The sequence below is a fragment of the Paraburkholderia sp. EG304 genome (assembly GCF_046543485.1).
In the GTDB taxonomy this organism is placed as follows: Bacteria; Pseudomonadota; Gammaproteobacteria; order Burkholderiales; family Burkholderiaceae; genus Paraburkholderia; species Paraburkholderia youngii.
The window spans coordinates 284,338-326,031 of record NZ_JBKGUA010000006.1 but is presented as its reverse complement, the minus strand read 5'-3'; the positions used below and the strand labels follow the sequence as shown (position 1 = coordinate 326,031).

The 41,694-nt window shown below is 64.3% G+C and carries 53 protein-coding genes and 1 pseudogene (1 of these 54 only partly in view); 35 read left to right on the top strand and 19 right to left on the bottom strand.

Translation table 11 applies throughout. From position 1 onward, the window contains the following. Positions 1-181 precede the first annotated feature (181 nt). Positions 182-316, bottom strand: coding sequence for a hypothetical protein (locus ACLFKU_RS10745; protein ID WP_013089067.1), 135 nt, complete (start codon positions 314-316; stop codon positions 182-184). Between the two features lie 341 nt (positions 317-657). Here ACLFKU_RS10745 and ACLFKU_RS10740 point away from each other — a divergent pair, with 341 nt between their 5' ends. Both ACLFKU_RS10740 and ACLFKU_RS10735 read left to right on the top strand, forming a co-directional pair. Beyond that, positions 658-1,320, top strand: a complete 663-nt coding sequence (locus ACLFKU_RS10740; RefSeq protein WP_026228072.1) for a hypothetical protein — start codon at positions 658-660, stop codon at positions 1,318-1,320. A 177-nt stretch (positions 1,321-1,497) separates the two neighbouring features. Continuing rightward, a complete protein-coding gene (locus tag ACLFKU_RS10735) occupies positions 1,498-3,447 on the top strand; it encodes a DUF3857 domain-containing transglutaminase family protein (RefSeq protein ID WP_410849082.1) in 1,950 nt (649 codons plus the stop codon). 57 nt (positions 3,448-3,504) lie between these two features. Here the strand turns inward: ACLFKU_RS10735 and ACLFKU_RS10730 are convergent, their stop codons facing one another. The 5 genes from ACLFKU_RS10730 to glgC all read right to left on the bottom strand — a co-directional run bounded on the left by ACLFKU_RS10730 (position 3,505) and on the right by glgC (position 9,702). Then, entirely contained in the window at positions 3,505-4,656 is a 1,152-nt protein-coding gene (locus ACLFKU_RS10730; protein ID WP_368585552.1) for a branched-chain amino acid ABC transporter substrate-binding protein, read from the bottom strand. Positions 4,657-5,086: 430 nt separating this feature from the next. After that, on the bottom strand, positions 5,087-5,548 hold the full coding sequence (locus ACLFKU_RS10725) for a hypothetical protein (RefSeq protein ID WP_368585553.1): 462 nt from the start codon (positions 5,546-5,548) through the stop codon (positions 5,087-5,089). Positions 5,549-5,706: 158 nt separating this feature from the next. Continuing rightward, a complete protein-coding gene (pdxY, locus tag ACLFKU_RS10720) occupies positions 5,707-6,573 on the bottom strand; it encodes a pyridoxal kinase PdxY (protein ID WP_176108975.1) in 867 nt (288 codons plus the stop codon). Positions 6,574-6,838: 265 nt separating this feature from the next. Beyond that, complete coding sequence (gene glgA / locus ACLFKU_RS10715) at positions 6,839-8,299, bottom strand: glycogen synthase GlgA (RefSeq protein ID WP_410849075.1); 1,461 nt, start codon at positions 8,297-8,299, stop codon at positions 6,839-6,841. 137 nt (positions 8,300-8,436) lie between these two features. Then, entirely contained in the window at positions 8,437-9,702 is a 1,266-nt protein-coding gene (glgC, locus tag ACLFKU_RS10710; protein WP_368585555.1) for a glucose-1-phosphate adenylyltransferase, read from the bottom strand. A 344-nt stretch (positions 9,703-10,046) separates the two neighbouring features. On the opposite strand from glgC, the pseudogene ACLFKU_RS10705 reads away from it, so the two are divergent. Continuing rightward, a pseudogene (locus tag ACLFKU_RS10705) lies at positions 10,047-10,582 on the top strand (alpha/beta hydrolase); the annotation flags it as partial. 71 nt (positions 10,583-10,653) lie between these two features. Next, the gene (locus ACLFKU_RS10700; protein ID WP_410849074.1) at positions 10,654-12,450 is read left to right on the top strand and encodes a recombinase family protein; all 1,797 of its coding nucleotides are present in this window, start codon (positions 10,654-10,656) and stop codon (positions 12,448-12,450) included. 45 nt (positions 12,451-12,495) lie between these two features. Here ACLFKU_RS10700 and ACLFKU_RS10695 read toward each other — a convergent pair whose 3' ends face one another. The 13 genes from ACLFKU_RS10695 to ACLFKU_RS10635 all read right to left on the bottom strand — a co-directional run bounded on the left by ACLFKU_RS10695 (position 12,496) and on the right by ACLFKU_RS10635 (position 18,457). Continuing rightward, positions 12,496-12,777, bottom strand: coding sequence for a hypothetical protein (locus ACLFKU_RS10695; protein ID WP_410849073.1), 282 nt, complete (start codon positions 12,775-12,777; stop codon positions 12,496-12,498). Then, entirely contained in the window at positions 12,774-13,334 is a 561-nt protein-coding gene (locus ACLFKU_RS10690) for a Rha family transcriptional regulator (RefSeq protein ID WP_410849072.1), read from the bottom strand. Before ACLFKU_RS10690 ends, ACLFKU_RS10695 begins: the two co-directional genes overlap by 4 nt. 189 nt (positions 13,335-13,523) lie before the next feature. After that, positions 13,524-13,760, bottom strand: coding sequence for a hypothetical protein (locus ACLFKU_RS10685; RefSeq protein WP_410849071.1), 237 nt, complete (start codon positions 13,758-13,760; stop codon positions 13,524-13,526). 182 nt (positions 13,761-13,942) lie between these two features. Further along, complete coding sequence (locus ACLFKU_RS10680; protein ID WP_410849070.1) at positions 13,943-14,170, bottom strand: hypothetical protein; 228 nt, start codon at positions 14,168-14,170, stop codon at positions 13,943-13,945. Then, the gene (locus tag ACLFKU_RS10675; protein ID WP_410849069.1) at positions 14,157-14,714 is read right to left on the bottom strand and encodes a hypothetical protein; all 558 of its coding nucleotides are present in this window, start codon (positions 14,712-14,714) and stop codon (positions 14,157-14,159) included. The genes ACLFKU_RS10680 and ACLFKU_RS10675 overlap by 14 nt, the downstream gene beginning before the upstream one ends. A gap of 2 nt (positions 14,715-14,716) precedes the next feature. Then, on the bottom strand, positions 14,717-15,253 hold the full coding sequence (locus ACLFKU_RS10670; RefSeq protein ID WP_410849068.1) for a hypothetical protein: 537 nt from the start codon (positions 15,251-15,253) through the stop codon (positions 14,717-14,719). Positions 15,254-15,266: 13 nt separating this feature from the next. Then, entirely contained in the window at positions 15,267-15,491 is a 225-nt protein-coding gene (locus ACLFKU_RS10665) for a hypothetical protein (protein WP_410849067.1), read from the bottom strand. A 2-nt stretch (positions 15,492-15,493) separates the two neighbouring features. Beyond that, complete coding sequence (locus tag ACLFKU_RS10660) at positions 15,494-16,594, bottom strand: hypothetical protein (RefSeq protein ID WP_410849066.1); 1,101 nt, start codon at positions 16,592-16,594, stop codon at positions 15,494-15,496. Next, positions 16,591-17,499 carry a YqaJ viral recombinase family protein gene (locus ACLFKU_RS10655; protein ID WP_410849065.1) on the bottom strand — a complete coding sequence of 303 codons (909 nt, stop codon included), beginning with the start codon at positions 17,497-17,499 and terminating at the stop codon, positions 16,591-16,593. The genes ACLFKU_RS10660 and ACLFKU_RS10655 overlap by 4 nt, the downstream gene beginning before the upstream one ends. Before the next feature lie 18 nt (positions 17,500-17,517). Continuing rightward, positions 17,518-17,832, bottom strand: a complete 315-nt coding sequence (locus tag ACLFKU_RS10650) for a hypothetical protein (protein ID WP_410849064.1) — start codon at positions 17,830-17,832, stop codon at positions 17,518-17,520. Positions 17,833-17,844: 12 nt separating this feature from the next. Further along, entirely contained in the window at positions 17,845-18,009 is a 165-nt protein-coding gene (locus tag ACLFKU_RS10645) for a hypothetical protein (RefSeq protein WP_410849063.1), read from the bottom strand. Further along, the gene (locus ACLFKU_RS10640) at positions 18,006-18,242 is read right to left on the bottom strand and encodes a DNA-directed RNA polymerase subunit alpha C-terminal domain-containing protein (protein WP_410849062.1); all 237 of its coding nucleotides are present in this window, start codon (positions 18,240-18,242) and stop codon (positions 18,006-18,008) included. Before ACLFKU_RS10640 ends, ACLFKU_RS10645 begins: the two co-directional genes overlap by 4 nt. Then, on the bottom strand, positions 18,239-18,457 hold the full coding sequence (locus tag ACLFKU_RS10635; protein ID WP_410849061.1) for a hypothetical protein: 219 nt from the start codon (positions 18,455-18,457) through the stop codon (positions 18,239-18,241). Before ACLFKU_RS10635 ends, ACLFKU_RS10640 begins: the two co-directional genes overlap by 4 nt. A gap of 499 nt (positions 18,458-18,956) precedes the next feature. On the opposite strand from ACLFKU_RS10635, the gene ACLFKU_RS10630 reads away from it, so the two are divergent. From ACLFKU_RS10630 to ACLFKU_RS10480, 31 genes are all read left to right on the top strand, one after another. Further along, on the top strand, positions 18,957-19,265 hold the full coding sequence (locus tag ACLFKU_RS10630) for a hypothetical protein (RefSeq protein WP_410849060.1): 309 nt from the start codon (positions 18,957-18,959) through the stop codon (positions 19,263-19,265). A gap of 272 nt (positions 19,266-19,537) precedes the next feature. After that, complete coding sequence (locus ACLFKU_RS10625; protein WP_410849059.1) at positions 19,538-20,230, top strand: hypothetical protein; 693 nt, start codon at positions 19,538-19,540, stop codon at positions 20,228-20,230. 2 nt (positions 20,231-20,232) lie between these two features. Beyond that, positions 20,233-20,520: a hypothetical protein gene (locus ACLFKU_RS10620; protein ID WP_410849058.1), complete on the top strand. Its 288-nt coding sequence runs from the start codon at positions 20,233-20,235 to the stop codon at positions 20,518-20,520. A gap of 17 nt (positions 20,521-20,537) precedes the next feature. After that, positions 20,538-21,488 carry a hypothetical protein gene (locus tag ACLFKU_RS10615; protein ID WP_410849057.1) on the top strand — a complete coding sequence of 317 codons (951 nt, stop codon included), beginning with the start codon at positions 20,538-20,540 and terminating at the stop codon, positions 21,486-21,488. Beyond that, positions 21,469-22,002 carry a hypothetical protein gene (locus ACLFKU_RS10610; RefSeq protein ID WP_410849056.1) on the top strand — a complete coding sequence of 178 codons (534 nt, stop codon included), beginning with the start codon at positions 21,469-21,471 and terminating at the stop codon, positions 22,000-22,002. Before ACLFKU_RS10615 ends, ACLFKU_RS10610 begins: the two co-directional genes overlap by 20 nt. After that, positions 22,002-22,490 carry a RusA family crossover junction endodeoxyribonuclease gene (locus ACLFKU_RS10605; RefSeq protein ID WP_410849055.1) on the top strand — a complete coding sequence of 163 codons (489 nt, stop codon included), beginning with the start codon at positions 22,002-22,004 and terminating at the stop codon, positions 22,488-22,490. The genes ACLFKU_RS10610 and ACLFKU_RS10605 overlap by 1 nt, the downstream gene beginning before the upstream one ends. Next, on the top strand, positions 22,487-22,744 hold the full coding sequence (locus tag ACLFKU_RS10600; protein ID WP_410849054.1) for a hypothetical protein: 258 nt from the start codon (positions 22,487-22,489) through the stop codon (positions 22,742-22,744). The genes ACLFKU_RS10605 and ACLFKU_RS10600 overlap by 4 nt, the downstream gene beginning before the upstream one ends. Then, positions 22,741-23,058 (top strand): hypothetical protein, encoded by a 318-nt coding sequence (locus tag ACLFKU_RS10595; RefSeq protein WP_410849053.1) that lies wholly within the window; start codon positions 22,741-22,743, stop codon positions 23,056-23,058. Before ACLFKU_RS10600 ends, ACLFKU_RS10595 begins: the two co-directional genes overlap by 4 nt. Before the next feature lie 425 nt (positions 23,059-23,483). Then, positions 23,484-24,080, top strand: a complete 597-nt coding sequence (locus ACLFKU_RS10590) for a hypothetical protein (RefSeq protein ID WP_410849052.1) — start codon at positions 23,484-23,486, stop codon at positions 24,078-24,080. Between the two features lie 14 nt (positions 24,081-24,094). Continuing rightward, entirely contained in the window at positions 24,095-24,652 is a 558-nt protein-coding gene (locus ACLFKU_RS10585; RefSeq protein WP_410849051.1) for a ParB/Srx family N-terminal domain-containing protein, read from the top strand. Continuing rightward, positions 24,649-25,710: a DNA cytosine methyltransferase gene (locus tag ACLFKU_RS10580; RefSeq protein WP_410849050.1), complete on the top strand. Its 1,062-nt coding sequence runs from the start codon at positions 24,649-24,651 to the stop codon at positions 25,708-25,710. Before ACLFKU_RS10585 ends, ACLFKU_RS10580 begins: the two co-directional genes overlap by 4 nt. Continuing rightward, positions 25,710-26,375 (top strand): class I SAM-dependent methyltransferase, encoded by a 666-nt coding sequence (locus ACLFKU_RS10575; protein WP_410849049.1) that lies wholly within the window; start codon positions 25,710-25,712, stop codon positions 26,373-26,375. The genes ACLFKU_RS10580 and ACLFKU_RS10575 overlap by 1 nt, the downstream gene beginning before the upstream one ends. Positions 26,376-26,497: 122 nt before the next feature. After that, positions 26,498-27,076 (top strand): HigA family addiction module antitoxin, encoded by a 579-nt coding sequence (locus ACLFKU_RS10570; RefSeq protein ID WP_410849048.1) that lies wholly within the window; start codon positions 26,498-26,500, stop codon positions 27,074-27,076. Then, positions 27,076-27,501: an antirestriction protein gene (locus ACLFKU_RS10565; RefSeq protein ID WP_410849047.1), complete on the top strand. Its 426-nt coding sequence runs from the start codon at positions 27,076-27,078 to the stop codon at positions 27,499-27,501. Before ACLFKU_RS10570 ends, ACLFKU_RS10565 begins: the two co-directional genes overlap by 1 nt. A gap of 126 nt (positions 27,502-27,627) precedes the next feature. Next, complete coding sequence (locus ACLFKU_RS10560; RefSeq protein WP_410849046.1) at positions 27,628-28,056, top strand: hypothetical protein; 429 nt, start codon at positions 27,628-27,630, stop codon at positions 28,054-28,056. A 58-nt stretch (positions 28,057-28,114) separates the two neighbouring features. Further along, a complete protein-coding gene (locus tag ACLFKU_RS10555) occupies positions 28,115-28,774 on the top strand; it encodes a hypothetical protein (RefSeq protein WP_410849045.1) in 660 nt (219 codons plus the stop codon). 272 nt (positions 28,775-29,046) lie between these two features. Continuing rightward, positions 29,047-29,589: a hypothetical protein gene (locus ACLFKU_RS10550; RefSeq protein WP_410849044.1), complete on the top strand. Its 543-nt coding sequence runs from the start codon at positions 29,047-29,049 to the stop codon at positions 29,587-29,589. Beyond that, on the top strand, positions 29,525-31,642 hold the full coding sequence (locus tag ACLFKU_RS10545) for a phage terminase large subunit family protein (protein WP_410849043.1): 2,118 nt from the start codon (positions 29,525-29,527) through the stop codon (positions 31,640-31,642). Before ACLFKU_RS10550 ends, ACLFKU_RS10545 begins: the two co-directional genes overlap by 65 nt. Positions 31,643-31,645: 3 nt before the next feature. Then, entirely contained in the window at positions 31,646-31,921 is a 276-nt protein-coding gene (gene gpW / locus ACLFKU_RS10540) for a gpW family head-tail joining protein (RefSeq protein ID WP_410849042.1), read from the top strand. 10 nt (positions 31,922-31,931) lie between these two features. Then, a complete protein-coding gene (locus tag ACLFKU_RS10535; protein ID WP_410849041.1) occupies positions 31,932-33,629 on the top strand; it encodes a phage portal protein in 1,698 nt (565 codons plus the stop codon). A 10-nt stretch (positions 33,630-33,639) separates the two neighbouring features. Then, entirely contained in the window at positions 33,640-34,518 is an 879-nt protein-coding gene (locus ACLFKU_RS10530) for a S49 family peptidase (RefSeq protein WP_410849040.1), read from the top strand. 4 nt (positions 34,519-34,522) lie between these two features. Next, a complete protein-coding gene (locus ACLFKU_RS10525; protein WP_410849039.1) occupies positions 34,523-35,263 on the top strand; it encodes a hypothetical protein in 741 nt (246 codons plus the stop codon). Between the two features lie 30 nt (positions 35,264-35,293). After that, positions 35,294-35,674, top strand: a complete 381-nt coding sequence (locus ACLFKU_RS10520) for a head decoration protein (RefSeq protein WP_410849038.1) — start codon at positions 35,294-35,296, stop codon at positions 35,672-35,674. Positions 35,675-35,766: 92 nt separating this feature from the next. Further along, a complete protein-coding gene (locus ACLFKU_RS10515; RefSeq protein WP_410849037.1) occupies positions 35,767-36,912 on the top strand; it encodes a major capsid protein in 1,146 nt (381 codons plus the stop codon). Next, positions 36,909-37,247 carry a hypothetical protein gene (locus ACLFKU_RS10510; protein WP_410849036.1) on the top strand — a complete coding sequence of 113 codons (339 nt, stop codon included), beginning with the start codon at positions 36,909-36,911 and terminating at the stop codon, positions 37,245-37,247. Before ACLFKU_RS10515 ends, ACLFKU_RS10510 begins: the two co-directional genes overlap by 4 nt. A 24-nt stretch (positions 37,248-37,271) precedes the next feature. Next, positions 37,272-37,964, top strand: coding sequence for a hypothetical protein (locus tag ACLFKU_RS10505; protein ID WP_410849035.1), 693 nt, complete (start codon positions 37,272-37,274; stop codon positions 37,962-37,964). 18 nt (positions 37,965-37,982) lie between these two features. After that, positions 37,983-38,243: a DUF2635 domain-containing protein gene (locus tag ACLFKU_RS10500; RefSeq protein WP_410849034.1), complete on the top strand. Its 261-nt coding sequence runs from the start codon at positions 37,983-37,985 to the stop codon at positions 38,241-38,243. Then, on the top strand, positions 38,240-39,724 hold the full coding sequence (locus tag ACLFKU_RS10495; RefSeq protein ID WP_410849033.1) for a phage tail sheath subtilisin-like domain-containing protein: 1,485 nt from the start codon (positions 38,240-38,242) through the stop codon (positions 39,722-39,724). The genes ACLFKU_RS10500 and ACLFKU_RS10495 overlap by 4 nt, the downstream gene beginning before the upstream one ends. Positions 39,725-39,737: 13 nt before the next feature. Next, positions 39,738-40,112, top strand: a complete 375-nt coding sequence (locus ACLFKU_RS10490) for a phage tail tube protein (protein WP_410849032.1) — start codon at positions 39,738-39,740, stop codon at positions 40,110-40,112. Between the two features lie 13 nt (positions 40,113-40,125). Continuing rightward, positions 40,126-40,362, top strand: coding sequence for a phage tail assembly protein (locus ACLFKU_RS10485; RefSeq protein ID WP_410849031.1), 237 nt, complete (start codon positions 40,126-40,128; stop codon positions 40,360-40,362). A gap of 152 nt (positions 40,363-40,514) precedes the next feature. Then, positions 40,515-41,694: the 5' portion of a transglycosylase SLT domain-containing protein gene (locus tag ACLFKU_RS10480; protein ID WP_410849030.1), read on the top strand. Its footprint extends 836 nt past the window's final position; 1,180 of the gene's 2,016 nt are visible here — the first part of the coding sequence; its start codon is at positions 40,515-40,517; its stop codon lies off the right edge, out of view.

Genomic DNA, 41,694 nt, shown 5'->3' with positions numbered 1-41,694 from the left:
GTGAACACCTCAAGCTGCTCATCAACGTAAAACGGCCCGGTCGACAATGCGACCGGGCCGTCAAGTCCCGTCCTGCTCGCTATACCGTTCGATATCTTCGGAAAGACCTTAACTGAACGGCATTACCGCGAAAGCGGGGCTTTTTATGTGCACCGCGTCCTTGGACACGGTTTCACCGCCATTAGTGGCAGCGCTTTTCCCAGTGATGATGAACCTTCACCTTATGGCACTCGTGGTGATGTTCATAAGCTTGAGCGGGGGCGATCGCGCTCAGGGTAGCGACGGCTGCGGCGATGGCGAGAACGATTTTCTTCATTACAAAACCCTTAAGTCAATGTTGTGGGCGACCAATGCAGCACGACGCGTGCCGCATCGGCGTGTAAGCATGCCACATCGAAGGGACGCGGATAGGAACGGTGCGCAATTGCGTGTGTCAATGCAACACGCGATGTGTTGTAAGCCCTGGTTTAGCGTGCTTTGCGCTGAATTGGCCGGTGCCTGCCGTGTCATACGTGTACCTTCGGTATCGGGGCCTCACCGCAAGCAAGGCGGCGCAGCGGCATTGCGCGCGACACCGCCAGACGACTACCCTTTCAAAACGATGACATGCGCGACGCGGTCATCGATTCATCAGGCGAAAAGATGGAAGACCCAGCGATGGAAGATTCCGACGAATTGCTGCTGCCAGTCTGGCGCGCGAACCTGGTGTTGCTGACCAGCGAGGTTGGCGCCGCGAGCCGGCTCGCGCGCATGATGACCTTTTCCGCGAGCTATCTGAAGCTGATGCTGTCCGGCCAGCGCGAATTCAGCGAGGAATTCGTGCGCGGCGTCGAGGCGGTCACCGGCTTGCCGGGCGGCTGGATGAACGTGCCGCACAGCGGTCACGAGATTCCGCCGAATGCGCGCGAGGCGATCGACAACGAGCAGCCGCTCGCGCGCTTTCGCGGCACCGCGCATCCGGTGCGCAAGAAGACCGTGCTGCGGCCCGAGCCGATCTTTGGGCAGCCGGGGCCCGCGCGTCGCGTCGAGGAAGAAACGCTCGATGTCGAAGCGCACCGCCGTCATGTGCATTTTCGCAAGGTACGCGATGTCGCGACGCAGGAAGTGCGGCGCTTCGAGCGGCATCTGCTGCATGCGCCGGTCGAACTCGCGTCGATGCGTGCAAAGGTCGAAGACGTCATGGCCGCGGCCGAGCTCGACGACCGCATTCAGGCCGACCTGGAGGGGCGGCTCGAACAGATCGACAAGCACCGGCACATGCTGCTGCGGCACGTGGAAAAGCTGCAGGCGCTGCTGAGCCAGCTCGACGACGGCGAGTGATCGCGATTGACGCCGGCTCGGCCCGAAACGCGCGGGCCGGCGATGTGCTACAACGACGACACGAATCTTGCCGAGGTGGATCTTGGAGAACATCGTCGTTACGTTGGCGCACGTATCGATCGTGGAGATCGGGCTTGCGTGCCACGAGCGGCGCGCGTGGAGCGGGGTGCGTCGTTCATGACGCGCGCGCGCAGGGTCGCCGCATGCATCGGCGCGCTCACGCGAAGCGTGCGCGCCGCCGCGTTGCTTGCGGCGCTGACGGCCGCGAGCGGCATCGCGTTGCCCCTTTGCGCGATCGCCGCCGAAATCGCCACCTCCGCCAACGAACGCGCGCCTGCGACGATCGAGCGCGACGTGCATTTGTTCGTGATCCAGAAAGACGGCTCCATCGAGGAACACGACGACACCGTGATGCGCGCCGACACGGCCAGCGGCATCGACGCGATCGCGCAACGCTATGTGTGGTTCAACAAGGACATCGAGCAGGTGCAACTGCTGGCCGCCGAGACGATCGACCCTGACGGCACCGCCCATGCGGTCGGTCCCGAAGCGATCCGCGACGTGCAGGAGCCGCGCTCGTCCGGCGCGCCGAGCTTCGAGGACGGGGTATTGCGCACGGTGATCTTCCCCAGCGTCACGACCGGCTCGCGCGTGCATCTGGCGTTTCGCAAGACCCGCGCGAAGCCGCTGCAGGTGGGCACCTTCGGTTATCTGGTCGAGCCGTCGCTCGAGCCCGTCGACGAGCAGCGTCTGATCTTCGATCTGCCCGCCGACGTGCCGCTCTATACGGATGCACGCGGCTACGTCGCGGTACCGCCCGTCACCGCGAACGGGCGCACCCGCTACGAGTTCGACTATCGGCACGGCCCGTATCCGCGCGTCGAAGCGGGCGCGGTCGGCTACGCGAATTGGGGCGACCGGCTGATGGTGTCGACGGTGCCGGACTTCGCGAGCTTCGCCGAGCGCTATCGCGGTCCCGCCGACAACGACGCGACCCGCGACGATCCGGCGATCGTCAGTCTCGCTCGGCAACTGACGGCCGGCCTCAGTGATCCGCGCGACAAAGCCCGCGTGTTATACGACTGGATGCGTCTGAACATCCGCTACGTCGCACTTTTTCTCGGCGAGACGGCGGCGATTCCGCACAAGGCGGCCGATATCCTGCGCAACCGCTACGGCGACTGCAAGGACCACGTCGCGCTATACGGTGCGTTGCTCGCGGCGGTCGGCATTCGCAGCGAGCCGGTGCTGCTGAATCTCGGCCCGTACTACACGCTGCCCGAGGTGCCGGGCTACGGCGCGAGCGCGATCAATCACGCGATCATCTGGATTCCCGAGCTGGCGCAATTCGCGGACACGACAGCGGGCGGCACCGCGTTCGGCTATCTGCCTGGCGGCGTGATGGACCGGCCGGTGCTGCTCGTCGGCGATGGGGTGCTCGCGCGCACGCCGGCCACTCAGCGGCACGAACGCAACGCGCGCGTGCAGATCGACATCGATGAAAACGGCACCGCGCGTTACGCGTACCGCGTCGAAGACCGGGGTTATCCCGCGGAGATCGAACGCAACACGTTCCGACGCGCGACGCGCCAGGGCGCGCAGCAGATTGCCGCGAGCCGTCTGCTGAAAACGGGCTTGCATGGCACCGCGCAGTTGCAGACCGACGACGTCGACGTGACCGGCGGACCGTTCGCGACCTCGATGCAGGGCAGGGTGCCGCATCTGATCTGGCCGGACGGCACGACCGCGGTGCCGGCGCTGACGAGCCTCGCCGGCGGCATGAACTCTCAGGTCGAGACGTGGCTAGCGGAGCCCGTCAGAACGCAGCCGTGGGCATGCATCGGCGGGGAGTTCGATGAGACGCTGGAAATGAGTTTGCCGCGCTTCGTGCGCGTGACGGACCTGCCGACCGACAGCACGGTCGAGGACCCGCTGCTCTCATTTGCGTCGCGCTACGTGTTCGATCCGGCGACGCGCACCTTGCAGGTCACCCGGCATCTGCGCGCCGCGTTCGGCCACCAGATGTGTACGGCTAACGAGTTCGCGGCGATTCGCGACGACCTCGTGCGCATCGAGCGCGATCTGGATGCCGAGGTGGTCGTCCGGGCGGCGAGCGCGACGCAGTAGCGCGCCCGCGCCGGCCGTAAGCCGGGCAGGGCCGCTACGATTCACTGGACGGCGAGCTTAGGTGCCGCTCTTCGTCACCACCGGCACCCACGCGCCGTTCTTCACCTGATACAGCGTCGACGCGCCGCTCTTCAACGCGCCGGTGTTGTCGAACGAGATCTTGCCGGTCACGCCGTCGTAGTCGATCGACTTGAGCACCGGGCGGTACACGTTCGGCGAGTCGGATTTGGCCTGCTGCATCGCCTTGATCGCGACCCATGCGCCGTCGTAGCCGAACGGCGCATACGACAGCACATCCGCGCCGAAGCGCTTCTTGAACTTCGCGTTGAAGTCCTTGCCACCCGGCAGTTGCGCGAGCGGGCGGCCGTATTCCCAGGCCATCGCCCCGTCGGACGCGTCGCCCGCGAGCTTGATGAAGTCTTCGTCCATCACGCCGCCGCCGCCGACCAGTTGCGCGTTCAGGCCGAGCTGCTTCATGCGCCGCGCGAAGCCCGCCGCCTGGCTGTCGAGGCCGGCAAAGAACACGAGGTCCGCATTGGCACCCTTGAACTTGGTGATCTGCGTGCTGAAGTCGACCGCGTGGTTGTCGGTGTAGTCGCGCGCGACGATCGTGCCGCCGTGTGCCTTTACGGCCTTCTCGAACTCGTCGGCTTCGCCCTGGCCGAACGCGGTGCGATCGTCGATGATCGCGATGCGCTTGGCCTTCGTTACCTCGACCGCATAAATGCCTGCGTTGCCGGCGTTCTGCGCATCGGTCGAAATCACCATGAAGGTATTCGCGAAGCCGCGGCCCGTGATGATCGGATTCGTCGCGGCGGGATCGAGCACTGGAATGCCGGCCTGCTCGTAGACCTGCGAGGCCGGGATCGTCGTGCCCGAGTTGAAGTGGCCGACCACCACCGCGACGCCCGAATCGACCAGCTTCTGCGCGGCCTGCACGCCGACGCGCGGGTCGGCCTGGTCGTCCTGCGAGACGATCTCGAAGTGCGCGACCTTCTCGCCGATCTTGATCTTCTGCGCGTTGGCTTCGTCGATCGCGAGCCGCACACCGTTTTCCAGATCCTTGCCGTAACCGGCATTGGCGCCCGTCAGCGGCGCGGCAAAACCGATCTTGACCGGCAGGTCGTCGGCAAAACTGGCGACAGGCGCGACGGCAAACATCGCACCCACGAGCATGGCCAGCGGTTTCAGCGTGTTGCGAAGACTCATGGTCTCTCCTTGCATCGACGGTTGTTATGAAAGCGGTACGACAGCAATGCGGTACGACACGTGAGGCCGAGGGGAGCCCTCGCGCATCGCAAGGCTACGAAGGATCGGTCGCCGCTCACAATGCTGGAATACGCGCAGTGACGTTGCGCTTCACAGCGTGTTCGCGGGGTCAATCTGGGGCGAATATAGAAAGCCAAATTGCCGTCGTCTTGGCAATTCGTGGCGTTTTGGATGAGCATTTCGGCATAGCCGGCGGGATGTCCGTCACGTCCACAGGGAGCGTGCGTGAGGCATCCAGGCTGGCTTGCCGCGAGAATTTCCGCTTGGGCTGCGGATTACGGCATACGCTTAAGAAACCGGCGCGAGCGCGCCGGCCGGTGTTGCAGTGTTGCGGAGTTAGCGTTGCGGCGGGGAGATTCGAGCCTCTTGCCTAGCGCTCGCCTTGCTGACGCAGCAGTTCCTCACGCAGACGCAGAAGCGGCGCCTTCGTGTCTTCGTCGGCCCACGTGTCCAGATCGTCGATCGCGCGCTGGCAGCCGTCGAGCACCACGTCGAGATCGACCGGCACGCCGTTGTTCAGCGCGAATTCGATCGTCTCGGCGAATTGCTGGCACTCGTCCTCGCCGTAAGAGATGTCGAGATTGTCGGCGATGATTTCGGCGATGTTGCTGCGTGCCTTGTCGTCGGCCGTCACCATCTCGACGATGCCGCGCGCGACGGCAGGCGAGTAGTAGAGCGCGATATCGAGCCATTGCGCGGGATCGAAGTCGGGCTGGTCGAACTGGTTCTCGAAGAACTCGATCGCTTCCTGTTCGTGCGCTTCGTCCGCGTCGACGCTGATGCACAACTGCTCAAAAAATTCTTCCCGCTCGCTGCGGATATGACCGTCCATCGAATGCCTCGTCTGCTGAATGCCGGATGCTGAAAATCCCGTGGAATGCGGGCGCAAGCCCCGTTCCACGCGGCACGCATTATAGGACGGCTGCTCGCGTGACGTTGGCGGCGAGCGCCCCGCAACAGGGGACGCGCCTCAGTGACCCGAGCTCGACCTTAAGCCGTCTCCGCAACCCACGCATCGAACCACTCGCGCGGCTGGGCGATTTCATTTTGCATCGCCACCAGTTCGAGTTCGTAGCGTCCGGCCTGCCAGGTCGCCTTGACCACCGCGTTGACGGCGGCGAGCGTGTGCTCAAAGGCCGAGCGGATCGAATCGCCGAGCAGCGTGCGCGCGACGAAGACCGCGCTCGTCAGATCGCCGACGCCGACCGGCTGGCGCGCGAACGGATAGAGCGGGCGCTGTCCCATCCACGCTTCACGCTCTGTGACGACGAGCATGTTGAAGCGGTCGGCGGGACTGTTGCGATCGAGCAGATGCTTGACGAGCACGAGCTTCGGCCCGCGCGCGAGCACCTCGCGGCACGCGGTGACGGCTTCCTCGAGCGTCTCGATCTCGCGGCCGACGAGGCGCTGCAATTCGATGTGATTCGGCGCGATCCCGTCGGCGACCTGCGGCATTTCGTTGACCAGAAATTCCTGGATGCCGGGGTCGACCTTGTAGCCGCCCATCGCACCCATCACCGGGTCGCAAAAGTACCAGGCGCGGGGATTGGCCGCCTTCACGGCCTTGACGATGTCGATCACCGCCTGCGCCTGTTCCGTCGTGCCGAGATAGCCGGAGAGCACCGCGTCGCAGCGCGGCAGCATGCCGATCGCGCCGATGCTGTCGACGAGATCTTCCATCTTCGAAGCGTCGATCGCGCTGCCGCTCCAGTGTCCGTATTGCGTGTGGTTCGACAACTGGACGGTGTTGAGCGGCCACACGTTGACGCCGAGCCGGCACATCGGAAACACGGCCGCGCTGTTGCCGGCGTGACCGAACACGACATGGGACTGAATGCTCAGAACGTTTTTCGTCATGGTAAGGCTCGCGCAACCGGTAATGCGCGATCAACAAAGCGGGAAGGGAGTCTCACGCGGGCGGGCCGATGGCCCTGGCGCCGCGCGGCAGACATGCCTGATACAGATGGTGCAGGAAAAACGCACGAACTGCATAGCCGGCAAGTCAGCAAACGATACAGGAGTTTGACAGCCGCGAGTTGATCCGTCCCCGTGCTGTTGCGCCGAACCATCAAACGCGCGTGAACCTTAACGAAAGCTGACAGTTTCCCGCGTGGCCGATGCTTCAGACGAGCTCGCGATACAAGGCCAGATAGCGGTCGGCCGACGTGCCCCAGCCGAAGTCCTGGCGCATTGCGCGTCGCTGCGCGGCCTTCCATTCGGTGCGGCGCCCGTACAGCGCGAACGCGCGGCGGATCGCTGCGGCGAGGCCGGTCGGATCGAAGCGGTCGAACACGAAGCCGGTCGCGACATCGTCGGCGAGGTTTTCGAGCGATGCGTCGGCGACCGTATCGGCGAGACCGCCGACGCTGTGCACGAGGGGCAGCGACCCGTAGGCGAGCGCATAGAGCTGCGTGAGCCCGCACGGCTCGAAGCGCGACGGCACCGCGACCACGTCGCTGCCGGCGATGATCGTATGCGCGAGCGCTTCGTCGAAACCGAGTTCGACCGCGACCGATTCCGGATGCGCCTGCGCGACCATCCTCAGGCCATTCTCGAGCGCCGGATCGCCGGTGCCGAACACGACCAGTTGGCCGCCGCGCTTGACGATTTCGGGCACCGCGCCGAGCAGCAGATCGAGGCCTTTCTGTTCGGTCAGCCGGCTCACCACGCCGAACAGCAGCGCGTCGCTTCGTTGCGCGAGGCCGAAGCGCTTTTGCAGCGCTTCCTTGCAGGCGAGCTTGCCGGCCAGCCGCGACGAGCTGTAGCGCGTCGCGAGCAGCGTATCGCTGGCGGGATTCCACACCGCGTAGTCGACGCCGTTCAGGATCCCGCTCAGATCGTGCGCGCGATGGCGCAGCAGCGCATCGAGCCCGCCGCCGTGCGCGAGCGTCTGGATTTCGCGCGCATAGTTCGGGCTGACGGTCGTGATGCGGTCGGCGTAATAGAGCCCCGCCTTCAGGAACGACAGCTGTCCATAGAATTCGACGCCGTGCATGTTGAAGAAATCGTGCGGCAGGCCGAGCAGGCCGAACTGATGCGCGGGAAAGATCCCCTGGTAGGCGAGGTTGTGGATCGTGAACACGCTGTGCGCGGGCACGCGGCCGTGCTCGCGTTCGGCGGCCTTCAGGTAGGCAGGCGCGAGCCCAGCATGCCAATCGTGCGCATGGACGATCTGCGGCGACCACGTCGGGTCCATCTGCTGCGCGAGCTGCGCGGCGACCCAGCCGAGCAGCGCGAAACGCTGCGCGTTGTCGCCATACGGCACGTGTTCGTCGTTCAGATACGGGTTGCCGGGGCGGTCATACAGCGACGCGGCGCGGATCACGTAGACCGCGAGCCCGTTGGTGGGCAGCGTGCCGCGTTCGAGCGTCACGTTCGGCGCGCCGAAGCGGCTGCCGAGTTGCGCGACCGGTTGCAGATCATGCAGTCCCGCGAGCACCGCGGGAAAGCCGGGCAGCAGCACGCGCACGTCGGCGCCGCGCTCGATCAACGCGGACGGCAGCGCGCCCGCGACGTCGGCGAGACCGCCCGTTTTGAGAAGGGGATACAGCTCGCTTGCGACGTGCAGGGCGCGAATCGTCATAGACCGGGTCTCTGTCGGGTTGGCAGGGTTGCTCGGGTTGGTAAAAAGGTGAGCGGTGCTGCGGGTGAAGCCGGATGAAGCGAGCAAAGGCGTAGCCGGCGGCGTGCGGCCGCCGGCGCGGGCATGCGGCGGGCGCGCTACTTCGGATGAGTGCGCAGCGCTTCCTGCGTGACCAGCACGACGCCATCGTCGGTGCGATAGAAGCGCTCGGCATCGCGCGCCGGGTCTTCGCCGATCACGGTGCCTTCCGGGATCGTGCAGCCACGGTCGATCACCACCTTCTGCAGGCGGCAACTCGCGCCGACCGTGACCTGAGGCAGCAAGACTGCCTCATTGATATTACAGAACGAACTCACTTTCACGTTCGACGACAGCACCGAGCGCGAAATCTGCGAGCCCGAGATCACGCAGCCGCCGCAGACGATCAGGTTGTTGCCCGAACCCTGCAGCCCCTTCATGTCGCGTACGAACTTCGCGGGCGGCAACTGCTCCTGGTAGGTCCAGATCGGCCATGACTCGTCGTACAGGTCGAGCGTCGGAATCGTCGAAGCGAGGTCGAGGTTCGCGGCCCAATACGCGTCGATCGTGCCGACGTCGCGCCAGTACGGCTCGACGCTCGGGTCCGACGACACGCACGACATGCTGAACGGATGCGCGATCGCCACGCCCTGCGTGACCACGCGCGGCAGGATGTCCTTGCCGAAGTCGTGGTCGGTATCGATCGCGGCGATGTTCTCTTCGAGTTGCGTGTACAGATAGTCGGCGTTGAACACGTAGATGCCCATGCTCGCGAGCGCGGTGTCGGGACGGCCGGGCATCGCGGGCGGGTCGGCCGGTTTTTCGACGAAGCCTGTCACGCGGCGGTTTTCGTCGACGGCCATCACGCCGAACGCGACCGCGTCCATGCGCGGCACCTCGATGCAGCCGACCGTGCAGTCGGCGCCGCTGTCCGCGTGATCGGCGATCATGCGCGTGTAGTCCATCTTGTAGATGTGGTCGCCCGCGAGCACGACCACATACTTCGGACGGATCGAGCGGATGATGTCGAGGTTCTGGAACACAGCGTCGGCGGTGCCGCGATACCAGTGCGCGCCTTCGACGCGCTGCTGCGCGGGCCACAGATCGATGAATTCGCCCATCTCCCCGCGCAGGAAGCTCCAGCCGCGCTGCAGATGCCGCAGCAGCGAATGCGCCTTGTACTGCGTGACCACCGCGATGCGGCGGATGCCGGAATTCAGGCAATTGGAAAGCGCAAAGTCGATGATCCGGTATTTGCCGCCGAAGTGCACCGCCGGCTTCACACGCTTGTTCGTCAGCGGCCCGAGCCGGGTGCCGCGTCCGCCGGCGAGGACGATCGCCAGGGTAGTGCGCTGTAAGTCGTTCAGCCGTGCCGGAGTATTCATATTTGTCTCCTGTCGATCGGCGCGAGCCCTTCATCACTCACGCCGACCTCATGCAAGATGGTTGCTTGATTGATGTACCCCCGGGAATGATCTGGCCGCGTCCTCTCCGCTGATGATTTGGGCTGCCTGGCAGTCGCACCGCACTGCCGTTCTTTGGTGCCTGTTTATCGCGAGTCCGTCAGTCAGTTCTAGCACCGATTGGACTCGAATGAATAAATGTTTATTGCGGGGGCCGCGTGGCCGACCATCCTGTAACGATCGCGTGTTATGGCGAATTTCTCGGTGCGGCGCAGCACATTGGCCACGAGGTCGTGTCCGACGATGCTCAAGCACGGGGGCGCAATATGCATGCCACATCGCCGCTGCCGCGTGCCGTGTCGGCGCTGCGCGACTGGCGTCAGAGTTCGGCGGTGCATCGTAGAATCGTGCGCTCCACGCCTCGTGCATCCTGTTGCGTTTTTTCCAGACCCTCCCGATGAATCTTCGCCACCCATTCCTGCTTGCCCTGTCGAGTGTCTGCGCCCGTGTCGTGCTGTGCGCGGCGGCTGTCGCCGTGGCCGCCACGCCCGGCAGCGAGGCGAGCCCGGGCGCCGCAAGCGCCGCTTCCTCACTCGACGATTCCGGCCCGGCCTATGGTCCGGAGCTACAGGGCTTCAGCTATCCGGCGCCGGTCGAACGCTTCGAATTCACGTCGCAGGGGGTGCCTTTGCAGATGGCCTACATGGACGTGAAGCCCGCGCATGCGAACGGACGCACGGTGGTGTTGCTGCATGGAAAGAATTTTTGTTCTGCAACATGGGATACGACGATTCGCCGGCTGAGCGACGCCGGCTATCGCGTGATCGCACCGGATCAGATCGGCTTTTGCAAATCGAGCAAGCTGGATGTATAGTTTTGCAACCCGTACAATTTGGGTCTCGTTCGTAATCGCGTACAAGGACGCAACCCAAAATGAATACCCCGACTTCTGCCTCGCGCGGTCCGCGTCGCTTGCCGCGCAAACAAGCGCCCGCGACCTCGGCTCCCGCCGACCGCAAGCTCCGACTTTTCACCTACGCTCGCATTTCCAGTAAGAAGCAGGAGACCGGCTCCGGCATCGCCCGGCAGGATGCTTACGCCGAGGCATGGGCAGAGAAGAACGGGTACGTTCTCGACCGCAAGACAAGGCTAGAGGACTTGGGTTTTTCCGGCTACCACGGCGACCACATCAAGCGCGGTGCGCTTGGCTGGTTTATCGAATCCTTCGACCGGGGAGACATCCTGCCCGGCGAAGCGCTCGTGCTGGAAAGCCTCGACCGCTTGAGCCGTCAGGAACCGGTGTTCGCGCGCGAGCACTTCGACAGGTTGATTCGCGGCGGTATCCGCATCATCACCACTAGCGACGACAAGGAGTTTTCGCTGGCCGCTTATCGCGCGGACAAGACGCGCTCGCTCTGGGCCGAGTTGGTCTTTATGCGTGCCAACGAGGAAAGCGATAGCAAGTCGCGACGCGCGCGCGGCGCGCTCAAGACGCTCTGCGAGCGGTGGGCAAAGAAGAACGAGCGCGGCTTCCTCGTTGGCGCGCCGCGTGTGCGCAACGAGGAAAAGGGGACGATTTCTCAAGGCACTGACCCGTCGTGGGTACTCTACGATAGAGAGACGAACCGAATCGAACTCGCCGAGCCTGGGGAGACGGCTGTTCGGCGAATTGTCGCTCTCTACATGGAAGGCCACGGAGCCCTCGCAATTGCGCGACGCCTAAAGGAAGAAGGGCTAACGATTAGTCGCGGTAAGCATTGGGGCATCTTCCAGATTCAACGCGCGCTGGAATCGCGCTCCCTTATCGGCGAGAAGGTGTTCAACATCGAGGGCGAGGAGTACGTCCTCGAAGGCTACTATCCCCCAATCCTGAAAAGCGCCGAGTGGGACGCGTTGCGGCTTCAGTCGAAAAAGCGAGAGGTCCCTCGCGCGAATGCGGACGTTCCTCCAATCCTTACCGCGAACGGAATCGCGTTCTGTAGATCGTGTGGTTATCCGCTGATCGCGATGAACCAGTACAAGACGCGCTCGAAGCTCGGGAGGACATTTATTCGCCGGCTTCGTTGCTCGCACTCCAACCAAGTGGACGGTGCGTGCTCGTCGGAGGTCGATAGTTGCAAGACTGAACCTATCGAGCGCGCGGTCCTGACCTTCTGCGGTGATCAATCAAATCTCGACCGTTTCTTTAAACCCGACGCGGGCGCAAACCCGGCGGGCGCAAAGCTCGAAGCAAAGCGCGCAGAGGTGGTATCGCTTCAAGCGAAGATAGCAAAGTACGAGGAACGGCTAGAGGACGAGGAGGACCCACTCACCAAGACAGAACGGAAGGTGTTGCGCGATACGGAAGCGGCGCTCGAACGCGTGACTGGAGAGGTACTTGAACTCGAACGCGACGCTCGCGTCGGTACTGTCCAGAACGCTAGCACCGCGAAGGATTGGAGAGCGCTACAAAAAGGTGTACTGGACCTCGACCCGGACGCGCGTATGAAAGCTCGTAAGTTGGTGGCCGATACCTTCGAGCGCGTCGAAGTTCATCTGCAACCGTACCCAGATGCTGACAAGTCGGCTCCCGTCCATCTTCGCCTTTGGTCTAGACAGGGTGGTGCGATTGGTCTCGCAGTGGATCGGATCACAGGAGAAATTGTCGGCGAGTTGTCGGAGGTCGAGGGCCGTGAAGAGGTGACGAAGGTAAAGCGCCCGGCCCGCGTACCGCGAACGCGCACGAAGTAGGTGACACCCGCAAACAAAAAAGGCGACCGCGATGGCCGCCTTATTTTATGCCCGATCCTGTAATAAGCCTTCGGGCGTCGAGTAGATACGCAAGACCCCTTCGCCAACGAGATACTGTCGATACGCCAATATCGCCAAGTCCCATATTTCTTGCGCAACCTCGGGACCGGCGTCCAGTACCGCGCCGTCCTCATCGATAATCGCGAGAGTCGCGGGCCTACCGTCCGCCGCCTGAATCGTATAGCGCTCCCACATAAGCGCGGTCACAATCGAATGCTTGAGCACCGGGCCGCTCGGATCAACCGACGCGCTGTCTTTCTTGGTCATCGTTCGCTCTCCCTTGCGGCTCGTTGTTCGGGTTGCACGTCCTCAATCTGAGGATGTGTAATTGGTAGCGGTATTTGTACGGCGGCGAGAAGCCCGCGCCGCTCGCTTTCGAGGATGGGCTTCTCGCGCTTGCGTACACAGAGCGCTTTCGCGCCGACTGTAGCTCGCCTCGCCGACTCGCGCTCGCGCAGTTCCCAGTCGCGCATACGCGGCGTGTTGAGTCGGTCTCGCATCGCGCGGAACTGCTCGATGAAACGTAGCTTTATCGTAAGCGCGGCCTCGCCGGTAAAGCCCATCACAAGCACCATAAAGCCCGACTCGTCGCAGTGATAGAAAGGGCTCTTACGAGCGCCGCCGTTACCCGTCGCGACCCGATCCAACTCAAACGCAAAATTGCGTTCGAGTTCGGGCTTGAGTCGCAACAGGTCCCGAATCATGCGAAGCACGTCCGCGTGCCGCTTGTAGAACATTTGCGCCACGATCCGCGAGTCGGCCATCGGTTGCGCATCGACGACGACGACAAGCGGATCGGGAAGTGCGGGGACTTCGGTCATCATCCGTTCTCCTTGGGACTTTACTCGCCCGAATTCTCGGGCGAGTTCACCTCGACACAACTCCTTGATTCTTTTGATTCCCCAAAAGCCGGCGAGCGTCCTCGGCGGTCATCCTCAATTTGAGGACGGCCAATAGTGGAGCGCGGCTGACCGTAACTCCTTGAATCCGTTTAGAACCCAGTTGTGGGGAGATCATCCGTTTTCCTTTTTGCTGAATACGCGTACGCCGTGCGGCAGGCTTCCCCCCTTGACCTCGAAGCGGACGAGCCGCAGTACGAGCGCCGGGACCTCGAAGGGCTCGACCTCGACGCGCGCGCTCGATACGCCCTGCAACGCTTCGCCGTCCACCTTGACGAGCGGACGCTCGCCCGAGAGGTCGAGTTCAACCACCGGACCGGGCATCGTCGTCGTCTCCTTGTTCGTTTCCATCCTCGTCCCTCGCCGAGAGTTCGAAAAGACTCGATACCGCGTCGAAGCACGACTCGCACAATCCGCTGATCTGCGTCTCGAACCAGCCGGCGTCGCTCCAGACGTTCGCGGTCGTAAAGCGCGCGCCGCAACTGACGCAGTGAGTACGGTAGATATCCTGACGCGGCATCGAGAGCCCCCCTTTACCAGTTCGCCGGATCGGAGCACGCGGCCTCGCCCCACGTACAGACGCCGCACAGCGCGCCCGCGTAGACGACGTGACCGTCAGAGAGACCGGAGACGCAAGGCGTCGAGCCGCACGCCTCGCACTCCCGCCCGTAGTCGGGCACCCACGCGTCGATCCGCGACGGCGGCGGCTCGGGCGTGGCCGGCGCGAGCTTCGCGCGGGCCTTGCGACTACGCGACGACATGGGCTACCTCGTCGGCGGCGGTCGAGGGCTTCTGCTTGCGCGCGGCAACCTTCGAGCCGTCGAGGAGATACGCCCGCAGGACCGAGGCGAACGAACGGGCCGGCGCGGGCGGCGGCGCGGGCGGCGCGGGCGGCGCGTTCTCGGCGAACGTCGCGTCGATAACCGTCTCGCGCAGGCCGTGTAGTCTCGCAATCGAGCGGAGCGTCATCGGCCACTCGTGCGGGGCGCGCGCGTCGTGCATGCCTTGGAGGTCGCGCAACAACAGCATGTGGCTCGAAAGGAACTTCGCGAACTCGACGGCGTGCGGCTGCTCGGAAAAGAGTTCGACGAGATCGCGCACGCCGAAGAACTCGATATTGGAGACGTAGACGTCATCGGGGATCAGCCAGCCGATTGCGCAACGCTTGCCGTCAGGCGCGCGGTACATGCAGCGCGCCGTATTGGGTAGCGTCGCCTGCGCGTTCTGGCGGAGCAGGTGCCAGGCGACGACATCGAATACGTCCTGCGTATCGAGCGTCAGCAGATAAGCGGTCGTCAGTCGCATGGTTACTCCTCCTCGTAGTCGTCGTGGTCGTCGTCGCCGGTCGGGGCGTCGAGATCAACCGCTTCCGAGAGGTCGGTCGTCGCCGGCACTTCGCGCTTGAGCAGGCCGACGAGCTTCGCCGTCTCGTCCGGGGTAGGGAGTAGCTGTACGCGTACGACGCACGCGCACGAGCCGCCCTCCTTGCACGCCACGGTCAGCTTGCCGAATACCGCCTCGCTGAAGATCAGGTCACCCTTGCCACGCCCGTTACCGAGGTGCAGGTGCAGACCGACCGACGACCACTCGCCGGCCCACTTGAACGTGCCGAACTGCGGGAAGCGGACGCGCGTAAAAGGCCGCTCCGCGTCGCCGAGGAGGTCAGCATCTTCGGGCGCTTCGTAGAGCGCGCCGCGCAGACCTTCGGCGAGCGCTTCGAGCGACGTATTCGGCACGTCGAAGCCGAGTTTGATATCGACCGCCGTCCGCTCCTCGTCGCCGTGCAACTCGGTGCGCACGTTGATGTGCTGGATTTTTACGGGATGCCTTTCGAGTTCGATCATGGGTCAGACCTCGCTAGTTAGTCAGAGACTCGCTAAAAACGCGGGCCTCGCGGTGAAGGAGTTCAAGGCTGAATATCGCGACGGGTTCGCGAAGGTCAGCCAGTTCGAAATTGAAGTCGAGCATCGTCTTAAAGCCGGCGTAAAACGCGACTTTCATCGCGTACACCACTGCCGGCGAGAGGTCATACGGGATACAGCGCTCGCGGTAGAGAATCCAGCGACCTTCGATGGTGTCCACGGCTACGCCTCCTCGAAGGCGGCGGCGCGCTCGCGGAAAAGCGCTTCGAGGTCGCCGCGTTGTTTCTCGTTGGCCACGTACTTGATCAGATCGCCCGCGTCGTTCACCGCGTCGAGCGTCGTCGATCCGTTGAGCGCCTGCGCGACCTCGGCGTAGGTCAGTACGCGACCGTCCTCGCCGTCCTCGCTCGTCGTCTCGTCGGCGCTCGGCGCAGGGTCTTTCTCGGGGTCTTTCTTCTTGGCGGTCGCTTTCATCCGCGACTTGACCGCCGCAGTGCCCGAGCCGGTAGCGGGGACCTCGCCGCCGCTCTCGTCTGCCTTCGCGTCCTCGCCCTTGTCGAACCACTCGCCCGGCTCGCTCATACCGTCCCGAAGGGAGGCATAGATACGCTTGAGGCCAACAACCTGCGCGGGCGCAATCGCGTCGAGCCGGCGCTGAATCCGCTTCTCGATCTGCTCCTTCGTGACGCCGTACTCGCCGAACGCGCCGACCATCTTCGCCATCGCCTCGGGGCTCGTGTCGGCCTTCGCCTTGAGCGTTTTATCGGCCTGCTCCATTGCGGTCTCGATTACGTCGCCGGGGATGATCGCTTCGAGGCAGGCGCGCACGCGGCGCTGCGCCTGATTCGCGCAAAGCTCGTAAATGTCGCGCTCGTCCTTGAGTACGTAGCCGCCTTGTCTCGTATCGCGCCAGTGCGGCACGATGAACGCGATCCGCTTGCGCGTACGGCTCTGAAGATCGATTGCCACAGCCTCGACCTCGGAGTACGGAACGCCGCGCGCATCGACGCCACGCGAGCGCTCGCGCCACGACGCGTCAATGTTTCCCCACAACGTTGCGATCTGTTCCAGCGCCTTGATGCTCGGGCCGCGAATCTCGGTCCCGCCGCGCGAGAACGCGTACTGCGCCTTCTCGGCGAGACCGAATCGCGTAAAGGCGTTCTCGATACGGTCGATGGCCTTCACCTCGTCGCGCGGGAACTGTTGCGACATGAGGTACTGGACCTGCGTCTCGGCGAGTTCGCGACTCTGGTCCTGACGAGCGCCAGCCGTCTCGGAGAGGTCGCGACGCTGGGCGATGGTGTGTTCGGTCAACTCGTTCACTGCTTGTCTCCTTTGCGTGAGGAAAAGCGGAAATCGACGTACGAAGTGGGCTCGACGGTGTAGCCGTCGCGCTTGATGATCTTTCGGGTATAGCCGCCGCCGTTCGGTAGAAGTCCGACCGATGCCTCGCCCATCAGGTGCATGATTCGGGCTTTCGCGGCCTTCGAGCCGGCCTCAAAGAGCGCGGCCTGTTCGTCGAACTCGACGCGCGCGTGGTGCAACGCTTCGGCCTCGGCGGGGAGCCTGACCGTCTCGCCGTTCGTGCCGGGAAACATCTTCTTGAGCAACGGCACCGCGCTCTTATGCTGGTAGTCGAGCGAGGGCGGCTCGTTGCTCTGGACGTGTTGCCAGAACTCCGCCTCGCCCTGCTCGACGAGTTCGATCATCTCGGGGTCCCGCTCGATGTGATAGACCTTTAGCGAGTTGCCGCCGACGCACGCGGCGAGGTGCCATACGTCATAGCCCGAGGTCGCGAGGTAGTGGTGACACTGAAGCAAAAATTCCTGCGGGACCTGATCGGAGTGTTCCTCGCCCCACTCGCCGAAGCGGTACGCGAGCGCATCGACGTTCTTGCATTCGAGTCCTTCGCGCTTGCCGTCGATAGTCCGGTCGTAGCTCGCGAGCATGAACGACAAGCGCGGGTGCTGCGCGATCCGGTTATGCCGGCGCAACTTGACGCCGTACCGCTTGGCGTACATATCGGCGATGACCTGCTCGATAAGCTGACCGAACTCCATCCGCTCGACCGAGCCGGGGCTGACCAATACGTCGCCGGGGATCAGGTCGAGCTTTTCCTGATAGAGCTGGTACGCGGTCTTATGGCGCGACTGCCCGAGCGCGGCGGCGGCGTCGCTTCCTCCCAGACCTTTCTTTCGCTCCTCTAACCATTCTTCACGCGCGTTCATACCTTCCTCCGTTCGTTTTTAATCCCACCCGTTCGCGTGCCCGTACTGCGTAGCCGCGAAGTGGAGCAGGTCGTAGGTTTTCCAGAAGTCGTGCTCGCCTTGGGGCCACCAGTGGATAGCGATATCGCCGTCCTTGTTGACCGTCCAGCAGCCTTCGAGCTTCGGCTCTCCGGTCGCGTACGCCATCCCGAAGGTCGAGCTTTTCGGGGTACACGGCCGGTCAGTCAGGCGAATCTCGCCGCCGTCCCGATTCGGAACGGCCATCACCGTGTCCCACGCGCGACAAGGGGAGACGAGCGCGAGCAGCGCCAATACGAAAGCGGTCTTTTTCATCGGGGAGTTCGGTCAGACGTTCAAGCCGTAGAGGCGCGAGATAGCGACGCGCGGCTCGGCGTAGAGATAGCGCTGGCGCAACCATTCGCGGCGCTTCTCCTTCGGCTGACGGCGCAGAGCGCGCAGCGCCGGGCGATACGACATGGGGCTGCGGCTCGTAAAGCGGTAGCAACTCATGCCGTTACCTCCTCGTCGGCGAGAAGGTCGAGCCCGTAGATGGCGAGCGTGTCGCGAATCCGCTCGACCGTTGCGGGGCCAACGTTCGTGAGCTTGAGCAGATCGGACGGGCGGCGCGCGCAGAGGTCGGGGACCGTCGCAATACCGGCGCTGCGCAACTTGCGCGTCAGGATCGAGGAGAGGCATAGCGCCTCAATACTCAGGGCGCGGCGGCTATCGGCGCGGGCGTTCATACCGGCACCCCGTTGCGGACGATGACGGTCGCGCGCCAGCAGCCAGAGTCGAGGTCGAGCTTCGGGCCGCAGACCTCGGGACACTGCTCGACGGGCGTCGCGTTCTTCAGGTCGAGCGCGGTGCTGTAGACGCTCTCGCGGTCTACGCCGATGACAGTCACGAGCGGCGAGCCGTGCTCGTCCGTATCGTGCTCAATCAGATTTTTGCTTTCCATTTTTCCTCGCTCGGGGTAAATGCCCGGCAAGGATGCAGCGGTGATTTTATTAACGCAATGGGGGGTGCCAAAGCGCCTAAAACGGTAAATCGCTAATTTCTAATTGCATGACAATTCGATTTACTGTTCCTTCTCGAACGCGATTTCTTCGTTTTTACGATTTGCTGGAATGACCATCCAATAAGACTTTACGAAGAAACTTCGCCCCAACTTCGCCCCAACTTCGCCCCGAGCTTCGCCCCAACTTCGCCCCAGATTCGCCCCAACTTCGCCCCATATTCGCCCCGAGGCGTCAGGGTTTCTCCCTAGAAAATAGCTGAAACGGTGGATTTTCTGCGCAACACGCCACCAACTTTTTTTTCGGCGCGGGAAGCCTTGCGGGACAAGGCGTTCGCCCGAAACGCCCGCCCGCATTGGCTCCTGGGCAGTTGTTTTCCGCCACGGCGACGACTACGATGCTTCTCACCCCTTTTGTCTAACCCATCACAGGACGCCCGTTATGCAGCGAGTCTGGAATGCGAAGATTCCGCGCGGTCACATTGCGCTGCTCGAAGCCGCCGAGATTTGCGGATCGATCTCGGAACTGGCGCGCCGCGTGAACCGTTACAAACCGTGTTCGGGGAGCCGGATCACGAAGTGGCTGGACCGTGGAATGCCCGTCCCGCCCGCGTTTGCGCCGTTTATCGCGCATGTGGTAGAGAACCGCGTCTCGGTACACCGGCTCTGTCCAGAGTACGAGCAAGGGTGGTCACTGCTGCGTCAGCAACTCGACGCCGCCGACGCGGTGGAAAGTAGAACCGGGGTGTAAAAGCCTGCGACGTGCCTCAAGGCCCGTTCGGGCCGTAGTACCGATCCCCATTAGAAAAAACTAGGTGCCTTTTAGCGACTTCGCGCGGCATTTGTGCGCGCGTTTGTCCTAAAAAAATGCCTCCAAGGGTCTAACTTGGAGGCATAAGGTTTTGCCTTTGACACTGACCAAAGACAAGTGGATAACGCTGAAGATAGCACGAGAGTGGTGAATACGAAAGTAATCGGGCTATAGCGTGACAATTACGCCAGTTTCAAATAAAGGGATGACAAGTGGATACGGGATTTTTAAACGCTGACGAACTGAAGCAGATCGCCGTTCACCCGCTCGCGGAACTCGTCCCGCCGAGCGCGCACGTGAGCGTCCGGGACGCCATTCAGAACCCGGTCTTACTGCTCGACGACAAGCTCGTCGATGGTCGCGGTCGCGTACGCGAGGCGAGGCGTCTCGGCCTGCCTTGTCCGTACGTCCGTATCCACGCCTCGTACGACGATCACCCCGCGCTGGTCGTCGCCCGCGCGATGACCGCTCGCGTACCGAAGCCCGAGACGTACGAGCGCGCTGTCGTCTGTGCGCGGCTCGTGCGCGCGATCCTCCTGCGTCCCGACTGGCTCGACCGCTACGACCTCGGTATGGCCACGCGCCTGAAGAAGCGTAAGAACCTCGACGTGATCCTCGACGCGTGCGACGTATCGCTGCGTAGCTACGACCGCGCGCACATGATCCTGCGCGACCCGATGGTCGAGGGCGCGGTCCTCGCCGGCATCGTGCCGCTGAAGACCGCCGAACGGCTCGTCAATGTCGAGAGCAAAAAGCTGCGCCATCGTCTCGTTCAGATGCCTGCCGACGAGCGCCTGATCGCGCTCGACCGCTATTTCACCCGCGCGGGCGAACGCCACGCGGATTCACAACCTGCGCTCGACGGCATCGAAAGCGTTCGCCGCCCGCGCGCTACCGGAGACTGACGATGAACAACAAAGACGTGGCCCGAGTCGAGATCGAGACGCAACGCGCGCCGCTCGCGCGGGGAGAGATCGTACGCGTCGAGATCGATACGAAGCGCGCGAAGCTCGACCTCGACGCCCTCGTGCGTCGCTATCGGGCGCATACGCACGTCGGCGGGTATCCGTTGCTGCTGCCGGGCCTGCTGCCCGTTGTCGAGCCCGTTGTCGAGCGCGTAATCGACCCGGAGCGCGAGATGCGCGCGCGCAACCTGATGACCGTCCGCCCGTTTCTGTGCGACTTCAACGATTGACGCGCGAGGACGCCGCTATGCCACGCTCACGCACCGTCAAGGGTGGGTTCTTTCGCTCGCCCGATATCCAGCACACGCCGGTCGCGTGCCGGCTGCTTTTCATCTCGCTCTGGACGCAGGCTGACCGCGAAGGACGCCTCGAAGATCAACCGTGGAAGATTCGTGACGAGGCGTTTCCGTACGATCAGGACATCACCGAGAAGGACGTCGATGGGATGCTCGACGTGCTCGACTACCGCGACCTGATCCGCCGCTACGTCGTCGAAGGTCAGCCGCTGATCTTCATCACGAAGTGGCGTACGCACCAGCATCCGCACCCCAAGGAAGCGGAGAGCAAGCTGCCCGCGCCGCCCGAGTCGCCCGCAAAGGCACGCCAGTCAAGGGTGCAATTTATGGGTGCGGGCGAGTTCGCTCCCGGTCACGACCTAGTTCGCACCCAGGTGCAAACCGACCGGGCACGTACTTCTAATACTTCTGTTTCTTCTAGTACTTCTAAGCCTTCTAGTACTTCTGGTTCTTCTAGTACTTCTGAGCCTGCCACGCTTCGCGCTCCAGATGCCTCGTCGCCAGCGCTTAGTTGTGTTGGTGCGCGCGAAAAAAACTCGCGCGCCGCAAGATTGCCCGAAGCGTGGGTATTGCCGAAGGTCTGGGGCGAGTGGGCGACGCGCGAACTCGGGATGATGCGCGAGCAGGTACTCGATCAGGCCGCACGCTTCGCGGACTACTGGCACGCCGCGAGCGGCAAGAACGCGGCGAAGCTCGACTGGTTCGCGACGTGGCGCAACTGGTGCCGCAAGGCACGCGATCAGGGCGCTGGTCGCCTGAACGGTCACGCCTCGTTTGACGAACGCGCTGCCGACCGCAAGCGGACCGTGGACGGCCTGACCGGACGCGACAAGCAGCCGCAAGCGTTCGACGTTATCGAGGTGCCAATGCGGGAGATCAAGCATGGCCCGCGAAATTCCTGAGGCATGGATCGAGAAGCTATTCGCGCGCATGTCGGCGATTTACGGCGCGCGATTTGCGGACCTCTGGCGAGGCGTACCGATTGACGACATCAAGGCCATCTGGCGATACGGACTCGCCGGCACGTCCGACGAAGGACTACGCCGTGGCGCGGCGGCGCTTTTCCATACGAAGTACCCGCCGACGCTGCCCGAGTTCATCGAGCTATGCGCGCCCGAGCCGACGATGTACCAGCAGCACCCGGCGCTTACCGACGAGCGGCGTACGTCGCCGGATCAGGCGCGGGAACAACTGGCGAAGATTCGCGAGCTTGCCTCGGGACTGCTGCGCAAGCACGGCGCGCCGGCAGGCGGCGGAATCCGGTGGGCGTATCGGCTACTCCAACGCGCGCAGGACGGCGAGCCGATTACGCCGCATCAGATCGCCTTTGCGAAGGAGGCGATAGAGGCATACAACCGGACGCACGGCAGGCGAGGCGAGCGCGAACCCGGTAGCGACGACGAGGAGAACAGGTGATGCGTATTGCGTTCGTCATCAAAGGCGAGGCCGCGAGCAAGGCCAACAGTCGCGAGATCGTGACGCGCAAGTACCGCGACGCGAGCGGCAAGGTCCGCAGCCGGCCCATGAGCATCAAGTCGGACAAGGCGCGCGACTACGAGCGAGCGGCGCTGTTGCAGATACCGGCGCGAGCGCGCGTCGAGATCGAAGGCCCAGTACGCGTAACGATGCGGATTTTCTACGCCAGCGAGAGACCCGACCTCGACGAGAGCGTGATCCTCGACGCGATGCAGTCGCGTTACCGGACTGTCAAACGCAATGGCGTCGAGTCGCGCGAGTGCCTTCGTAAAGGCGTTTTCGTGAACGACCGGCAGGTACGCGAGAAGCACATCTACCACGGCATCGACCGCGCGAACCCGCGCGCCGAGATCGAGGTCGAGCCGTTGCACGCGCAACAGATTGCACTCTCGCTCGAAGCGGACTACAACCCTCTGGAAAGCGTATGACCGCGCAGCATCTAAACCGGTACGGCATCGCAATGCGCCTGCACCTCCAGCACGAGAACGAACGCCTACGCGAAGCGCTTCGGCTGATCGCGGATATGAGCGAGCACTCGACGAGCGCGCTGGTGCTCGGCGATATCGCGCGCATTGCTCGCGTCGCGCTCGTCACGGCGCACGTACCGCCGAATCCGACTATCGCGCCTCGCGAGCAACCTGCGAGCGAGCCGAGCCCGAACGAGAAGGAGACGAGCGAATGAAGGACGCCGAAGTACACGAACTGCCGGTCAGGATACGGCGCGATGCCGGCGACGAGCGCGTGCTCAAGGCCGTGCATAGCGGCCAGTGCTGGCACGGTCAGGGCTACCTCGTAGACGACAAGCTCGCCGAGGTGACCTGCGCGGCCTGCGGCGAAAAGCTCAACCCGTTGTGGGTGCTCACGCAGCTTGCCTACCGGGAGAACCGCTTCCACGAGTTGCACGAGCGGTATCAGGACGAACTCGCCCGACTCGCCGAGCGCGAGCGGACGAAGTGCCAACACTGCGGAAACATGACGAGGATTAGCCGAGCATGAGCCACCGTTGTCTTTGGCCCGGTTGCGGGAGCGTCGTCGGCGACGACCTCTGGGGGTGCAAGCCGCACTGGCGCCAGTTGCCTTCCGACCTCCGCGCGTGGATCGGTCGCGCGTACCGGCAGGGGATGGACTCCGACACGCACCCGAACGCGAGTTATCTCCGCGCCCATCGCGCGGCGCTCGGGTGGGCCCGCGAGACGGTCAGGCAGAGCGAGGCCCGGACCGGTTGCAGGGACAACGTTCTCGGCGAGGTAACGCTCGCGGAAGGGGACACTCGCGGGCGGGCAGATGACGAAAAAATTTGACAACCAGCAAAAGGTGCCTAAGATGGGCTGTAATCAGGACGCTCCCTCATTGTCCCTGACGCTCCAAGGCCCGCGCGACGCGGGCTTTTTCGTTTCGACCTCCTCCCGGAAAACCTCACCATGCGCGACTTCTACGCGGGCACCGCTGCGGCCCTGCGCGACGCTTTGCGCCACGCCGTTGAGCGCGGCGGAGCGTGCTCGCTTGGCGTTCTCCATCAGGGCGTACCCGGTCCCGCGACGCTGACCGGCGACGCGGCGACCGCTCAGGCCGGGCGCATCCGTCGCCAGCTTGACCGGTTGCCGGCGATCCCGCGCGCGATCCTCGTCGTCGCCTACGCGCCGCGTGATCTCGCGTGCCATTGCCGCGCGCCGTGCTGTACCGGTCGCTATCCGAATCCCGAGTGGCGGGACGCGCTCGACGTAGTGGTCATCCACACCGGGCCGCTGCTCGCCGGCCACGCGCCGAACATCCGCCTGCGTATGGCGCTCGTCGCGAACATCCTGACGCGGACTCACGAGACGGCGGTCAGCCTTGCGCAACGCTGCGGCGTCCATCGCAACACGGTGGCGGAGCACGCGACGATCCTCGAAGCGGCGCTCCTGGGCAACCGCCAGCGAGTCGGCGAACTCGACGCGGCGTTCACGCGCGTTGAGTCGCTGCTGCGCGACTCGGGGATCGTCACCGACTCCGAACACTCGCCGGCTCAGGCCGCTTGAGGGAGCCCGACCTCATGCCATCCGCAACGCAGCGCGCCGCCGATAACCGCGAACCCTTGTGGCCCGCCGACGCCATCGAGCACTGGCCGCTTGAGCGTATCCGCGAATCGCCGCGCAACGCCCGCACACATTCGCCGGAGCAGGTCGAGCAGATCGCGGAATCAATGCGCGAATTCGGGTGGGCGAACCCGGTCCTCGTAGACGAGACCGGCGAACTGATCGCCGGCCACGGTCGCTACCGCGCCGCCGTCCTCCTCGGCTGGACCGAGGCGCGGGTGATGGTCGCGCGCGGCTGGACCGAGGCACAGATTCGGGCGTACCGGATCGCCGACAACAAGATCGCCCTGAACGCCGGATGGGACGACGAACTGCTCGCCTCGGAACTCGCCGGCCTCCTCGACGATGGGTTCGACCTCGGGCTGACCGGCTTCGGCTCCGAAGAACTCGCCGCGCTCGCCAACGCGCCGGTCATCTACGAAGCGCCCGAGGAGTTCGCGCGCAAGGACGAGACCATCGCGACCGAGCACCGCTGCCCGAAGTGCGGTTACGAGTGGTCCGGCAAATCGCAATGACGGGACAAGTCGCGAAGCTGCCGTATAGCGTCCCGACAATGGCGGAGATCAACGCGCGCCCATACTGCGGCCTGAAGGCCGTCTCGACGTTCTCGGGCGGCGGCGGCTCGTCGCTCGGCTACCGGATGGCCGGCGTTCAGGTCCTCTGGGCGAGCGAGTTCATCGAGTCGGCGCGCGAGACGTACCGCGCGAACTTCCCCTCGACGATCATCGACGGGCGCGATATTCGCGAGGTCACGCCCGCGAGCATTCTCGAAGCGACGAACCTGCGCGAGGGTGAGCTCGATATCTTCGACGGCTCGCCGCCTTGTTCCGCGTTCTCGGCAGCAGGCAAGGGCGCGAAGGGGTGGGGCCGCGAGAAGCGGTACAGCGACGGAGCGCAGCAGGTCGTCGATGATCTTTTTTTCGAGTACGCGCGACTCGTCGAAGGACTTCAGCCAAAGGTCTTCATCGCCGAGAACGTGAAGGGGCTCGTGCGCGGCGTCGCCATCGGGTATTTCAAGCTGATCCTGAACCGGCTCAAGGAGTGCGGCTATCAGGTCGAGGCGCGGGTACTCAACGCGGCGTGGCTTGGCGTACCGCAGGCGCGCGAACGGGTCATCTTTATCGGCGTGCGTAACGACCTCAACGCCGGCCCGGTATTCCCCAAGCCCCTGCCGTATTGCTACACGGTGCGCGAGGCGTTAGCGGGCCTTGAGGCAGGTGTCGAGCCTGAACTCTCGATGGAGCGGTACGCGGTCGGTGCCGAGTGGCGCAAGCTGCGGCAGGGTCACGGCTCTGACCGATATATCAACCTCGTGCGCGCGCACTACGACGCGCCGTGCCCGACGATCAGCGCGAACGCGGGCAACGTCTCCGCCGCGAGCGTCACGCATCCCGTTGAGTGCCGAAAGTTCTCCGTCGCGGAGACGCGTCGCCTGTGTAGCTTTCCTGACGACTTCGTACTCAACGGCAACCCGCGCCAGCAGATCGAGCGGATGGGCCGCGCGGTGCCGCCCGTCATGATGGCGGCGGTCGCGCAGACGGTCAGCAAAACGATTTTCGCTAAGGCGGCGTGATGGAAATCCCTTCAGAGTGGACGTTCCGCAGCAACGAGGTCGCGGGGCACTTCGATGCGCACGTACGCGAGCAGTTACCCTGGTACGACCTGACGACCGAATCGGTGGCGCACTTCGCGCGCCACTACATTCCCGAGGGCGGTCTCGTCTACGACGTGGGATGCTCGACGGGCAACATCGGACGCGCGCTCGCCTCGACGCTTGAGAGCCGGCACGCGCAACTGATCGCGCTCGATAGCTCCGAGGAGATGGCGCAACGCTACGCCGGTCCCGGCAAGTGCGTATGCGCGGACGCGCTCTCGTACGACTTCGAGGAGTTCGACGTAGCCGTCTGCTTTCTCGTCCTGATGTTCATTGCGCCCGGCAAGCGCCGCGAGTTCATCCGGTCGCTCTGCCGCAAGATGCGACCGGGCGGAGCGCTGATCGTTTTCGACAAGATGGACTGCTCGTGCGGCGGCTACCTCGCGACGGCGATCCATCGCCTGACGATGGCCGGCAAGTTGCGCGGCGGAGCGGAGCCCGCCGAGATTATCGCGAAGGAACTCAGCATCAGCGGCGTGCAGCGCCCGTTACCGTGGCAGTTCATGACGCACGTTGTCCCGGCTGCCGTCGAGGTTTTCCGCTTCGGCGAGTTCGCTGGGTGGGTCATCGAGTCGCCGGAATAACCTTTCGTTTGTGAGGTAAGCAGGGGTCCTGACTGTTACATATTTCATCTGGTTCGCCACCGTGGCATCACCTCAATATTCGGTCTCCCAAACGCAGTACCCAACCGAAACGAGGAAACGAGATGGCAACCACGAAAACGACGACCGCTAAGACCGCGGCAACGAAGGCCCCCGCAACGAAGCAAGCCGCAAAGCAACCCGCTGCAAAGCGCGCCGTGACGAAGCAACCGGCGAAGCAAGTCGAGACGAAGCAAGTCGAAGCAACGCAAGCGGCGACGCAACCGGAAGCGAAGCAAGTCGCAACGAAGGCCCCCGCCGCGAAGCCGGCAACGAAGCAACCGGCCCGCAAGCCGGCGCAAGAAAAGGCGCAAGCCGAGCGCGATCCGCTCACGTCGATTTACCCGAAGCCGGGCGCGGCCCTCGCCGAGAAGATCGCGAGCGCCGGCCTTGAGCCGAACAAGTTCGCGCGGACTATCGGCGTCGCGCCGCGCCGTATCAACGAGATCATCGAAGGCAAGCGCCGCCTGACCGCCGATACGGCTCTGCGTCTCGCGCGCTACTTCGGCGAGGAGGCGATGTACTGGATGGGGCTGCAAGCGGCCTTCGAGATCGAGCAAAACTACGGCGAGATGGCCGAAGCGCTCGCGAAGATCGCCCCGCTGACGGTCAAGGGTTCGGCAACGGACGCGGAGGCCGCGTAATGAAGAAGGCTCTCGCAACTCTGGTTCCCGAGAGCCGCCGCCTCGGGTTCCTGCCGGGACTCTTTGGCGAGCGCCGGATGATTCGCGGTGAAGCCCTCGTCTACGCGTGGGCGAATCGTCTCTCGCCCGACTATACGGGCGGACTCTGGAACTTCTACAAGCTCTCGAACGGCGGCGCGTACCTCGCGCCGACGAGGCCCGAACGCTTCAACGTCGCGGCTATCGGCAGCGGCTACGAGGGCGAGATGAGCGCCGACGCCTTCGGCGTAGTCGTTACGTTGTTCGCGCTCGGACAAGTCGCTTTCGAAGTCGCCGAGAGCGCGCGCGGTGCCGATAGCGACAAGCTCGTCGATTCGTATCACGCGCTGCGCTCGTTCGCGCTCGACCACGCGGAGGCCGCTTCGATCCTCCGCGCTATTGATTGAGCCTCGGGTCTACTCCCGTTGTTTCTAACGGCTTGGCGGCGCTTTTTGCCGCGCGTAGATTCCGACTGGTTTCGTAGCGCGCCGCCTCGCCTTTCTTGTTGATTGCGCGGCTTTAAAGGATTTGTGATGAAAGTAGGTGCTTTTGTTGTTTCGTTGTCTCTCGTTTTCGCGGCGGGCCAAGCCTCCGCCAAGTGCAAGCCGAGCGATCAAGATATCGCGCTGTACTGCTCCTCTCCGTTCGCGCTCCATACCATGTACGACGCGGTGCGGACCTCGATGATGTTCACTCACTACCTCTCGCAAGATATCGGGGAGCCGGTCTACCAAGCCGGGTGCGGGTTCGTTCCGCCTAACGTGAAAACGGCGTCGATCCTTGAGGAGCGCGCGTACAAGGTTAAAGACGGCGTGGCGACGATCGTGAACGTCTCGTTCGGGACGACGCTCTCACACGAGGTCGATACCTACGCCGAGGATGGTCAATACGAGGGCAAAAAGCGCGTTTCGTTTGCCTCCGGCTGGATGCTCAAACGGTCGCTGGTCTGTACGCCCGACTGACGTTTTAACCGCTCCTCCAAGGAGAGAGAAGGCCCGCCTTGTGCGGGCCTTTGTGCGTATGCTCGAAATCTCCCTAAAGGCCAACGTAGACGCGATCTCGCTCAAGCTCGACAATCTCGCGCGCCGGCAGCTTCCCTTCGTCGAGTCGCGGACCGTGACCGAACTCGCGAAGCTCGCGGCGCAAGCCGAAAAGAAGGCGATCCCCGAGGTGTTCGAATCGCCTACGCCGTTCACGGTCAACTCGGTGGCGGTCGAGGGTGCGAGGAAGGGCCTGCCGATTGCGCGCGTGTACGTCCGCGACAAGGCCGCTCAATACCTCGCGCCGTACGAGTTCGGAGGCGTGCAATACCTCGGCGCGAAGCCTGCCGACCTCGTACCGGTTGCCGCTGCGGCGAACAGGTTCGGCAACCTTCCGCGAGGGCTGATCCGCAAGTACCTGAACCGGCCTGACGTATTCATCGGCGCGGTCCGTACGAAGGGCGGCGAGATTTACGGCGTATGGCAACGCTCGATGACGAAGCCGAGCAAGGGACGACGCGGCTCGAAGGCGCTCCCGGCGAATACGAGCGGCAAGCTCAAACTGCTGGTGGCTTTTCATCCGCCTGTTGAGACAAAGAAGCGCCTCGGGTTCGCCGAGCGTGCTCGCGCTGTCGCGCTCGCCAACTTCGACCGCGTGTTCGGTCGCGAGCTTGCGAAGGCGATAGCGACGGCGAAGTAAGCGCGAACGATAGAGGCCCGCTAACGGCCTCGCGTCGAGAGTGGCTACGTTGTCCCTCGCGGACCTCGACGGGCGGTGAGGGCACCCTCTCTCGCAGGCCGTAGGGGTGACCCCTCGGGGGACCTCCTGCGAGTGGGGCCCCCTGTTCGAAGGTGCGGCAGGGGACGAGGGGGGCCGGGTCCTTCCCCCCCTGCCGAAAACGAGGGCAATTGCGCGAGCGCGTTCTTTTCGTAGCTCCGACTTTCCAACGGTCTTTCCACCTCTTTCCAATCATGGCTGACGGGATATCGATTCGCGAGTTTGCGCGGCGCGAGGGCGTCTCGCACACGCTCGTCGTGCAAGGCGTCAAGCAGGGGCGGCTCCCGAAGCGCGCGGACGGCTCGATGGACCCCGCGCTCGTCGGCACCGGATGGCGAGCGACCGCGAAGGCCGCGAACGAACCGTCGAGCGACGCGGCGAACGAGGTCGAGAGCGCCGGCACCTTGCAACCACCCGGCAGCGCCGGGAAGGGCGTCCCGTACGCCGAGGCGTTACGCCTCAAAGAGAACTGGCTCGCGCTATTGCGCCGTCAGGAATACGAACAGCGGTCAGGTTCACTCGTCGAGGTCACGGTAGCGCAGCGCGTCGTATTCGAGCTTTGTCGCGAGCAGCGCGACGCGTGGCTCGCGTGGCCCGCGAAGGTCGCGCCGTACCTCGCGGTCGAGTTCGGCATCGCGGACCTCGAAGGGCTGACCGCCTCACTCGCCGCCCATGTCCACGAACAGCTTGCAGATATCGGAGAGCCCGAAGCCGACTTCCAAGGCGTCGAACCGTGACCTCATCGTCGCGGCAGGCCGGCGCGGATGGACGCCGCCGCCGCGCCTCTCGTTGCCGGATTGGGCGGACCGTTACCGGAAGCTCGCGCGGGCCGCAGGGAGTCTGACGGGCCAGTGGCGGACAGCGACGGTCGAGATCGCGCGCGGACCGATGCTCGCCGTTACCGAGCCGGGCGTTCATACGATCACGGCGATGGTCTGTACGCAGCTTCTAAAGACCGCGCTGATGGAGAACATCTTCGGGTATCACGCGCACCTCGATCCGTGCCCGGTGCTCCTCCTCCAACCGAAGGAGGACGCCGCCGAGCAGTTCTCGAAGGAGCGCCTGACGCCGATGATTCGCGCGACGCCGGTCCTTCGCGATCTCGTCGGGCCGGCCCGTACGCGCAACGCCGACGACACGCTGCTTTACAAGGCGTATCCGGGCGGGTTCGTCGCGCTTGCCGGCGCGGGTAGTCCTGACAACCTCGCGCGGCGACCGGTCCGTATTGTCCTCGCCGACGAGATCGACAAGTACCCCGTCACGCGCGAGGGTGACCCGATCACGCTCGCCGAGGAGCGTACGGCGACCTTTGCGCGGTGGTTAAGCGTTCGGGCGTGCTCGCCTACGGTCACTGAGGAGAGCCGCATAGAGGACAGCTACGAGGCGTCAGACCAGCGGCGCGCGTCGATAGCTTGTCCGCATTGCGGCCACCGGTTATTCCCGGACTTCTTTAAACACGTTGAGTGGAACAAGACACTCAACGAGGACGGGACCGCGAGGACGCACGATACGGAGAGCGCCCGTATCTACTGCGAGGCGTGCGGAGCGGCGTGGTCGGAAGCGGATCGCCTCAAGGCGTTGCAGACCGCGCGCTGGCATCAGACGAAGCCTTTCGAATGCTGCGGCGCTCGTCACGTACCGCTTGAGGACTACGAGCGCGCGTGGCGCGACGATCAGGGCGACGGCGCGAGCGCGGTCGAGACCGTCTGGGAGTGGTGGGACGACGCGCAGAGCCGGCGCTTCGCGGTCTATCGCTCGAAGTGCCCGACCTGCGGCGAGCGGCGGGTCGATAACCGTCACGCGGGCTTTCAGGCGTCGAAGCTCTACTCGCCGTGGACGCGCGACCGTCCTCCCGCAATCGCCGAGAAGTGGATCGCCGCGCAGGGCGACGAGGAGAAGCTACAAGCCTGGTGGAATACGCAGATGGGGCTCCCGTATCGCGCTCATACAGGGCGGCGCGTACAGAACGAAGTCCTCGCCGCTCGCGGTGAGGTCTGGGCCGCAGCGGTCCCCGATGGCGTCGCGCTCATCACGGTAGGTATCGACGTTCAGGATTACCGCGTCGAGTTCGAGGTCGTCGGGTGGGGCCGTAACGAGGAGTCGTGGTCGATTGCCTATCAGGTCATCGACGGCGAGTTCTCCGACTCGGTAACGCAGGCGCAACTCGATGCGTGGTTACGGCAGACGTGGACGCGCGCGGACGGGCGACCGTTCGAAGTCATGGCCGCGTGTATCGACTCGGGCGGGCACCACACGCAGGCCGTCTATGAGTTCTCGAAGGCGCGGATCGGGCGGCGTATCTGGGCCATCAAGGGCGAATCGGCTCGCGGTGGCGAACGCAATCCGGTATGGCCAGCGAAGCGCCCGACCTCGCGCACGAAAAAAACGTTTCGCCCCGTCATTCTCGGCGTCAACGCCGCGAAGGACACGATTCGGCAGCGCCTTCTCATCGACTCGCCGGGACCGGGTTTCATGCACTTCCCGGCTGATCGCGATCTCGGGTACTACGCGCAACTCACCGCCGAGCGGATCGTCGTCAAGGAGTCGGCCGGCAAGCGCTACCGCGTCTGGGAGTTGCCACGCGGACGCGCGAATGAGGCGCTCGATTGCCGCGTCTACGCGTACGGCGCGCTCTGCGGGCTTCTTCACTTCGGTCTGCAACTCAACCGGCGCGCTGAGAGCGTCGAGACGGCGCTGATCGCCCCTGTATCGCAGGACTCACAAGGCGTGGACGTAGCACCCGCGACGCGCCCCGCAGGACCCCGATCCTTTATCAACCGACTGGCGTAAATCATGGCTACCTGTGGATACACCAGCATTCTCGATGGCGTCCCGCTCGACGCGCTACAAGCCCAGCTCGCGTCGATGCAGGCGGCGTACCTCGCGCTGATGACCGGTACGAAGCCCGAGGGCGCGTCCTATACGCAGGCTGACGGTAGCCGCTCGATTACCTACACGCGCGCGACTATCGCCGATCTGACGCAGGGGATTCTCCTCGTACAGAAACAGATCGCCGCGCTGACCGGTTGCTATTGCAACCGTCGCCCTCCCATCGCTCCGTTCTTCTGAGTCCTTCCTCATGGGTCTGATCGTTGACGAGAGCGGTGCGCCGCTCGATACGACCGCGCTCGTCCCGGCGCAAGGTCAAGGGGGCCGCGCTCGCGCGCAGGAGGGCGGTCCCGGCTGGCCGTCCGGTGCGCCGCTCGGTCTCGCGCCGTACCAGTTCCCGTACGAAGCGGCGAACTGGATGTCGCAGCAGTTCGGGAACTGGCTTCCGTGGATTCGCTCGCCTGACTCCGAGATCAATCTGTTCCGCGACCGGATGGTCGCGCGCTCGCGGGACCTCTCGCGCAATGACGGATGGATCAACGGCGCGGTTAACCGGATTCTCGATAACACCATCGGGACGAACCTTCGCCTCTCGGCAAACCCCGACTATCGCGCGCTCGCATTGCGTAGCGGCGTTACCGCGTTCGACGCGCAATGGGCCGACGACTTTCGCCGTACTGCCGAGGCGCTATGGCGCGGCTACGCCGAGAACGCGGGGCGCTTCAATGACGTAGCGCGACAGCTTACGCTCGGGCAGCAGTTCCGCCTCGCGATGCGTCACAAGCTCATCGATGGCGAAGGGCTCGGCATCGCGTACTGGCTCCCCGATCAGGTCGGGTACGGCGGGGCGGACTACGCGACCTCGCTCCTCCTTGTCGATCCCGACCGGCTCTCGAATCCGTATCAGATGATCGACTCGGCGACCATGCGCGGCGGCGTCGAGATCGACGACAACGGCGCGCCGGTCGCGTACCACATTCGCAAGGCGCAGCCGAACGACTGGTATCTCGCAATCGAGGCGAATACGTGGGAGCGCATCGAGCGCTACGACGAGGACGGATGGCAGCGCGTCATCCACGACTTCGACCGCGACCGCGCCGGCCAGCATCGAGGCATCGGCGTATTCACGCCGGTCCTTGCGCACGCGAAGATGCTCGCCCGTTACTACGAGGTCGAGTTGCAGGCCGCCGCTATCGGCTCGATCTTCGGCACGTACGTGACGAGCCCCTACGATCCCGCGCTCGTTCAGGACGCGCTCGGTGCGGGCGAAGGCGAGGAGCTTCCGCTCTATCAGTCGCTTCGCGCGCAGTGGGCGAACGAGCGGCCCGCGTATCTCAACGGCGCGCGTATCCCAACGCTCGCGCCGGGCGAATCGCTCAACACGGTGGACGCCTCGCACCCGCATAGCAACTTCGAGATGTTCACGCATGAGATGCAGCGCGTTTTCGCGGCGACGCTCGGCCTCTCCGCGGAGCAGGTTACGCAGGACTGGAGCAAGACGAATTACAGCAGCGCGCGCGCCGCGCTCCTCGAAGCGTGGAAAACCTTGCAGCGTCGCCGCGACGAGTTCTGCCTGAACTTCGCCTCGCCCTTCTACGCCTCGTGGCTGTGGGAAGCGATGGATCGAGGCGAGCTTCCGCTTCCGAATGGCGCGCCGGCTTTCATCGAAGCGCGCTCCGCTTACGCGCGCTGCTCGTGGATGGGCGTCGCTCGCGGATGGATCGACCCGACCAAGGAGAAGGCCGGCGCGGTCATGGGGATGGACGCCGCTCTCTCGACGCTCAAGCGCGAGTGCGCGGAGCAGGGTCTCGACTACGAAGAAGTGTTGCATCAGCGCGCGGTCGAGGTCCGTCTGATGCAGGAACTCGGGCTGACGCTTCCCGATTGGGCCGGCGACGTAGCCGCCGCCGAGGCGAGCAAGGTCACCGAGACGCCGCAACCGCAATGAGGCCCGCGCCATGAAACCCGACTACCCGCACCTCGCGCAGCGGCTCTTTAACGTCCCGCTCGCGATTACGCCCGGAAAAATCGAGATCGTGATGGCCGCGATTGCTGACCGCTTCGGCCTCGCGCGGCTCTTTCGCGCCGATGGCGAGATGGTCATGCTCTCCGAGCCGTTCGACGCCGGGGAGCCGGCGCAGGAGCGCCCCTACGAGGTCATCGAGGGGATCGCGGTCATCCCGGTACAGGGGACGCTCGTCGCGAAGCTCGGCACGTTGCACCCGTACTCGGGGATGACCGGCTATGACGGCATCCGCGCGAATCTCTCGATGGCGCTCGCCGACGACGCCGTACGCGCAATCGTCCTCGATATCGACAGTCCAGGCGGAGAGGTCGCGGGGTGCTTCGATCTCGCCGACGCGATCTACGCCTCGCGCGGGACGAAGCCGCTCTGGGCAATCCTCAGCGAGTGCGCGTTCTCCGCCGCGTACGCACTCGCCTCCGCTTGCGACGTGATTACGGTCCCGCGTACGGGCGGGACGGGAAGCGTCGGCGTGATCGTCGCGCACGTCGATGTTTCGAAGGCGCTCGCCGATGCGGGTATCACGGTCACGCTGATTACCTCGGGCGCTCGCAAGGCGGACGGCAGCGAGTTCCAGCCGCTCTCCGAGGAAGCTCACGCGCGGATACAGGCGGACGTAGATAGCGTCGCCGCGCTCTTTATCGAGACCGTCGCGCGTAATCGCGGCCTCTCGGTTGCAAAGGTACGCGCTACGCAGGCCGGGACGTTCCTCGGCTCGGCGGGCGTCGAACTGGGTTTTGCTGACGTAGTGCAATCCCCCGATGAGGCGCTATACGCGCTCTGGTCAACGCTTCAGGAACCGGTAGGAGGTTAGAAAAATGGGCATCGCTATGAAGGGCGTACAGATGGGGATGCGGAAGGCGCTCTCGTTTGCGCACCTCTCGGGTATGGGCGCTCGCGCTCGTGCGGAGGAGGACGACCGCAAGGACGACGACGAGAAGGACGAGAACGCTCGCGCCGAGGACGACGACAAGGACCCCGGCGAGCGGGATCGCGAGGACAACACGACCGGCAAGAAGGGACGCCGCGCGAAGCGCGCCGAGGGCGACCGGGACGAGAAGGACGACGATAGCGCCCGCGCCGAGGACGAGGACGCCGAAGAAGGCGAGGACGGCGACGAGGACGCGGACCCCGACGACGATAGCGGCAAGGGCAAGCGTAGCCGCAAGGCCAAGCGCGCGCGCGCCGAAGGCGGCGAGGACGAGGAAGCCGACGACGACGAGGACGACGACGACAAGGAGATGCGCGGCTCGTCGCCCGCAGCCGCCGCGCGTCGTCGCGAGCAGGCCCGTTGCGCGGCGATCTTCGCGACGCGCGCGGCGGCTCGTAATCCGGTCCTTGCTGCGCAGCTTGCGTTCAAGACTCGCCTGCCGCGTAGCGAGGCAATCGCGATGCTCGAAGCGGCTCCTGCGCCGGCAGCGTCCGCGACGCTCAATCGCGCCGCGCGCAATCCGAGCATCGGACCCGGAGGTGTTCCCGAGTCGAATCACCGGCAGGCCGTTGCTACGAGCTGGGATCGCGCGTTCGCGAAGGTCAACCCGCGCGCGCGTCAAGGCTGATTCCCCATCAACCCTTCTGGAGATATGAACATGGGCGCTCCTACTGTTCCGCCGCTCAACGAGCAATGGCATAGCGGCGGCTTTCTCGTTTCCGAAGCAAATGGCCACCTGTCACGCGATCAGGTGACGCTAACGGGCGGCGTACAGGTGCTCGCCGGTACGGTACTCGGCAAGGTCACTGCGAGCGGATTCTTTGCACCGCTCAATCCGACCGCTTCCGATGGCTCGCAGATCGCGGCGGCTATCTCGTACGCTACGCACGACGTAACGACCGCCAACAAGCCTGCAACGATCATTGACCGTAACGCGGAGGTTAACGCCTCGGAACTGATCTGGCCGGCGAACGTCACGCCGGCTCAGATCGCGACCGCGACGCAGCAGCTTGCGACGGTGGGCGTCATCCTGCGCTAGTTGTAGCCGCAACAAGTTTTTCATCCACTGCCAACGAAGGCCGCCCCGGTTAAGTCCGGCGCGGCCTTCTTTCTTTTTCGGGGAGCCCGATCATGGCTGGCGAAATTCTCGACGTATTCCATCAGGACCCGTTCACGGCCATCGCGCTTACCGATGCCGTGCAGCGCAACCCGTTCCAGCCGGTCGGGCTTGGCGCTCTGAACGTATTCGAACCGAACCCGATCCGCACGAAGGCGCTCGCGGTCGAGCAACGTCAGGGCAAGCTCGTCCTGATCCCGTTCTCGGAGCGCGGCGCTGAAGGTACTCAGCGTACGACCGAGAAGCGCCAGATGCGCTACTTCGACGTGCCGCGTCTGATGCACGACGATACGGTCTACGCCGAGGAGGTCGAAGGCATCCGCGAGTTCGGCACCGAGAGCGTTCTCATGCAGGTAGAGACCGAAGTCGCGCGGCGTCTCTCGGGTCCGACCGGTCTCCTCGCGAGCGTCGAGTACACGAAGGAGTATTTGCGGCTCGCCGCGCTACAGGGTCTCGTGCTCGACCCGAAAGACGGCAGCGTGCGCTACAGCTGGTTCGACGAGTTCGGCATCGCGCAGCCCGCCGTGATTCCGTTCAATCTCGCCGCAGGGACCGCGAATACGCTCCGCCCAATCTGCAACGGGATCGTGCGCTCGATGGCCCGTAAGGCGCAGGGCGCGTTCACCGCGACGACGCGTGTCTATGCCCTCTGCGGCGACGCGTTCTACGACCAGTTCGTCAATCACCCTGACGTGATCCGCACGTTCGTCAACTGGTCCGACGCGCGAGCGCTGCGAGACAACTCGCAGGGCGCGGCTTTCGAGGCGTTCGACTTCGCGGGTATCACGTGGTTTAACTATCGCGGCTCGGACGACAACTCGACGATCAAGGTCCCGGACAACAACGTGCAGTTTTTCCCGGTCGGTGCTCCCGGCGTATTCCGCGAGGCAATGGCACCGGGCGAAACGGTCGATTGGGTCAACACGCCGGGCAAACCCGTCTACGTGCTGCCGATCTTCGATCTGCTGCGCCGCATGTGGTGGAAGATGGAAACGTACGCGTATCCGCTCTTTATCTGCACGCGGCCCGAGGTTCTGTTTCAGGGGACCGCCGCCGCGTCCGCTGCTGCCGGAGCCGAAGCGCGCGACGACGCTCTCGCGAAGGTCGGCAAGGCGAGCGGCAGCGAAGGCGGTAGCCACGGCGGCAAGGCGGCGAAGTGATCGATTGGGACTCGCTGCTGCTCGCGCCGGTCGAGGGCATCTTCGGGCAAAGCGCGACGTATAGCACCGCTGACGGTACGGTCACGGCGGCGCTAAACGGCGTGTTTGACGAAGCCGTGAACGACATCGACGTAATGGACGGCTTGCCGGTGACCACCAAGCGCCCCTGTTACGGCTTTCGCGTCTCGCAGCTACCCGTGACCGCGCAGCAGGGCGACACCCTGTTCGTTCCCGCCGCACCCGGCGCGCCGCTCGCCGATACCACCTACGTTATCCGCGAGGTGCGTATCGACGGCCACGGCTGGTGCTTCCTCCTGCTCAACGTCGCGGCCTGACGTTCGTTTCGTAGCTCCCTCGTCATGCGCAATATTCCCGACCTGCCGATGCTCGGGCGCAGGCAGTTGCGGCTCGCCGCGCTCGGCGCGCTCAACGGGGCGGGCCTCACGGATCGCGGTATGCCGGTCACGGTGCAATCGCCCGGTGACTGGTCCGTGCCTGCCGCCGTATTGCCGGTCGTCGTCGTCCGTACCGCTCACGAGGCCAAGGTATCGGCCACGCGCGGTATGCCCGAGTTCACGACGACTTGCTCGCTCGAAGTAAAGGCAACCGTCGAGGCCGCTACGGGGGCGCAGGCGCAGGACGCTATCGAGGCGCTGTGGTTCAGCGTCGAGCAGGCGCTATTCACCGACTGGTCGCTCGTCGGGATGTTGCAGCAGTTCGAGACGGTCGAGAGCGCGCTCGAAGTTCGCGCGGAGGGCTCGCGTCATCTTGCGGGCATCGCCGCGTCATTCCGTTGCGAGTTCTTCGAATCGTTCGACCCCACGGCAGACGTTCCCGCGCCCGGCACATGGCCCGCTGATCCGTCCGCGCCGGCACCGCTTGAACAACTCAACATTCACGCCGACACGATCTCGCCCGCCGACAAATCGGGCACCTACTCAAACCCGCCTTTTCCCGAGGCCGTTCCGCCCGCGCCTCGTACGCAGGGACCGGACGGACGCGACGAGGGAACGCTCGTCATCAACCCGCAGGACAGCCCGGCGCGTCGATAGCCGGAAGGACCCCACGCCATGCAAACGCTACGCATCCGCCCGGTTGCGGGCCGCGTCGTGCGCGATCCCGCATTGCACGACCTCATCACCGAACCTCGGACCGTCTCCGATACCTCGTTCTGGCGTCGCCGTATCCGCGATGGCGACGTAGCCCTCGATGCGTCGCCGCCAGCGGTGCCTGGGGCCTCCTCGCAGGCCGTAGAGGTGTCCGCTCCCGCGAGCAGCGGCGCGAAGTCCGCAGCCCATACGAAGCGCTCGACTGACGGAGGCCCGCAATGATCCCGTTCAAGCAGATTCCGGCCAATATCCGCGTGCCGCTCTTTTACGCGGAGGTCGATAACTCCTACGCGAATACGGCGCAGACGACGCAGCGCGCGCTCGTCATCGCGCAGATCACGTCGGAGGGTGCCGCGACGCCGAACGTCCCGGCGATCAGCCAGGGTAGTGACGACGCAATCAACGCGGGCGGACAGGGTTCGATGCTCGCGCTCATGCTCGCGGCGTATCGCAAGAATGACGCCTTCGGCGAGGTCTGGTACTTGCCGCTCGCTGACGCGGCATCGGCGACCGCCGCCTCGGGTAGCGTCGATATCACCGCCGCGCCGACCGCAGCAGGGACGCTCTACCTATACATCGCGGGCGTACGTATCGCGCAACCGGTACAGCCGACGCAGACCGTCTCGGAGATCGCGACGGCGCTCGCGGCGACCATCGGCGTAACGCCGGGGATGCCGGTCGCGGCGACGGTCAGCGCGGGTACGGTCACGCTGACCGCGCTCAACAAGGGACCCTGCGGGAACGAGATCGACCTACGCCTGAACTACCTCGGCGCGCCCGGTGGCGAATCGCTTCCGCCCGGCCTCGCCGTGACCGTTGTTCCGATGGCGGGCGGCGCGGTCGCTCCCGACCTGACGACAGCGCTCGACGCGCTCGGCGACGAGTCGTTCGACTTTATCGTCAGCCCGTATACGGACACGATCTCGCTCAACGCGTTGCAGACGTTCATGGACGATATCAACGGGCGCTGGTCGTGGCAGCAGATGCTTTACGGCCACGTATTCGCGGCGGCGCGCGGAACGCTCGGCGGTCTCGTCGCAATCGGCACCGCGCGCAACGATCCGCACGCCTCGATCATGGGCTTTAACGATAGCCCGACGCCCGCGTGGATTTGGGCGACGGCGCTCGCGGCCTCGTCAGCGGTCAGCCTGCGCGCCGATCCCGCTACGCCGGTCCAGACGCTACCGCTTATCGGCGTACTACCGCCTCCGGTGCAATCGCGCTTCACGCTCGGCGAGCGTAACTCGCTCCTCTATGACGGGATCGCAACGTTCACCGTAGCCGATGACGGGACGGTCGCGATTGAAAACCTGATCACGACGTATCAGGAGAACGCGTACGGCCAGCCCGACGACAGCTATCTGGAAATCGAGACGCTGTTCACGCTCGCGGCGGTCCTTCGTCGTCTGAAGATCGTCATCACGAGCCGGTACGGGCGCGTAAAGCTCGCCGACAACGGGACGCGCTTCGCGGCGGGTTCGAACATCGTCACGCCGAACATCATCCGGGCGGACCTTATCGCGACGTATCAGGAGGACGAAGCGAACGGGCTCGTACAGGACAGCGCGGTATTCGCTAAAGAACTGATCGTCGAGCGCAACTCGGGCAACCCGAACCGAATCGACGTTCTCTGGCCCGGCATCCTGATCGACCAGTTGCGGATTTTCGCGCTGCTCGCCCAGTTCCGCCTGACCGCATCCTAAAGGGAGGTGTGCGATGGCAGACAACACTAACCGCCTCGCGGGGATCGCCTATATCTCCGTGAACGGGCAGAGCTACATGCTGGCCGGCGAACTGACGTACTCGCCCGGCGCGGTCGAGCGCGAGTCGCTGATCGGTCAGGACACGGTACACGGCTATTCAGAGAAGCCGCGCGCGCCGTTTATCTCGGGGAGCTTTCGCGATGCCGGGTCGCTGACGGTTGCGGACTTCAACGCGATGACGAACTGCACCGTGACCTGCGAACTCGCGAACGGTAAGACGGTCATCGGCCGCAATATGTGGACCGTCGAGGCGCAGGAGGTCAAGACGCCGGAGGCAACCTTCGAGGTGAAGTTCGAAGGGTTTAGCGGCTCCGTGACCGAGCAGTGAGGAGACCAGCTAAATGACCGAAAAAATAGTCCTGCTCTCGCCGATTGACGGCATCACGGAGATTGAACTGCGCGAGCCGACCGTCGATGAGATCGCCAAGGTAACGGACGATCAGAACAAGTTCGGGCCGGTGCGTGCAATGAAGAACCTTATCTCCGTGATGGCCGGCGTCGAGGTCTCGGTCGTCGGGAAAATGGGCGCTCGCGACTTCAATGCGTGCAATAAGTATCTCGCGGCTTTTTTCGAGTAGTCCCGCCGAACCTTCGCGACGTAAAGGCTGAAGTGACATGGTTCTTTCATTGGGGACCGCGCGACGCGGGCGCGCTGACGTGGACGGAGCTTCGCGAGTGGTACGGGCAGGCGCAACGTATCGCAACCATGCAGGCAAACCGGAGCTAGAACGTGGCGGCTAAATCTATCGAGTTCACAATCTCGGCGGTAGACAAGGCCACCGCGACCGTCAATCGGGTGAACCGTACGATTGCAAGGATGACGCAACCGTACGCGAACCTCGCGAAAAGCGCGCAACGCTTCGCGAAAGCCTCGGGGATCGACAAGGTATCGAAGGACCTCGGGAACGTCGCGAAGAACGCCCAGAAGGCCGCAGGCAGCATCCTGAAAATGGGCGCGCCGCTCCTCGCGATTGTCGGCGGCGGGACCATCGCGGGGATGACGGAGATGGTCACGCAGTGGGAGCGTATGGGCGCGGAGGCCGAGCGTACGTCGCGTCTGCTCGGCATCACCGCGAACCAGCTTACGACGATGCGCGGCGCGGCAACCCTGATGGGCGTCTCGTCGGAGTCGATGACGGCGGGCTTTCAACAGTTGCAGGATACGTTGCAGGACGCGCGCTGGGGTCGCAATCAGGCCGCGTACTCGACGCTTCAGGCGCTCGGTATCAAGCTCAAGCAGACGAAGGACGGCACTATCGATACACGCGCCGCAATGGGAGACCTCGCGGACGTGTTCCAGCGTATCCAGAAGCGCGACCCGGCAGCGGCCCGTAACCTCGCGCGCAATCTCGGCGTGGAGCAGCTTCTACCCGTACTCGTTCAGGGACGCGCGGCGCTCGACCGCTACGAGCGCGAGGCGCAACGCTTGCGCGGGACCTTTACGCCCGAGATGGCCGCTCGTGCGCAGGAGTTCACGCAGTCGATATCGGGGATGGGGCTCGCTATCGATGGTCTCAAGTCGTCGATCAGTGACCGCCTCGCGCCGGTACTGCGGCCCGTCATCGAGCGCATCACCGAGTGGATTGTCGCGAACCGGGACATGATCGCGCAGAACGTCGGGCAGATGGTCTCGAATATCGCCGATGCCGTCTCGAAGCTCGTTCAGGGTATCGACTGGCCGACCTTTATCCGGCAGATGGGCGAATCGATCAAGGGCGTAGCCGCGTTCGCCGTCGAGGTCGTCAAGGTCATAGATGCGCTCGGCGGGTTCAAGACAGTAGCGACGGCGGTCGCGGTCTTTATGGCCGGCTCGTTCCTGACGAGCGTCGTATCGAGCATCGGCACGATTGCGACCGTCCTGCGCACGCTGACCGCCGTCATGTGGGCGAATCCGCTACTCGCCGCGCTCG

What these genes read in the sequence shown, in the direction of transcription:
- ACLFKU_RS10635 (WP_410849061.1), bottom strand. Translation starts at nt 18,457, where the DNA reads ATGGAAAGCAAAAATCTGATTGAGCACGATACGGACGAGCACGGCTCG.
- ACLFKU_RS10520 (WP_410849038.1), top strand. Translation starts at nt 35,294, where the DNA reads ATGGGCGCTCCTACTGTTCCGCCGCTCAACGAGCAATGGCATAGCGGC.
- ACLFKU_RS10495 (WP_410849033.1), top strand. Translation starts at nt 38,240, where the DNA reads ATGATCCCGTTCAAGCAGATTCCGGCCAATATCCGCGTGCCGCTCTTT.
- ACLFKU_RS10555 (WP_410849045.1), top strand. Translation starts at nt 28,115, where the DNA reads ATGCTCGAAATCTCCCTAAAGGCCAACGTAGACGCGATCTCGCTCAAG.
- ACLFKU_RS10640 (WP_410849062.1), bottom strand. Translation starts at nt 18,242, where the DNA reads ATGAACGCCCGCGCCGATAGCCGCCGCGCCCTGAGTATTGAGGCGCTA.
- ACLFKU_RS10595 (WP_410849053.1), top strand. Translation starts at nt 22,741, where the DNA reads ATGAAGGACGCCGAAGTACACGAACTGCCGGTCAGGATACGGCGCGAT.
- ACLFKU_RS10740 (WP_026228072.1), top strand. Translation starts at nt 658, where the DNA reads ATGGAAGATTCCGACGAATTGCTGCTGCCAGTCTGGCGCGCGAACCTG.
- ACLFKU_RS10645 (WP_410849063.1), bottom strand. Translation starts at nt 18,009, where the DNA reads ATGAGTTGCTACCGCTTTACGAGCCGCAGCCCCATGTCGTATCGCCCG.
- ACLFKU_RS10670 (WP_410849068.1), bottom strand. Translation starts at nt 15,253, where the DNA reads ATGATCGAACTCGAAAGGCATCCCGTAAAAATCCAGCACATCAACGTG.
- ACLFKU_RS10560 (WP_410849046.1), top strand. Translation starts at nt 27,628, where the DNA reads ATGAAAGTAGGTGCTTTTGTTGTTTCGTTGTCTCTCGTTTTCGCGGCG.
- pdxY (WP_176108975.1), bottom strand. Translation starts at nt 6,573, where the DNA reads ATGACGAAAAACGTTCTGAGCATTCAGTCCCATGTCGTGTTCGGTCAC.
- ACLFKU_RS10615 (WP_410849057.1), top strand. Translation starts at nt 20,538, where the DNA reads ATGCCACGCTCACGCACCGTCAAGGGTGGGTTCTTTCGCTCGCCCGAT.
- ACLFKU_RS10680 (WP_410849070.1), bottom strand. Translation starts at nt 14,170, where the DNA reads ATGTCGTCGCGTAGTCGCAAGGCCCGCGCGAAGCTCGCGCCGGCCACG.
- ACLFKU_RS10505 (WP_410849035.1), top strand. Translation starts at nt 37,272, where the DNA reads ATGCGCAATATTCCCGACCTGCCGATGCTCGGGCGCAGGCAGTTGCGG.
- glgC (WP_368585555.1), bottom strand. Translation starts at nt 9,702, where the DNA reads ATGAATACTCCGGCACGGCTGAACGACTTACAGCGCACTACCCTGGCG.
- ACLFKU_RS10500 (WP_410849034.1), top strand. Translation starts at nt 37,983, where the DNA reads ATGCAAACGCTACGCATCCGCCCGGTTGCGGGCCGCGTCGTGCGCGAT.
- ACLFKU_RS10585 (WP_410849051.1), top strand. Translation starts at nt 24,095, where the DNA reads ATGCCATCCGCAACGCAGCGCGCCGCCGATAACCGCGAACCCTTGTGG.
- ACLFKU_RS10525 (WP_410849039.1), top strand. Translation starts at nt 34,523, where the DNA reads ATGGGCATCGCTATGAAGGGCGTACAGATGGGGATGCGGAAGGCGCTC.
- ACLFKU_RS10600 (WP_410849054.1), top strand. Translation starts at nt 22,487, where the DNA reads ATGACCGCGCAGCATCTAAACCGGTACGGCATCGCAATGCGCCTGCAC.
- ACLFKU_RS10745 (WP_013089067.1), bottom strand. Translation starts at nt 316, where the DNA reads ATGAAGAAAATCGTTCTCGCCATCGCCGCAGCCGTCGCTACCCTGAGC.
- gpW (WP_410849042.1), top strand. Translation starts at nt 31,646, where the DNA reads ATGGCTACCTGTGGATACACCAGCATTCTCGATGGCGTCCCGCTCGAC.
- ACLFKU_RS10605 (WP_410849055.1), top strand. Translation starts at nt 22,002, where the DNA reads ATGCGTATTGCGTTCGTCATCAAAGGCGAGGCCGCGAGCAAGGCCAAC.
- ACLFKU_RS10725 (WP_368585553.1), bottom strand. Translation starts at nt 5,548, where the DNA reads ATGGACGGTCATATCCGCAGCGAGCGGGAAGAATTTTTTGAGCAGTTG.
- ACLFKU_RS10620 (WP_410849058.1), top strand. Translation starts at nt 20,233, where the DNA reads ATGAACAACAAAGACGTGGCCCGAGTCGAGATCGAGACGCAACGCGCG.
- ACLFKU_RS10675 (WP_410849069.1), bottom strand. Translation starts at nt 14,714, where the DNA reads ATGCGACTGACGACCGCTTATCTGCTGACGCTCGATACGCAGGACGTA.
- ACLFKU_RS10575 (WP_410849049.1), top strand. Translation starts at nt 25,710, where the DNA reads ATGGAAATCCCTTCAGAGTGGACGTTCCGCAGCAACGAGGTCGCGGGG.
- ACLFKU_RS10535 (WP_410849041.1), top strand. Translation starts at nt 31,932, where the DNA reads ATGGGTCTGATCGTTGACGAGAGCGGTGCGCCGCTCGATACGACCGCG.
- ACLFKU_RS10690 (WP_410849072.1), bottom strand. Translation starts at nt 13,334, where the DNA reads ATGATGACCGAAGTCCCCGCACTTCCCGATCCGCTTGTCGTCGTCGTC.
- ACLFKU_RS10630 (WP_410849060.1), top strand. Translation starts at nt 18,957, where the DNA reads ATGCAGCGAGTCTGGAATGCGAAGATTCCGCGCGGTCACATTGCGCTG.
- ACLFKU_RS10735 (WP_410849082.1), top strand. Translation starts at nt 1,498, where the DNA reads ATGACGCGCGCGCGCAGGGTCGCCGCATGCATCGGCGCGCTCACGCGA.
- ACLFKU_RS10695 (WP_410849073.1), bottom strand. Translation starts at nt 12,777, where the DNA reads ATGACCAAGAAAGACAGCGCGTCGGTTGATCCGAGCGGCCCGGTGCTC.
- ACLFKU_RS10610 (WP_410849056.1), top strand. Translation starts at nt 21,469, where the DNA reads ATGGCCCGCGAAATTCCTGAGGCATGGATCGAGAAGCTATTCGCGCGC.
- ACLFKU_RS10490 (WP_410849032.1), top strand. Translation starts at nt 39,738, where the DNA reads ATGGCAGACAACACTAACCGCCTCGCGGGGATCGCCTATATCTCCGTG.
- ACLFKU_RS10650 (WP_410849064.1), bottom strand. Translation starts at nt 17,832, where the DNA reads ATGAAAAAGACCGCTTTCGTATTGGCGCTGCTCGCGCTCGTCTCCCCT.
- ACLFKU_RS10655 (WP_410849065.1), bottom strand. Translation starts at nt 17,499, where the DNA reads ATGAACGCGCGTGAAGAATGGTTAGAGGAGCGAAAGAAAGGTCTGGGA.
- ACLFKU_RS10550 (WP_410849044.1), top strand. Translation starts at nt 29,047, where the DNA reads ATGGCTGACGGGATATCGATTCGCGAGTTTGCGCGGCGCGAGGGCGTC.
- ACLFKU_RS10545 (WP_410849043.1), top strand. Translation starts at nt 29,525, where the DNA reads ATGTCCACGAACAGCTTGCAGATATCGGAGAGCCCGAAGCCGACTTCC.
- ACLFKU_RS10565 (WP_410849047.1), top strand. Translation starts at nt 27,076, where the DNA reads ATGAAGAAGGCTCTCGCAACTCTGGTTCCCGAGAGCCGCCGCCTCGGG.
- ACLFKU_RS10685 (WP_410849071.1), bottom strand. Translation starts at nt 13,760, where the DNA reads ATGGAAACGAACAAGGAGACGACGACGATGCCCGGTCCGGTGGTTGAA.
- ACLFKU_RS10485 (WP_410849031.1), top strand. Translation starts at nt 40,126, where the DNA reads ATGACCGAAAAAATAGTCCTGCTCTCGCCGATTGACGGCATCACGGAG.
- ACLFKU_RS10570 (WP_410849048.1), top strand. Translation starts at nt 26,498, where the DNA reads ATGGCAACCACGAAAACGACGACCGCTAAGACCGCGGCAACGAAGGCC.
- ACLFKU_RS10590 (WP_410849052.1), top strand. Translation starts at nt 23,484, where the DNA reads ATGCGCGACTTCTACGCGGGCACCGCTGCGGCCCTGCGCGACGCTTTG.
- glgA (WP_410849075.1), bottom strand. Translation starts at nt 8,299, where the DNA reads ATGACGATTCGCGCCCTGCACGTCGCAAGCGAGCTGTATCCCCTTCTC.
- ACLFKU_RS10700 (WP_410849074.1), top strand. Translation starts at nt 10,654, where the DNA reads ATGAATACCCCGACTTCTGCCTCGCGCGGTCCGCGTCGCTTGCCGCGC.
- ACLFKU_RS10730 (WP_368585552.1), bottom strand. Translation starts at nt 4,656, where the DNA reads ATGAGTCTTCGCAACACGCTGAAACCGCTGGCCATGCTCGTGGGTGCG.
- ACLFKU_RS10530 (WP_410849040.1), top strand. Translation starts at nt 33,640, where the DNA reads ATGAAACCCGACTACCCGCACCTCGCGCAGCGGCTCTTTAACGTCCCG.
- ACLFKU_RS10580 (WP_410849050.1), top strand. Translation starts at nt 24,649, where the DNA reads ATGACGGGACAAGTCGCGAAGCTGCCGTATAGCGTCCCGACAATGGCG.
- ACLFKU_RS10515 (WP_410849037.1), top strand. Translation starts at nt 35,767, where the DNA reads ATGGCTGGCGAAATTCTCGACGTATTCCATCAGGACCCGTTCACGGCC.